The organism is Sphingomonas sp., from assembly GCF_035490575.1.
Lineage (GTDB): Bacteria > Pseudomonadota > Alphaproteobacteria > Sphingomonadales > Sphingomonadaceae > Sphingomonas.
The window spans coordinates 1-42,565 of the sequence record NZ_DATJLI010000100.1 but is presented as its reverse complement, the minus strand read 5'-3'; the positions used below and the strand labels follow the sequence as shown (position 1 = coordinate 42,565).

Genomic DNA, 42,565 nt, shown 5'->3' with positions numbered 1-42,565 from the left:
TCGGCACAGTGGGCATTGACCATATATTCGACCGCATCGGCGATCAGCTCGCCGCTGGGCGACGCGGAACTGGTGAATGGCGGCGGCTCGGGGCCGCAGGCGCGGTTCGTCGCGCTTCGCAGCCCGCACGCGGCGCGTTGGCAGGCCGCGTTGATGGCGCGCGATGTCGTGACCGATGTGCGCGGCGACGTGCTGCGGATCGGCCTTGGCCTGTATCACGACGCGCGCGACATCGACGCGTTTTGCGCGGTCGCGCAACAGATATAGCGCACTATCCTTTTGCCGTTGAAACATGCATAGCGCGCCGCTCCACAAAAGTTTCAGGAAATTGCGTCATGCCTGCCTATCGTTCCCGCACCACCACTCACGGCCGCAACATGGCGGGCGCGCGCGGCCTGTGGCGCGCGACGGGGATGAAGGACGAGGATTTCGGCAAGCCGATCATCGCGATCGCCAACAGCTTCACGCAATTCGTCCCCGGCCACGTCCATCTGAAGGATTTGGGCCAGCTGGTCGCGCGCGAGATCGAAAGCGCGGGCGGCGTGGCCAAGGAATTCAACACCATCGCCGTCGATGACGGCATTGCGATGGGCCATGACGGTATGCTCTATTCGCTGCCCAGCCGCGAGCTGATCGCCGATGCGGTCGAATATATGGTCAATGCCCACTGTGCCGACGCGCTGGTTTGCATCTCGAACTGCGACAAGATCACGCCGGGCATGTTGATGGCGGCGATGCGGCTGAACGTGCCGGTCGTGTTCGTGTCGGGAGGCCCGATGGAAGCGGGCAAGGTCGTGATGCGCGGGGAGACGCGCGCACTCGATCTGGTCGATGCGATGGTGGTCGCTGCCGATGACAGCTATACCGATGAGGAGGTAAAGGCGATCGAGCGATCGGCCTGCCCCACCTGCGGCTCGTGCTCGGGCATGTTCACCGCTAATTCGATGAATTGCCTGACCGAAGCGCTGGGCCTTGCATTGCCGGGCAACGGCACGGTGCTGGCGACCCATGCCGACCGCGAAAAGCTGTTCCGGGAAGCGGGTCACGTCATCGTTGACCTTGCCAGGCGCTATTATGAGCAGGACGACGAAACCGCCCTGCCGCGCGGCATCGCCACGCGCGCGGCGTTCGAGAATGCGATGAGCCTCGACATCGCAATGGGCGGGTCGACCAACACCGTCCTGCACCTGCTGGCCGCCGCGCAGGAAGGCGGGGTGGATTTCACCATGGCCGATATCGACCGGCTCAGCCGTCGGGTGCCGGTGCTGTGCAAGGTCGCGCCCGCCAATTCGACCGTCCATGTCGAGGATGTGCACCGCGCGGGCGGCATTCTGGCGATCCTGGGCGAGCTTGAGCGCGGCGGGTTGTTCGACCCCTCCCTGCCGACGGTGCATTCGCCGACCTTTGCCGACGCGCTGGCCCGCTGGGACATCAGCCGCACCAATTCGGAAGATGTCCGCACCTTTTTCCGCGCGGCGCCCGGCGGCATCCCGACGCAGGTGGCGTTCAGCCAGTCGGCGCGCTGGGACGAACTGGACACCGACCGCGCGGGCGGCGTCATCCGTTCGATCGAACATGCCTTTTCCAAGGATGGCGGGCTGGCGGTTCTGTTCGGCAATCTGGCGCCGGAGGGGTGCATCGTAAAGACCGCCGGGGTCGACGAATCGATCCTGACGTTCCGCGGCACGGCACGCGTGTTCGAAAGCCAGGACGCGGCGGTCGCCGGTATCCTGGGCAACATGATGAAGCCGGGCGAGGTCGTGCTGATCCGCTATGAAGGGCCAAAGGGCGGGCCGGGGATGCAGGAAATGCTGTATCCGACAAGCTATCTGAAGTCGAAGGGCCTCGGCAAGCAGTGCGCGCTGGTCACGGACGGGCGTTTTTCGGGCGGCAGTTCGGGCCTGTCGATCGGCCATGTCTCGCCCGAAGCGGCAGAAGGCGGGCTGATCGCGCTGGTGGAGACGGGCGATCCGATCGTGATCGACATTCCCAACCGGCTGATCGCGCTCGACCTGGACGATGCGGTGCTCGCCGAACGCCGCGCAGAGATGGAATCGCGCGGGGCAAAGGCGTGGAAGCCGGTGGGCCGCAAGCGCCAAGTCTCGGCGGCGCTGCGCGCCTATGCCGCGATGACGACCAACGCCTCGCGCGGCGCGGTGCGCGATGTGAGCCAGGTCGAGCATTGATCCCCGGCGTCCGCCCCGGTCAGTTGCCGGGGCGGACGCCGATCACGGATCAGGCGGCGATGTCGTAAGGCTTGATCTCGCCCGCCAGATACAGGTTGCGCGCCTTGGCGCGGCTGAGCTTGCCCGAACTGGTGCGCGGCAGCGTGCGCGGCGGCACCAGTTCGATGACGCAGTTCATGCCCGTGACCGAACGCACCCGCTCACGGATTTCGTCGCGCAACCGGCTGCGTTCCTCATCATCCGACGTGCGGCACTGGACCAGCACGGCGGGCGTTTCCTCACCGCCCGGCGTGGTGATGGCGAAGGCGGCGATATCGCCCGCCTTGAAACCCGGCAGTTGCTCGACCGCCCATTCGATATCCTGCGGCCAGTGATTGCGGCCGTTGATGATAATCATGTCCTTGGCCCGGCCGACGATATAGACATAGCCGTCGGACAGATATCCCATGTCCCCGGTGTCGAGCCAGCCATCGGTCATGCACGCGGCGGTCGATGCCTCGTCACGGAAATAACCCTCCATGATCGACGGGCCGCGGCACCACACCTTGCCGATCGCCTTGTCGGGGAGCGGCGTGCCATCCTCCTCGCGGATTTCGACCTCCATGTCGCGCACCGGGCGGCCGCAATTGACGATCGCGCGGTAACGCTGCGGGCGCCCGCCTTCGGCCGAAATGCCTGAAAGCTGCGTTTCCTCGACCAGTTCGACGACGATGCCCTCGCCCGGCGGCATGATCGATACCGCCAGCGTTGCTTCGGCCAGGCCATAGCTGGGCAGGAAGGCCGATGCCTGGAAACCCGCATCGGCAAAGGCATCCACGAACTTCTGCATCACGTCGGGGCGAATCATGTCGGCGCCATTGCCCGCCACGCGCCAGCGCGACAGGTCGAAGCGCTCGCTCGCCTTGGTCTGCGACGACATGCGCCGCGCGCAGATGTCATAGCCGAAGGTCGGCGAATAGCTGAGCGTCGTGCCCGGATTGCGGCTGATGAGGTCGAGCCACGCCAGCGGGCGGCGCGCGAAATCCTCGGTCTTCAAATAATCGACCGACACCTGATTGGCGATCGGCGACAGGAAGCAGCCGACCAGACCCATGTCGTGATACCAGGGCAGCCACGACACGCACCGGTCGCTTTCGATCAGCGCCATGCCATGGCCATGCGCGGCAAGATTATTGAGCAGCGCATGGTGGGTGATGACCACCCCGTGCGGAAAGCGGGTCGAGCCGCTGGAATATTGCAGATAGGCGATATCGTCGCCCCTTGCCGTCGGCAGATCGACGGGGGCGGCATCGCGCGCGGCGAAATCCTCCCATGCGATCCCCTCGGTCGCGATGCGCTCGGCGGCCGCGCCCGCCATTGTCGCCAGTTCGGCGGGATAAAGGAACAGGCGCGGGTCACAGCTGGTCAGTTGCACCGCCAACTGGTCGATATAGCTTTCGCGCCCGCCAAAGCTGGTCGGCAGCGGCAGCGGCACCGGCCAAGCACCGGCATAGACCGCGCCGAAGAACAGGGATGCGAACTCCGGCCCCGTTTCCGCGACCAGCGCCACGCGTTCGCCCGGCTGAACGCCCATGGCGACCAGGCGATAAGCTTGCATCAGCGCGTCACGCCGCAGGTCGGCGAAGGGATAGGCGCGGGTCAGCGTGCCGCGCGCGTCATGGAAATTCAGGCCTCTCGCGCCGCCAGCGGCATAGTCGAGTGCATCACCCAGCGTCTCGAAATCAGAGAAGCGGCGGCCGAGCGCGCAGGCGCTTGGCGTGGCGTTCAGGGTTTCGATGGCGGCACTGGTCACGAATGGCGATCCCGAATTGTTGTCATATCTCGGCGCTATACCCTTTTCCGTCGAGCTTTCGATCACGCGGAAAACGCGCAGTTCGGCACCGATTGCACGACGTCGCGTTCAAAATCGACCGCCAGTGTGGCACAATCATGGCGCATGGCCCGACGCAACCCCCCATCGACCCCTTTGGACGCTGCGACGCTTGAAAGGATGGCGCTCCGCTATGTCGAACGCTTTGCCACCACGCGCGCGAAACTGGCGGCGTATCTGGCGCGAAAGCTGCGCGAACGCGGCTGGGCGGAGGACGGGCCGCCGCCGGTCGAGCCGCTCGTCGAACGCATCGCCGCGCTCGGCTATGTCGATGATCGCGCGTGGGGAGAGGCAAAGGCGGCGGCGATGGCGCGCCGGGGCCTGGGCGCGCGGCGTGTGCGTCAGGCGCTGGGCGCGGCGGGCGTGGCGGGCGATGATGTCGAGGCGATCAACCCGATGCTCGATGCCGGGCGTATCGAAAGCGCGGTGGCCTATGCCCGGCGCCGGCGCATCGGTCCCTATGCCCGCGAGGCGCCAGACCGCGACCAGGTCGAACGCCATGTCGCCCAGATGGTGCGCGCGGGCCATGCCCCCGACCTGTCGCGGCGCATCGCGCGCACCCGTGCCGAGGCGCTGGACGCGATGTCCCAATCCGAACAACTGTCTGGGATTGATGAACAACTCATCCGTTCGCTTTCCTGAAATGCTGTGTTAAGCTGAGTGCCGGGGGTTGGAACAATGATGCGTAACGATCCGCTGCTCAGGACGGAGGCCTTTGGCGCGCCGATCATTGCGGAAGGGGGTGCCATGTCCGGCGAACCGGCCGATGACCGTGTCTATGCCGGCACGGTCAAATGGTTCGATATCACGCGCGGGTTCGGATTCGTGGTCGCCGATGATCCGGCCGCCGGCGACATCCTGGTGCATTTTTCCGTCTTGCAGGAACATGGCCGCCGCAGCCTGCCCGAAGGGGCGCGGGTGGAATGCCGGACCATGGCGCGGCCCCGCGGGTTGCAGGCGCGCGTCATCCTGTCGATCGACCTGTCGACCGCGATCGAGGCGCCCGCACCGCGCAGCACCGGCGAACGGGTGGAGCGGCTGAAACTGGCCGAGGAAGCCGGACCGTTCGAGCCGGTTTCGGTCAAATGGTTCAACCGCCTGAAAGGATACGGCTTTCTGGTGCGTAACAGCATGGAGGGCGACGTGTTCGTCCATATGGAAACGCTGCGCCGCGCCGGGATCGAGGAAGTCGAGCCTGACCAGGTGCTGCGAGCGCGCATTGTGGATGGCGAAAAGGGGCCGCTTGCGGTCGCGGTCGAAAAGCCCGAATAGGCGACGCATGGTTATGCGTCCATTCCGCCTGGCGCTGCTCGCCGGCATGATGATGTTGCCCGCCGCCTGCGCGGTCGCGGGCCAGTCCGGCGACGAGCTGACGGCCGAGGAACAGGCAAGGGGCCTGGTGCCCGTGACGATCCAGACCGCCGATGGCGCGCGCCGGTTCAAGGCCGAACCCGCCAAAACCCCCGAGCAGCAGCAACGCGGCCTGATGTTCCGCACCGACCTGACCGACACGTCGGCGATGCTGTTCTTCCCCTATCCCCCCGAAGGCGGCGCTCCGCGCGAGGCGAGCTTCTGGATGAAGGACACGCCGACCGCGCTCGACATCATCTTCATCCGCTCCGACGGCACGATCGCGCGGATCGAGCGGGGCGAGCCGTTCAACGAAATCCCCGTCAGGTCGATCGAGCCGGTCGGTGCGGTGCTGGAGATAAAGGCGGGCCGCGCGGCGGCACTGGGCATATCCGAAGGTGACAAGGTAAGCTGGCCGGGCGGTCCCGGCGCAGACTGACGGCAGCATTCATGCTGGTCGCACCCCGGCCGCCAAGGGGAGCCAAACGGCCGGGGCGCGTTGGAACCGGCGTCAGCCCGCCGGATATTTGACGCCCAGCTGGTCCAGATAGGTCGGATAGCGCTTGGGGTCATAATAGAACGGCTTCAGTTTCGGCCGCATCCGTTCCATGATCTCGCTGTTCAGGTCGATCGCGGGCTGGTCCTGCGGGGTCAGCACGGGATCATATTTCTGGTCCTTGAACTGCACATTCTGCTGAAATGCCTTTGCCTCGGCCAGCAATTGCGGGTTGGTCATCAGGTCGATGACGGTCGCCGAGACGGCCTTGGCTCCCTGAACCGCGCCCTTGTGCGCGATCGGCGTCGCCATTGCGATTGCGGCCAGCACATTGTGGCCGATCATGCTGGGGATGTTCGACGGAAAGCGCACGGTGATCGTCGGCACCGTCCACATGATGTCGCCGATATCGTCGGACCCGCCACCCAGTGAGCGTTCGCGCGTTTCCGGCGTCGACAGCGGCGCGACTTCGGTTGACAGGGGTTTCAGCGTGCGGCCATTGGTCTGCTGCACCGAACGGGCAAAGGCCTGATCGGCGGCGCTCCATTGCGGCATGCCGACCGCGTTGATGTTCGCCCACGCCGCCTCGGCCAGCGGCTTGTTACCGTAATTGGGCGCGGCATAGCCCAGTGTGCGCTGCGTCACGGTGGTGCCGGTGCCCATCGCCGCGGCCTTGGCGATGGTGTTTCCGGTTTCAAACAGCGTGCGAACCGAATCAAAGGTCTGGTCGCGGAAATAATACCAGACGCTGGCCTTGTCGGGGACGATGTTGGGCTGCCCGCCGCCTTCGGTAATGACATAGTGCGATCGCTGGGTAACGGGCAGGTGTTCACGCCGCATGTTCCAGGCGATGTCCATCAACTCCACCGCATCGAGCGCGCTGCGCCCTTCCCACGGCATCCCAGCCGAGTGCGCCGTCTTGCCGCTGAAGGTATATTCGACCGATACCATGCCGTTATTGCCGGTATCGCCCCAGGCAGTGCTGAAATCGCTGGAGACATGGGTAAAGATGCACGCATCGACATCCTTGAACAGGCCGGCGCGCACATAATAGGCCTTGGTCGCCAGCAATTCCTCGGCAATGCCGGGCCACAGCATCAGGCGTCCGGGTATGTTGTTCTTCTCCATCACCTGCTTGGCCGAAAGGGCGGCGGCGATGACCAGCGGCATGCCGGAATTATGCCCCTCGCCATGTCCCGGCGCGCCTTCAACCTGGGGTTTCAGTTCGGGGGAGCCGGGCACCTGGCTCAGGCCCAGCAGGCCGTCGACATCGCTGCCCAATGCGATCAGCGGCCCGCCCGAACCCCATTCGGCCGTCCATGCCGTGGGGATGCCGGCCACCCCCTTGGTGATCCTGAACCCTTCTTTCTCAAGAATGCCGGTCAGATATTCCATCGTCTGGAATTCCTGAAAGCCCGGTTCGGCGAAGCTGTAGATCGAATCGACCATTTCCTGGACCAGCTTGGCGCGGGCATCGACCCCCTGGATCGCGGCGCTTTTCAGCGGGGCGTTGTCGGCCGCGGCGGCCTGTGCCGCGGGTGCCGGTTCGGACGCGACGGCCAGCACCGGCTGGGTGGCGAGTGCGGTGGCGGTCAGGACGCCGATGGCGCGATGGATACGCATGTCTTTCTCTCCCCCAAAAGATCAGAAGTTGAAGCGCAGGCCGACGCGATAGACGCGACCCAGGAAGTCGTAGAGATTGCGGTTGGTCTGCGGATACGCAGGCGTGTTGTTGCCGGTGGGACCATTGCCGACCAGCACCGGATCGACATCGAACAGGTTGCGGATCGAGATGAAGCCCTGGAAATCGACTTCCTGCACTTCGAACGTGTAATTGGCAGCCAGATCGACATAGAAAGCACCGTCGATCCTGTTGTTGTTGATCGTGCGGTTCTGCACCGTCGATGCCGGACAGTCGGTCTGGCATTCGATGAAGTTGTTGTCATAGACGCCATCGGACAGGCCGCGCCCGGTCAATTGCACGCCCAGTGGTCCCTGGTCGTATTGCGCGGTCAGGCGATAGGTCCAGTCGGGCACGCTGCCGCTATTCTGGCCCGCCGCTTCGCTGGGAAAATCGATGCCGTTGTCGGTGTAAAGGCTCAGATTATGGGTCGCCAGCGCGCGCAGCGTCAGGTCGCCGCCGCCCAGTGGTCGGCGATAGCTGGCCTCGAAATCCAGCCCCTCGCTCTTGATGCCGACAAAGTTGAACGGGATCAGCCGGATGCCGGTGATCGCCGCGCCGCCGCCGGTGACACCGACGCCTGCGGTCGTGGTGATGTTGTCGCACGCCGCCGTGACCGACTGTTCGTAACACAGGTTGACCGTCGTCTGGGCGGTGTAATTGCTGATCGCCCCTTCAAGGTCGATATTGTAGTAATCGACCGACGCGGCAAAGCCAGGCAGGAATGTCGGCGTGAACACGACGCCGACGCCGTAGGTCTTGGCGCGTTCGGGCTGAAGGTCCGGGTTGCCGACCGTTTGCTCAAGGAACTGGTCGGCGCGCTGTCCGCCGGTGTTGAGCGGCACGTTGACCGTGTTGGTGCGCGCGGTGCCCGGTGCGAACAACTCGCCCAGATTGGGCGCGCGAATGTCGCGCGACACCGTGCCGCGCAGCCGCACGTCGGGGATCGGCTGATAGGTCAGGCCGATCTTCCATGTGGAAACGCTGCCGCTGGTCGAATAATTGGTGACGCGATAGGCGCCGTTCAGGTCCGCGCCCTCGAACAGCGGGAACAGCGTTTCGATATAGCCTTCATAAACGGTGTATTTGCCCTCGGTGACCAGATAGTTGCCATAGAGCCAGCCTGAATTGAACAGCGGGTCGACTTCGCCGGTCACCGATTCGGCGCGCGCTTCGGCGCCGAACGCGATCGACACCGGACCCTGCCAGTTTTCAAACAGGTTTTTGGTCGAGAAGTTGAGCGCGGAGACCGTCTGTTCCAGCGTCTGTTCGCGCAGCGGCTGGTATCCGTCGTTGAAGATATAGTCGATCGCCGCCTGGGTCACGCCGCCCACGCCGATGCGGTTGATGGGGACGCAGCCATTGGTCGGATCGCTGAGCGTGGACCGACAGACGATGGTTCCCGCCCCGATCCCCGCTGCATTGCCCGCGGGCGCACGCACCGCGTCGGTTGCCAGCGCCATGCGGCTGGTGTTCCAGGTGTTGACCAGTTGTTCCTGAACATCGGCCCGGCTGTATTGGAGATAGGCGTCCCAGCTCCAGTCGCGGTCGAACAGCTCGAACGCGCCTTCGCCGCCCGCGACGAAGCGATAGACGTCGCGCACATTGTTGCTGCCCTGTGCGGGGATGCCCGCATTGCTGGTGCCGATGGCGATGGTGTTGACGCGCGTGTTGCCGGGTGTCGCGTTATAGGCATCGACGCGGTCGACGAACGCCTGCGGCAGATACGCGTTGATCAGGCCACCATTGGCCGCCGACGGTGCGACCTGGATGGTGACGCCAGTGGATGGCGACTGCTGATAATAGCTCAGCCCCTCGTAATGGGCGTAGCTGCCGGTGACGAACAGCTTGGTCCGGTCCGCCACTTCATATTCGACCCGCCCGAACAGGCTCGAGCGGTCCTCGTCGGGGATCAGCGTGTTGCTGCCCAGATGGCCCGCGCGGGTGATCTCGTAATCGCCGCCGACCATCCACTGGCCGTTTACGGCGCCGTAATTCAACTGGTTGAGCGTTGCCCCGCCCGCGCCGATCGTTCCGAAATAGGTGCCGCGGAACGGCCCGGCGGAAATCAGGCCACCGGGCGTGAATTGCGACGTGCCGATGCCGGAGGAGACGAGGCGCGCGGGCTGGCCATTGCCCGCGACATAGGCCGGGTTATCGATCTGGAAGAAACCCGCCTGGTTCCAGTCGCGGTCGATCGTGTGCTGGCCCGACTGGGTAAACGCCTCTCCGCTGAACACCGCGTGGCCGCGCCCGCCGGCAAAGCTGGTGCCGGCGGTCAGCGAAACCTTGTGGTTCGGCCCGTCGCCATAAGTGGTGACGCCATATTCATAATCGCCCTTGATCCCCTGAAAATCGCGGTCGAGGATGAAGTTGATGACGCCCGACACCGCGTCCGAGCCATAAGCGGAACTGGCGCCACCGGTCACGACCTCGATCCGTTCGATCAGTCCTTGCGGAAAGGTATTCACGTCGACCACGCCGTTGGTGGCGCTGGCGACCGAACGCTGGCCATCGAACAGCACCAGCGTGCGATTTGCGCCCAGCGCGCGCAGATTGACCGAGGCGATGCCCGCCAGACCGTTGGACAGCGAACCCGATGAGTTGGCAGCGGTCGATGAACCCCGCACCGAGGGCAATGTGTTGACGAAATCGGCCACATTGGCAGGCGATTCGGTTTCCAGTTCCTTGGCGGAGATGACGGCGACCGGCGTCGGCGCGCTGAACCCGTCGCGGGCGATGCGCGATCCGGTAACGACGATCTGGTCGTCGCCGTCGGCGGCTTCCTGAAGCTGCGGCTCGGCGGGCGCCGGATCGGCCGGCGCGATGTCCACGGCGGCCAGTTCGACCGGCGCGGTCTGTGCCACAGCCGGTGTGGCCGACAGGCCGATGATGAGCGCAAGCGCGCTGACGCTGATGGTCCCGGAACAGGAACGCGAACGCAGAACGCGCGAAACGGCGCGGATATTTGGCATCGGACGACCCCCCTTTAGGCGTTGACGGCCCTCCAGCGTCCTCTCCGGGCATTTTATGTCGATTGGTGTCCTGCGTCGCCTCCGCGCCCATGCTGCTTGTTGCGCCAGGCTCTGGAAACACCATGGAGCCTAACAGTCCGATCCTGCGGTTTCCCGGCAAATGTCACATCATTTCGTAGCCGATTTGATGTATTTCGATGTCAATCGCTCGAAACGAGCAGGATTACGCAGTATCGATTGTCACAAGCTGGCGCTGCCCACCACCGATGGGGCAACCGGCCGAGTCGCGACCGCGTGCATCAGAAAACTGCTGCGGATGCGCGCTACGTGGGGCAGCGTCGACAGTTCCTTGCGATAGACGCGGTCGTAATCGTCGAACGATCGGACATGCACCATCATCACGAAATCGATGTCGCCCGAGACAAAGCTGCAAAAGGACATCGACGGACAGCGCACCACCGCTTCCTCGAACTCGATCAGCACCTTTTCAGCCTGGCTCCGCAGCTCGATCTGGACCAGCACGCCGATGCTGTAGCCCAGCCGCGTCAGATCGAGGTCGGCGGTATAGCCGCGCAGGATGCCGCGTTCCTCCAGCAGCTTGCGGCGGCGCGCGGCGGCGGTGCTGGACAGGTGCACCCGCTCGCCCAGCGCCACATCGCTGGCGCGACCGTCGCGCACCAGTTCGCGCAGGATTCGCAGATCGACGGAATCGAGTGCTTCGGTTTCCGGTTCGGGCACGAAAAGGCTCCTCAGGTTGGAATTGTGCTGAATCCTCTCCGCTTTTGATCGAAGTTTGCCGGAAAGCGTCAAAAGCGCCATGCTAATTTGCGGCGGTGCAAAATATTCGCGGGGGGCATCATGCGCGTTCTTATTCTGGCAGCGGCGTCGGCACTGGCTTTGACGGGGGGCATGATGCCGCCGGTGGCGGCGGCCCAGTCGCGCGGTGAAGCGCCCTTGTTGCCCGTGCGCGCCGATCCGGGCGATGCGCGCGTGCTGGTCACGCTGCCCGCGCCCGATGCCGATGGGGTGGCGGGGCGGTTCGTCTATGCGACCGCGCTTCGCACGGGGCTGGGTTCGGCGGACCTGCGGCTCGATCGCGGTATGGTGGGGGCGGAGCAGCTGCTGGCGTTCCGTCGCTATGGCAAGAAGGTCGCGGTGACGTTCGAGAACCCCCGCTTCCGGGCGACCGGCGACGATAAGGTGCAGGCCGGCGGGCGGGAGAGCTTTGCGTTCAGCGTCGCCGCGCTGCTCGATGTGGTGGAGACCGGGCCGGGCGGCACGCTGACGGTCGATCTGTCGCCGTTCCTGACGCGCGACGTGCTGGGCATCGCCGATGCGCTGAACGGTGGCGGGGCGGGGAGCGACCTGGCGATGGGCGGCAAATCGGGCAAGGGCTTTCGCCTGGCCGGCGACCTGAGCGTGGTAGACACCCGTTCGGTCAGGGCGTTCCCCGACAATATCGAAATCGACGCGGTGCAGACCTTCACCAGCGACACGCCGGGGCGCGAGGTCGAGATGATCGCGCCGGAGCCGCGACAGGCGAGCTTCGTCGTGCACCACAGCCTGATCCGGCTGCCCGAACCGGGCTTTGTCGGGCGTCGTTTCGACACCCGTTCGGCGGCGGGGGGCAATGTGTTCTACGATTACGGCTCGGCGCTGGGCGATCCGGTGATGCAACAGGTCGCCAACCGCTTTCGCCTCGAAAAGGTCGATCCCGCCGCGCCGCGTTCGCGCGTCAGGAAGCCGATCGTCTTCTATATCGACCGCGCGGCGCCCGAACCGATCCGCACCGCGTTGATGGAGGGCGTGAATTACTGGCAGAAGGCGTTTGACGATGCCGGGCTGATCGACGCGTTCCGCGCCGAATTGCTGCCCGAGGACGCCGACCCGATGGATGTCCGCTATAACATGGTCAACTGGTCGAACCGGCTGACGCGCGGCTGGTCCTATGGCGGGGGCATCGTCGACCCGCGCACGGGGGAGATCATCAAGGGCAATGTCGTGATCGGCGCGCTGCGCGTGCGACAGGACATGATTATTTTTGAAGGGCTGGTGGGCACCGCGGGCAATGGGTCGGGTGGACCGCAGGATCCGGTGCGCGCCTCGCTCGACCGCATTCGGCAATTGGGCGCGCATGAAGTCGGCCACGCCATCGGCATCATGCACAACTTTGCTGCCAGCACGCAGGATCGCGGGTCGGTGATGGATTATCCGGGGCCGCGCATTAAACTGACGAACGGGCAGATCGACTTGTCCGATGCCTATGCGCCCGGTGCGGGTGCCTGGGACAGCTTTACCGTCGACTGGCTGTATAATGACCCGGCGGGTGCCGATCCTGACGCAGCGGCAGCGGCAAAGGCGCTGGCGGCAAAGGATCTGCGGTTCGTCACCGATGTCGATGGCCGGTCCGCCGACGCACCCAATCCATGGGGCAGCATGTGGGATGACGGGCCGGACCCCGTCGCACATCTGGCCCATATGCTGGCCGTCCGCCGCGTAGCGCTCGACCGGTTCGGGCCACAGGTGCTGCGCGCCGGAGAGCCATTGTCCGATTTGCGCCGCAAGTTCGTGCCGGTCTGGCTGTTCCATCGCTATGCCGTCGACGCGGCGGGCAAGATGGTCGGTGGTATCGATTATCGCTACGCCGTGGCGGGGGACGGCGGCGCGCCCGCAACGCCCGTCGCTGCCGCGACGCAGCTGGCGGCAATCGACGCGCTGATCGGCACGCTGTCCGCCACGACGCTGACCGTGCCCGCGCGGCTGGTGATGCCATTGTCGTCGGCGACCAATGGTCGTTTCGATCCGCAATATATGCAGGAAGTGTTCCGCAATTCGGCCAGCGCCGCGTTCGACCCGCTGGTCGCCGCCGACGTCGCGGCACAGGTGACGCTCGATTCGCTGCTGGCGCCCAACCGGCTGGCGCGGATGGTCGAGCAGCATCGTCGCGATCCCGCGCTGCCGGGGCTGGAGGTGCTGCTCGACCGGTTGCAGACCCGCGTGATCGCCGCGCGCAGCGATGCCGTGGGGCGGCGCGTGGCATGGCGCGCGGTGATGACGATGGCCGCCGGCGCGCGCGCGGGGGCCACCGCGCCCGAAGTGGCCGCCGCGTTGGGCGACCGGCTCCAGCGGCTGGGGGAAGGCTTTCGCACCGCCACCGGCACGAGCGAGGACGCGGCATGGCAGCGGCATCTGGGCACGATCCTGGGCGATGAGGAACGGCTGAAGGCCGAACTCGACAAGCGCCAGGCCAAGCCGCCGATCCCGCCGGGGATGCCGATCGAAAGCGAATGGTTCGGGGATATCGCGCTTTAGTGCGGAACCGGGCATATCCTCGAAGGCTTCCCGTTTGCGCGACCCCCGCTTATGAGGGGCCGTAACAACCGGAACTAGCCGGAGAGGACATGACCCCCGATTTCGACTTCGCGCTCGGCGAAACCGCTGACATGATCCGCGAGACGACGCAGCGTTTCGCCGCCGACCGGATCGCCCCGCTGGCCGCCCGCATCGACGCCGAGGACTGGTTTCCGCGCGACGAATTATGGTCCGCGATGGGCGAGTTGGGCCTGCACGGCATCACCGTTGCCGAGGCCGATGGCGGGCTGGGCCTGGGCTATCTCGACCATGTCATCGCGTGCGAGGAAGTGGCGCGGGCATCGGCCTCGATCGGGCTGTCTTATGGCGCGCATTCCAACCTGTGCGTCAATCAGATCGCCCGCTGGGCATCGCCGGAGCAGAAGGCGAAATACCTCCCCAGGCTGATCTCCGGCGAACATGTCGGCAGTCTGGCCATGTCGGAGGCATCGGCGGGGTCCGACGTGGTATCGATGAAGCTGCGCGCCGAACGGACGGGCGGCGGCTGGCGACTGAACGGCACCAAGTTCTGGATCACCAACGCCGCCTATGCCGATGTGCTGGTCGTCTATGCCCGGACCGGCGAGGGGTCGCGCGGAATCACCACCTTCCTGATCGAAAGGGGCATGGCGGGTTTTTCGATCGGGCAGAAGATCGACAAGATGGGGATGCGCGGATCGCCGACCGCCGAACTGGTGTTCGACGACTGCGTTGTGCCCGACGAAAACGTGATGGGGCCGGAAAATGGCGGCGTCGCGGTGTTGATGAGCGGGCTGGATTACGAACGCACGGTGCTGGCGGGCATTCAGCTCGGCATCATGCAGGCGTGCCTTGACGTCGTGATCCCCTATGTTCGCGAACGCCAGCAGTTCGGCAAGCCGATCGGCGCGTTCCAGCTGATCCAGGCCAAGGTGGCGGACATGTATGTCGCGCTCAATTCGGCGCGCGCCTATGTCTATGCCGTCGCCAGAAGCTGTGACGCGGGGCGCACCACGCGCTTCGACGCGGCAGGCGCGATCCTGCTGGCCAGCGAAAACGCGTTCCGCGTGGCGGGCGAAGCGGTGCAGGCGCTGGGCGGGGCTGGCTATACTAGGGACTGGCCGGTCGAACGCTTCCTGCGCGACGCCAAGCTGCTCGACATCGGCGCGGGCACGAACGAGATTCGCCGGATGCTGATCGGCCGCGAACTGATCGGCGCGGCCGAGCGCGTGGTTCAATGAGCGCGCCCGTCCTGCCAACCCAGGTCCAACCCGACAGCGACGCCTTCCGCGCCAACGCCGCGCACAACCGCGCGCTGGTCGACAAGCTGCGCGCCGATGTCGCGGCAGCGGCGCTGGGCGGCAGCGAGAAGGCGCGGGAGCGTCACGTCGCGCGCGGCAAGCTGTTGCCGCGCGACCGGGTGGAGCAGTTGCTCGACCCCGGCAGCCCGTTTCTGGAAATCGGTCAGCTTGCCGCCTTTGACCTGTATGACGGCGAGGTGCCGGGTGCGGGTGTGATCGCCGGTATCGGGCGGGTATCGGGCCGCACCTGCATGATCGTCGCCAATGACGCGACGGTGAAGGGCGGCACCTATTTCCCGATGACGGTGAAGAAGCATTTGCGGGCGCAGGAGATTGCGGAGGCCAATCACCTGCCGTGCATCTATCTGGTCGATTCCGGCGGTGCCAACCTGCCGCATCAGGCCGAGGTGTTTCCCGACCGCGACCATTTCGGCCGCATTTTCTTCAATCAGGCGAACATGTCGGCCAAAGCCATTCCCCAGATCGCGTGCGTGATGGGCAGTTGCACGGCGGGCGGCGCCTATGTCCCCGCAATGAGTGACGAAAGCGTCATCGTGCGCGAACAGGGCACGATCTTCCTCGCCGGACCGCCGCTTGTGAAAGCGGCGACGGGGGAGGAGATCAGCGCCGAGGATCTGGGCGGCGGCGACCTGCATGGGCGCAAGTCCGGTGTGGTCGATCATGTCGCCGAAAATGACGAACACGCGCTTCAGATCGTGCGCGATATCGTCAGCCACCTGCCCGCCGACCGCAACCACGGCGTGACACTGGCCGAACCGCGCGCGCCGAAATATCCGGCGGCGGACCTATACGGTATCGTGCCGCAGGATGTGCGCGCACCCTATGACGTGCATGAAGTCATCGCGCGGCTGGTCGACGCCTCTGAGTTTCACGAATTCAAGGCGCTGTATGGCGCGTCCCTGGTCTGCGGCTTTGCCCATATCCACGGAATGCCGGTCGCGATTTTGGCCAATAACGGCGTGCTGTTCAGCGAGAGCGCGGTCAAGGGCGCGCATTTCATCGAACTGGCGCAGCAGCGCCGCGTGCCCTTGCTGTTCCTGCAAAACATCTCCGGCTTCATGGTCGGTGGCAAATACGAGGCGGAGGGGATCGCCAAGCACGGCGCCAAGCTGGTGACGGCGGTGGCGACCGCGACGGTGCCCAAGCTGACGGTATTGATCGGCGGCAGTTTCGGCGCGGGCAATTACGGCATGTGCGGTCGCGCCTATTCCCCGCGCTTCCTGTTCACCTGGCCCAATGCGCGGATCAGCGTGATGGGCGGCGAACAGGCGGCCAGCGTGCTGGCAACCGTCCATCGCGACGCCGACAACTGGACGCCGGAACAGACGGAAGCGTTCAAGGCGCCGGTCCGCGAGCGATATGAGGATGAGGGCGATCCCTGGCACGCCACCGCGCGGTTGTGGGACGACGGCATCATCGACCCCGCGCAGACACGCGACGTGCTGGGCCTGGCGCTGGCCGCCAGCCTGAACGCCCCCATTCCCGAAGCCGCGCGCTTCGGCGTGTTCCGGATGTGATGGCCATGATCGAGTCGCTCCTTATCGCCAATCGCGGCGAAATCGCGTGCCGCATCATCCGCACGGCGCGCGCCATGGGTATCCGCACCGTCGCCGTCTATTCCGATGCCGATGCGGATGCGCTGCACGTCCGGCAGGCGGATCAGGCGGTGCATATCGGCCCCGCCCCCGCGCGCGACAGCTACCTGCGCGGCGACGCGATCATCGCGGCGGCACTGGAGACGGGCGCGCAGGCAATCCATCCCGGTTACGGCTTCCTGTCGGAAAATGCCGGATTTGCGGAGGCGGTCGCCGCCGCCGGGCTGGTCTGGGTCGGTGCCACGCCGCATTCGATCCGCGCCATGGGGCTGAAGGACGCGGCGAAGTCGCTGATGATGGCGGCGGGCGTGCCGGTGACGCCGGGCTATCTGGGTGCGGACCAGTCGCCCGACCGCCTGCAGGCGGAGGCCGATGCCATCGGCTATCCCGTGCTCATCAAGGCCGTCGCGGGTGGCGGGGGCAAGGGGATGCGCCGCGTCGACGCCGCCGCCGATTTCTGCGACGCGCTTGCCGGTTGCCAGCGGGAGGCTGCTGCCAGTTTCGGCAACGATCAGGTGTTGATCGAGAAATATATCCTGTCGCCTCGTCATATCGAGGTGCAGGTGTTCGGCGACCGTCACGGCAACGTCGTCCACCTGTTCGAACGCGATTGTTCGCTACAACGCCGCCATCAAAAGGTGATCGAGGAAGCGCCCGCCCCCGGCATGGATGATGCCACGCGAGAGGCGATCTGCGCCGCCGCCGTCCGCGCCGCTCGTGCGGTCGATTATGTCGGCGCGGGCACAATCGAGTTCATTGCCGATGCCAGCAACGGCCTGAGCGCCGAGCGCACATGGTTCATGGAAATGAACACCCGGCTTCAGGTCGAACATCCCGTGACCGAGGCGATTACCGGCGTCGATCTGGTCGAATGGCAGCTTCGCATCGCATCGGGTGAGCCGTTGCCGATGCGACAGGACGAATTGTCGATCGACGGCCACGCGGTCGAGGCGCGGCTATATGCCGAAGACCCCGCCACCGGATTCCTGCCGTCGACCGGGCGGCTGGCGATGCTCGACCTGCCGCACGGCGCACTCCGCGTCGATACCGGGGTTGAGGAGGGCGATTCGGTGACGCCTTATTACGACCCGATGATCGCCAAGCTGATCGCCCACGGCGCCGACCGGGCGGAAGCGATCGAACTGCTGGCGGATGAGGTGGAGCAGACCGGCGTCTGGCCGGTCGCGACCAATGCGGGCTTCATCGCGCACGCGTTGCGCCATCCGGCATTTGCGGCAGGCGACGTGGATACCGGCTTCATCGCCGCCAATCTCGACGCGCTGTTGCCGGATGCCGCGCCGGACGCGGCTGCATGGGTTGCGGCAGCACACACGCTGGCGTGGGTCGAAAGCGACCGGCTGGCCACGGGCGGTGTGTGGGGCGAACTGTCTGGCCTTCGCCTGAACGCGGCCCCGCGCGCGTGCATCACTGTCGAATGCGGGAGCGAGCACCGCAGCGTCGACCTGCTCGCGACGCGACCCGAAACGGCGGGGCGGCTGGTCGATGATCGGCTGGTGATCGTCGAGGGCGGCGCGGCCTTTGCCTTTTCGCGCTGGCGTCCGGGCGGCCCGGGCGGAGCGGCGGCGTCTCAAGGCGCAATCCTCGCCCCAATGCCGGGCCGGGTGTTGTCGGTCGATGTCGCGGCGGGCGAGCGGGTGACGAGAGGGCAGAAGCTCATGACGCTTGAGGCGATGAAGATGGAACATGCGCTGACCGCCCCGTTCGATGGCATTGTCGCGGAGCTGACGGTGGAGGCTGGCGCACAGGTTCAGGTCGAGGCGCTACTCGTCCGGATCGAGGCGGAGGCGGCATAGCATGGCAGGGCGTTTCTTCGACGAATGGCAGGTCGGCGACCGGATCGAACATGAGATTCGCCGCACCGTCACCGAAACCGACAATCTGTTGTTCTCGACCATGACGCACAATCCGCAGCCGCTTCATCTGGATGCCGAGGCCGCCAGAGCGTCGGAGTTCGGGCGTATCGTGGTCAACGGCACTTTCACCTTCGCGCTGATGGTCGGGCTGTCGGTGGGTGACACGACCATGGGCACGCTGGTGGCCAATCTGGGCTATGACGAACTGGTCATGCCCGCGCCGGTGTTCATCGGCGACACGCTGCGCGCGACCAGCGAAGTTACTGCGCTGCGCCCGTCGAAATCGCGACCCGGGCAGGGGATCGCCACCTGGCGGCACGAGATGCTGAACCAGCGGGATGAAGTCGTCTGCCGCTGCCTGCGCTCGGCCATGCTCAAGGCGCGCGGCGCATGAGGCTGCGTTCGCTGTTGTTCGTGCCCGGCGACCGGCCCGACCGCTTTGAAAAGGCGCTGGCATCGGGCGCCGATGCGCTGATCCTCGATCTTGAGGATTCGGTGACGGCGGAGCGCAAGGGCGTCGCGCGCGAGGCGGTCGCGGCGTTTCTGAAAGGATCGCATGACGCCAACATCCTCGTCCGTGTGAACCCGCTGGACAGCCAATGGGTCGCCGATGACGCACGAGTGGCGCGGGCGGCGGACGGCGTGGTGCTGCCCAAGGCGGAGAGCGCGGCAAGCGTCGCAGCCCTGGCCGATTTGACGGGACCGGATACGCCGTCCGTTCTACCCATCGCGACCGAAACCCCGCGCGCGGTGTTCACGCTGGGCGATTATGGCGCGGTGGCGGATCGGCTGTGCGGCCTGACCTGGGGCGCGGAGGATTTGCCCGCCGCGATCGGCGCGGCGACCTCGCGGCACGACGATGGCAGCTATACCGACCCCTATCGCATGGTCCGCGCGCTGACCTTGTTCGGCGCGCACGCAGCGGGCGTGGCGGCGATTGAGACGGTCTATCCGGCGATCAAGGACCCGGACGGGCTGGGGCGTTATGCCGCGGCGGGCGCGCGCGATGGGTTCACCGGCATGATGGCGATCCACCCGGCACAGGTCGAAGCGATCAACCGGGCCTTTACCCCCGCACCCGAAGCGGTCGTGGCGGCGCGGGCAATTGTCGCTGCCTTTGCGGCATCGCCGGGCGCGGGCGCGCTGCAACTGGACGGACGCATGGTCGATGCGCCGCATCTGAAACAGGCAAAGGCCCTGATCGCGCGCGCGGACGGGTGAAGCGAGGCAGCGGAAAGACGAGCTGAATCCATTCGTTATCCGCATGTTCAGCGCCAGCGCCTAAAGATGGCCGCCATGCGTAACGGTCGGATCGGGTTGGTGGCGGCGGCACCGCTTTTGTTGAGCGCGTGCCTGTTCGGGGGTGGCGACCGGCCCGAACCCCGCCGCACCGCCACCAAATCGGCAACCGCCCGCGCGCCCGCGCGGCCAAGCGCGGAAACGCGGCAATGCCTGGCCGAACTCGATCGCTATTCGGTCGAATATCGCGCTCTGCCGCGACAGGATTTCGGCGGCGGATGCGTCGTCGTCGGTGCGGTGCAATTGCTCGACATCGGCGTGCCGGTCAGCGGGCTGACGTCGATGCGGTGTCCGCTAGCACGTAATTTCTCGAACTGGGTGCGCTTCGCCGTCGCCCCCGCCGCGCGACAGGTGATGGGCAGCGATCTGGTCCGCATCGAAAGCTATGGGACGTTCAATTGCCGCCCGATCGCAGGCAGCGGGCGATTGTCCGAACATGGCCGCGCCAATGCGGTCGATGTGGCGACGTTCGTGCTGGCCGATGGCCGCCGGGTCAGCGTGCTGGGCGGGTGGCGCGGCGACAGCGACGAGCGCCGCTTCCTGCGCGTCATCTTTCAATCAGCGTGCAAGCGGTTCACCACCGCGCTCGGCCCCGAATATAATCGCGCGCACGCCAATCATTTCCATCTGGACATGGGTGGTCGGCCGCTGTGCCGGTGACGCCGCTTTTCACCCACGCGCCGCTCGGCTAAGCGCCGCTCCATGAACGATACCCGAGTGCCTTCGCGCATGTTCCGCCGTGCCGATGAGGATGCCGAGACCGCGCGTCACGGCACCACGACACCGCAGACCGAACATCCCGCCTACAAGCTGGCGTTCCAGGATCTCGACTTCCTGCTGCGCGAGGATCTGCGGCCGGTGCGGTTTCAGCTGGAATTGCTGAAACCCCAGTTGCTGCTGGACGAGGCGCAGATCGCCTCGACCTTCGTCATGTATGGCTCGGCGCGCATCCCCGAGCCGGACAAGGTGCCCGAACTACTCGAACTAGCGAAGGGGACCGATCGGGAAGCGATTGCCGCCCGCTTGGCCGCCAAGGCAAGATATTATGATGTTGCGCGTGAACTGGCTCGGCTGGCGAGCGGCTTTCCGCGCGATACCGATGGCAACCGCCATTTCGTCGTGTGTTCGGGCGGCGGCCCGTCGATCATGGAAGCCGCCAATCGCGGCGCGGGCGATGTCGGCGCGGAATCGGTCGGACTGAACATCGTCCTGCCGCACGAACAGGCGCCAAACCCCTATGTCACGCCGTCGCTGTCGATGCAGTTCCACTATTTCGCGCTGCGAAAGATGCACTTCCTGCTGCGCGCGCGCGCCGTGGCGGTGTTTCCCGGCGGGTTCGGCACGTTCGACGAATCGTTCGAGCTGCTGACGCTGATCCAGACCGGCAAGATCGAGCGGATGCCCGTGCTGTTTTATGGCCGCGAGTTCTGGGAGCGCGTTGTCAGTTTCGAGGCGCTGTGCGAGGAAGGGGTCATCAACCCCGCCGATCTCGACCTCATCACCTGGTGCGAAACCGCCGAGCAGGGCTGGCGGATCGTTCAGGATTTCTGGAAAGCGAAAGAAGCCGCCGAGGGCGACGCGTCGTAAGCACGCGCTTGCCGAATGTTCCGGCGCGCGGCAGGCTGTGCGGGCGCCGATCGTGCGCCGGTTTGCTGGATGCCGTGGACCTCGACCGCAACGGGTGCGGGCTTGCGGAACCGGCGAACGGATTATGCCGCCTTGATGGCTCGGCAGGCTTCCGTCACTTCACGCGATATCGTCGCCCGATGGGTCGCAGCTTCGGGCGGCGCGGCAATCGCATCTGCGCGCGTTAGCCGGGCAGGCGACCGGACAGGCAGCGCGCAGCGCCCCGTCGCGTCACATCCCGCCAACCGCCATTCCCCCGGTTCGCCGCCCAACTGGCGCACCAGCGTCACATGCCAGCGCGCGCGACCCGATGCCGTTGTCGCCGGCGCGCATCTGATCCGCCAGCGTGTCACCGCCGCCGATGGCGCGCCCAGCGGATCGGTGCCCGAGCGCCCATGCCGCTTGAGCAACAGCGCAATCGTCCGGCCACCTTCCGCCGCCTGTTGCAGGCGGCGCGTGGCGGGCAGGCCCACGCGCCTGACCTCACCCACCACCGCGCCCAGCCCGCGGTGGCGCAGCCCTTCCTCCATCCATGCCAGCGCTTCGGCATCGTCGGCGGCTTCGGCATAAAGGACACGTTCGGCGGCAAGACCCACTTGCACCAGTCCCGGCGCGAACAGGTCGCGGCGGCTTGCGACCCAAAGCACCGTGCCCCATGCCCGCGCGGCGATGCCGCCCAGGAACAGCGTGGCGGCGGCATCGTCGGCCAGGCCGGTGCTTTCCCCCGCTACTTCATGCAGCGCGTCGAGCCGCAGCCCTTCCCCCGCCAACCGCGCATCGACCGCGCCGATGCCGAAGGGCAAGGCAGGCCGACGACGAAAGCCGTTGCCTTCAATCGCATTCAGCGTCGCGCGGAGTTCGGCCAGGGTAGCGGGCATGACAACTCGATTGAACCGAGTTGTTCATACTCTGTTCTGGAAAGCGGTCAAGTCAACCGTCTTTTGCCACAGGTGGTTTCAGAAGCGACTTTGCCCCTCGCCAAGCGCGTTGTAATTTTATAATAACGCGTCAATGATGATCTGTTCGCGTGCCCGAACGGCACCGGAATCCTTGGAGAGCATGGTTTGACAGGCGCCCCCCCCGCCAATCGCCCGCCCTTGTCGCTGCATGTGCCCGAACCGCGATTCCGGCCCGGCGACAAGGTGGATTACAGCCATATCGACGTGCCGCCCGCCGGCGCCGCGCGCCGCCCCGAACCGGGCGATGCCGCCGACAGCTTTCACGAACTGGCCTATGGACTGGTGCGCGTGCTGGACGATCAGGGGCAGGCCGTGGGGCCTTGGGCGCCGCGTCTGTCGTCCGATATGCTGCGGCTGATGTTGCGTAACATGGTGCTGGTGCGCGCGTTCGACGAACGCATGTTCCGCGCCCAGCGACAGGGCAAGACCAGCTTCTACATGAAGTGCACCGGCGAGGAAGCGGTGTCGGTCGCCGCCGCCATGGCGATGCAGCGCGACGACATGTGTTTCCCCAGCTATCGCCAGCAGGGCATCCTCATCACGCGCGGCTACAGCCTGGTCGAGATGATGAACCAGATTTATTCTAACCGGGGCGACAAGCTGCAGGGTAAGCAGCTGCCGATCATGTATTCGGCGAAGGATCACGGGTTCTTCTCGATCTCCGGCAATCTGACCACGCAATATCCGCAGGCCGTGGGCTGGGCGATGGCGAGCGCGGCCAAGGGCGACAGTCGCATCGCCGCGACATGGTGCGGCGAGGGGTCGACCGCGGAGGGCGATTTCCATTCGGCGCTGACCTTTGCCACCGTCTATCGCGCGCCGGTCATCCTGAACGTCGTCAACAACCAGTGGGCGATTTCCAGCTTTTCGGGCTTTGCTGGCGCCGAGGCGACCACGTTCGCCGCGCGGGCGCTGGGCTATGGAATTGCCGGGCTGCGCGTCGACGGCAATGATCCGCTGGCGGTCTATGCCGCGACCGAATGGGCGGCGGAGCGGGCGCGCACCAATGCCGGCCCGACGCTGATCGAGCATTTCACCTATCGGGCGGAGGGCCACTCGACCAGCGACGATCCTACTGCCTATCGCTCGGCCGAAGAAGCGAGCGAATGGCCGCTGGGCGACCCGATCCGCCGACTGCGCGACCATCTGATCGCGATCGGCGAATGGGACGAGGATGCCCATGCCGCACAGGATCTGGAACTCGCCGAAACGGTGAAGAAGGCGCAGAAGGAAGCCGAGGCGAACGGCATCCTTGGCCACGGGCTGCTCCAGCCGCTCGACACGCTGTTCGACGGCGTGTTCGAGGAAATGCCCTGGCACCTCAAGGAACAACAGGCCCAGATGCTGGCCGAGGAAGAAGCGAGCGGACGGCCATGGGCGCGCAAGTGAACGAAATGCACGGCGAAGCCGATGCGGCGGGCGACACCGGCCGCATGAACATGATCCAGGCGATCAATTCGGCCATGGACGTGATGATGGCGCGCGACCCCAATGTCGTGGTGATGGGGGAGGATGTCGGCTATTTCGGCGGTGTTTTCCGCGCGACCGCCGGATTGCAGGCAAAATACGGCAAGACGCGCGTGTTCGACACGCCGATCACCGAATGCGGCATCATCGGCGTGGCGATCGGCATGGGCGCCTATGGCCTGCGCCCTGTCCCCGAAATCCAGTTCGCCGATTACATCTATCCCGCGCTGGATCAGCTCGTGTCGGAAGCGGCGCGGCTGCGCTATCGCTCCGGCGGGGAGTTTACCGCGCCCCTGACCGTTCGCTCCCCCTTTGGCGGCGGCATTTTCGGCGGACAGACGCACAGCCAGTCGCCGGAGGGCATCTTCACCCATGTATCGGGGATGAAGACCGTCATTCCGGCCACACCCTATGACGCCAAGGGGCTGTTGATCGCCGCGATCGAGGACAACGACCCCGTTCTCTTCTTCGAACCCAAGCGCATCTATAATGGCCCGTTCGACGGCAATTGGGATCGCCCGGCGCGCAACTGGTCGGCGCATCCCGGCGGCGCGGTGCCGACCGGCTATTATCGCATCCCGCTGGGCAAGGCGGCGTGCGTGCGCGAAGGCGGCGACCTGACCATCCTGGCCTATGGCACGATGGTGCATGTGGCGCAGGCGGTGGTGGAGGAAGCGGGCATCGATGCCGAAATCCTCGACCTTCGCACGCTGGTCCCGCTGGATATCGAGGCGATCGAGGCGTCGGTCAAAAAGACCGGCCGCTGCATGATTATCCATGAGGCCACGCGCACCGCCGGTTTCGGCGCGGAATTGTCGGCGCTCGTCACCGAACGCTGTTTTCACCATCTGGAGGCCCCGGTCGAGCGTGTGACCGGGTTCGACACGCCTTATCCGCACAGCCTTGAATGGGCGTATTTCCCCGGCCCGGTGCGGATCGGACAGGCGCTGAAAAAGATCATGAAGGACTGACCCCATGGCGCTGTTCAAGTTCCGCCTGCCCGATATCGGCGAGGGCATTTCCGAGGCCGAGATCGTCGCGTGGCACATCAAGGTCGGTGACCGGGTCGAGGAAGACCAGAGCCTGGCCGACATGATGACCGACAAGGCGACGGTCGAAATGGAATCGCCGGTCGCGGGCACCGTCGTCGAACTGGCGGGTGAGGTCGGCGATCAGGTGCCGATCGGATCGACGCTGGTGGTGATCGAAACCGAAGGCGCGGAGAGCGATGACGCACCCGCGCAAGGCGACGCGCCCACCGCGCCGGTGGGCGAGGAGCAGGTCGAGGCCGAGAATCCCGGCGTCGAGGAAGTGGCGTCCATCGAAGCGCCCGCACCTGTCGAAACGCCGACCCCGACCCCCGCCGCCCCGGCACCTGCGCCGGTTGCGGACAAGGCAAAGGTGCTCGCGTCGCCGGCCGTTCGCGCGCGGGCCAAGGATCTGGGTATCGACCTGTCGCAGGTGCGGCATGAAGGGGCGCATGTCCGCCATGCCGATCTGGACGCCTTCCTGCGTTACGGCGCGGCGCAGGGATATCACGCGCCGCACGCCAGCCGCGCGCGCGATGACGAGCAGGTCAAGGTCATCGGGATGCGTCGCCGCATTGCCGAAAACATGGCCGCGTCGAAGCGGGCGATCCCGCACTTTACCTATGTCGACGAAATTGACGTAACCGCGCTGGAGGCGATGCGCGGCGACCTGAACGTCAATCGCGGCGACCGGCCCAAGCTGACGCTGCTGCCGTTCCTGATCGTGGCGATCTGTCGCACGCTGCTCGACTTTCCGATGCTGAACGCGCGCTATGATGATGAAGCGGGCGTGGTGACGCGTTCGGGTCGGGTGCACATGGGCATGGCGACGCAGACCGATGCCGGGCTGATGGTGCCGGTTATCCGTGACGCGCAGGACAGGAATGTCTGGCAACTGGCGGCGGAGATCACGCGACTGGCCGATGCCGCGCGCACCGGCAAGGCCAAGTCGGACGAACTGTCCGGCTCGACCATCACCGTCACCTCGCTGGGGCCACTGGGCGGGATCGCCACCACGCCGGTCATCAACCGCCCCGAAGTGGCGATCATCGGCCCGAACAAGATCGTCGAGCGCCCCGTCTTCGACGGCGATGACATCCGCCGTGCCAAGCTGATGAACCTGTCGATCAGCTGCGACCACCGCGTCGTCGATGGCTGGGACGCCGCCAACTATGTTCAGGCGGTTCGCAAGCTGCTCGAAACGCCGGTCCTGCTGTTCGCCGACTGAACGGTTCCCGTGGGGCATCGCATGGGGTAGCGTCGCGGCCGTGACCGACGCGCCGCTTCCCATCGCCTTTGCCCGGCATCTGGCCCGCGACCGTCGGCGCTCGGCGCATACGGTCCGCGCCTATCAGGCGACGGCGGAGCGGTTGCTGGCGTTTCTGCGGCTGCACTGGGGCGGCCCGGTTGCCGCCGCTGACCTGTCGCGGGTCAGCCAGGCCGATCTGCGCGCGTTTCTGGCGGCGCGGCGCGAAGCGGGGCTGGGCAATGCATCGACCGCGCGCGAATTGTCGGCGGTGCGCGCGCTGATGGCCTTTGCCGGGGCGCCGCCGCCGCGCGTTTCCGGCCCGCGCGTAAAAAAGGGCGTGCCGCGCCCCATTGCCCCCGCCGAAGCAGTCGCGCTGGCCGAGGAAGTGGCGGAGGATGCGCGCGAACCCTGGATCGCGGCGCGCGACTGGGCGGTGCTGCTGCTCCTTTACGGCGCGGGGCTTCGCATCGGGGAAGCGATGGCGCTGACCGGCGGGGTGATGCCGCTGGGCGATACGCTGCGCGTCATGGGCAAGCGCGCGAAGGTGCGGGTCGTGCCGCTGCTGCCGGCCGTGCGCGACGCGATACAGGCTTATGCTGCTGCCTGTCCTTACCCGCTGTCGGGGGAAGCGCCGCTGTTTCGCGGGGCGAGGGGCGGGCCGTTGTCGCCCGCGATCATCCGACGGTCGGTGCGCGCCGCGCGGGTGCGCCTTGGCCTGTCCGAGCGCACCACGCCCCATGCACTGCGCCACAGCTTTGCCACGCATCTGCTGGGCCGGGGCGCCGATCTGCGCGCGTTGCAGGAACTGCTGGGCCATGCCAGCCTGGCGTCGACGCAGATCTATACCGCCGTCGATGCCGCGCATCTGCTCGATGTTTATCGGAACGCGCATCCGCGTGCCTGATCCGGCGAAGCTGATGCGCTTTGACGCCATCGCCCGCGACGGCGCGACGCGGGCGATCGAGCGCGCGGTCGCGGTCGAGCGGCCGATCGCGGTCGAGTTCAACAGCATCGGCTATGCCGTGCTGATGGCAACGCCCGCCGATCTGGACGATCTGATAACGGGCTTTGCGCTGGCCGAACGGTTGATCGAGCGGGCGGAGGAATTGGTGGAGCTGGACCTGCACCCGACCGACCGCGGCATCATTGCGCGCGCCATGCTGACCCCCGAACGCGCCGCGCGCGTGGCGGCCCGGGTGCGGCACCGCGTTTCTGAAAGCGGGTGCGGGCTGTGCGGGATCGAGAATCTGGAACAGGCGCTGCGTCCGCTGCCGCGCGTCACCGCGACCAGCGACGCGGGCGATACGGCCTGTTTCGCCGCGCTGGCGGGCTTACGCGATCATCAGCCGCTGAATCGCGCGACGGGGGGCGTCCATGCCGCTGCGCTGGCCACCGCTGACGGCACGATCCGGCTGGTGCGCGAGGATGTCGGCCGCCACAATGCGTTCGACAAGCTGATCGGCGCGATGGCGAGCGGCGGGCTGGGCTGGGATGGCGGGTTCGCGCTGCTCAGCTCGCGCTGTTCGTTCGAACTGGTTGAGAAGGCGGCGTTGGCGAATTGTCCGCTGCTGGTGACGATCTCCGCGCCGACGACGCTGGCGGTCGAGCGGGCGCGCGAAGCGGGACTGCGGCTGGTCGTGCTGGCGCGACCCGACATGATGCTGGCGGTGCCATGATCCTGGGCGCGGTTCTGGCCGGGGGCGAATCGCGCCGGTTCGGCAGCGACAAGGCGGCGGCGCTGCTGGATGGCCGCGCGCTGATCGATCATGCGCTGGCGGCGCTGGGGCCGCATTGCGACGCGCTGGTCGTGGTCGGGCGTGACTGGCCGGGCGTCCGTGGCGTGCCCGATCGCCCCGCGCCGGGACTGGGGCCGCTGGGCGGGTTGAACGCGGCGCTGCATCACGGGGCGGACATCGGCGCCGAGGCGGTGCTGACGCTGGGATGCGACACGCCCGCCGTGCCGCACGCGCTGCTGGCGATGCTGGCGATGCTGGCGGCGCGAGGCGACGCGGCCTTTGTCGACGGCCTGCCGATCATCGGTATCTGGCCGGTGCGCCATGCCGCGCTGCTCGACCATTTCGTCGCGACCGACCCGCGCCGGTCGATGCGTGGTTGGGCCACAGCGTGCGATGCGGTGGCGCTCGACGCCCCGTCGCTTGCCAACATCAACACGCCCGGCGACCTCGACTCGGTGTTGCGGGACCGCCCGCCACCCTGCTAGTTGCGAATGAAACCAGATACGGGCCGATAGCCTGACAGGAGATTGAGGATGCGGACGATCGACCATTTCATTGCGGGTCATGCCGGCATCGGCTCTGCGCGGACCAGCGACGTGTTCGATCCCAACAGCGGTCAGGTGCAGGCGACGGTGCCGCTGGGCGACCGCGCGCTGCTGGACGCCGCCGTTGCCGCGGCACAGGCCGCGCAGCCCGCATGGGCCGCGACCAACCCGCAACGCCGCGCGCGCGTGATGTTCCGGTTCAAGGAACTGGTGGAAGCGAACATGGACGCGCTGGCGCAGATGCTGTCGTCCGAACATGGCAAGGTGATTGCCGACTCCAGGGGCGACATTCAGCGCGGGCTGGAGGTGGTCGAGTTCGCCTGCGGCATCCCGCACGCGCTGAAGGGTGAATATACCAACGGCGCCGGACCCGGCATCGACGTGTATTCGATGCGGACCCCGATCGGCATCGGCGCGGGCATCACGCCGTTCAATTTCCCCGCGATGATCCCGATGTGGATGTTCGGCGTGGCGATCGCGTGCGGCAACGCCTTCATCCTGAAACCGTCGGAGCGCGACCCTTCCGTCCCCGTCCGCCTTGCCGAACTGATGCGCGAAGCGGGTGCGCCGGAGGGTATTTTGCAGGTTGTTCACGGCGACAAGGAAATGGTCGACGCGATTCTCGACCACCCGGCGATCGGAGCGATCAGCTTTGTCGGTTCGTCCGACATTGCCCATTATGTCTATCGCCGCGGGGTCGAGGCGGGCAAGCGCGTGCAGGCGATGGGCGGGGCCAAGAACCACGGCATCGTCATGCCCGACGCCGATCTGGATCAGGTCGTCAACGACCTGTCGGGCGCGGCGTTCGGTTCGGCGGGAGAGCGGTGCATGGCGCTGCCCGTCGTGGTGCCGGTGGGCGACAAGACCGCCGATGCGCTTCGTGAAAAGCTGATTCCTGCCATCGCCGGCCTGCGCGTGGGCGTGTCCACTGATGCGGAGGCGCATTATGGCCCCGTCGTGAATGCCGCGCACAGGCAGCGCGTCGAAAACTGGATCCAGACCGGTGTGGACGAGGGCGCGGAGCTGGTCGTCGACGGGCGCGGGTTCAGCCTTCAGGGGCATGAACAGGGCTTTTTCATCGGTCCCAGCCTGTTCGACCGGGTGACGCCCGACATGCAGTCCTATAAGGAGGAGATCTTCGGCCCCGTCCTCCAGATCGTGCGCGCGCCCGATTTCGAAACGGCGGTGCGGCTGCCCAGCCAGCATCAATATGGCAATGGCGTCGCGATCTTTACCCGCAACGGCCATGCCGCGCGCGAATTCGCCGCGCGGGTGGAGGTCGGCATGGTCGGCATCAACGTGCCGATCCCGGTGCCCGTCGCCTATCACAGCTTTGGCGGGTGGAAGCGTTCGGCATTCGGCGACGTGAACCAGCATGGGATGGAGGGCGTGCGCTTCTGGACCAGGGTCAAGACCGTGACGCAACGCTGGCCCGATGGTTCGCCGGACGGAAGCAATGCCTTTGTCATTCCGACGATGGGGTAACATGCGTGCGCTGCTGATCCTGATCGCGTTGCTGACGGCGATACCGGCGCAGGCGCAACGGCTGATCGCGCTGACCTTCGACGACGTGCCGCGGTCGCCGGGGGCTTGGTATTCACCCGACGAGCGCACGCGGCGCATCGTCGCGGCGCTGGACGAGGGCGGGGTGCGCGGCGCGGCGTTCTTCGTCAATCCCGGCTCGCTGGCCAGGCCCGAGGGCGCTGGCGGGGAGGCGCGGATCGCCGCCTATGTCCGCGCCGGCCACGTCATTGCCAATCACGGCTTCTCGCACCTGGCTGCCAGCAAGACGCCGGCGGCAGCCTATATCGCCGATATCGACCGTGCCGACGCGTGGCTGCGCGGGCGGCCGGGTTTCCGCCCCTGGTATCGCTTCCCCTATCTGGACGAGGGGCAGGGCGACAAGGTGAAGCGCGACGCGATCCGCGCGGCGCTTGCCGCCCGCCGGCTGGCCAATGGCTATGTCACCGCCGATGGCGTCGACTGGCACATCGAGCAACGGACGATCGACGCGGTCACGGCGGGCAAGGTGCTGGATATTGAGGGGCTGCGTGCGCTCTATGTCGAGACGCAGGCGGACGCCGCCGACGTTTACGACGCGCTGGCGGTCAGGGCCACGGGACGCTCGCCGGTCCAGGTCATGCTGATGCACGAAACCGACCTGGCGGCACGCTTCCTTCCCGACCTGATCGCAGAGATGAAGCGGCGCGGCTGGCGCTTCGTGTCGGCCGATGCCGCCTTTGCCGATCCGATCGCGGCGCAGGCGGCAACGGTCGACGTGCCGAGCGCGCAGGGAACCCTTGTCGAGGCCGTGGCTTGGGCAAGGGGATTGCCCGCGCCGCGCTGGTATCGGGGCAATGACACCGCATTGCTCGACACCTGGTACGACGCTCGGGTGCTGAAGGAGGGGCCTGTGCCATGAAGCAGTTGACGATCGCCGCGGCGCTGTTGCTCGCCGCCTGTGGCAGTGCGGACGACGACAGCGAAAGCAACGTGTCCGTCGCGGTGCCCACGGCCGCGCCAAGCCCCGCGGCGCCCACGCCCGAGCCGACCGAAACGCCCGCGCCCGAACCTGGCCCGAGCGAAACCGAGGCCGTGACGGGCGCGATCGACGCCATTCCCGCCGAATGGCGCGGCACCTGGGCCGGGCGCGACGGATGCGGGCAGGCGGCAACGATGCGCGTCGATGTCGAGGCCGACCGGCTGATGTTCTATGAAAGCGAGGGCCGCGCCAGCGAGATCGAACGCCGTGCCCCGCGTGAAATCGCGCTGCGCCTGGACATGTCGGGCGAGGGCGAGAGCTGGACGCGGCGCGCCACGCTGGCGCTGTCGGCCGATGGCGAGCGGCTGACCCGAACCGAAGCGGGACTGGACCCCGTCACCTATACCCGATGTGGAAGCTGACCGAATGACCGATCAATTCGACCTGACCCCCCAGTTTGATCTTACAGACGAGCAGCGCGAAATTCAGGAACTGGCGCGCCGCTTCACCGCCGACCGCATCACTCCCTTTGCCGCCGAATGGGACGAAAAGCACATCTTCCCGCGTGACACGGTGAAGGCCGCCGCCGAGTTGGGGTTCGGCGCGATCTATGTCCGCGAGGAATCGGGCGGCATCGGGCTGGGCCGCGTGGAAGCGGCGCTTATCATGGAGGCAATGGCCCATGGCTGTCCGTCGACCAGCGCGTTCATCTCGATCCACAACATGGCCGCATGGATGCTCGACCGCTTTGCCTCGGCCGAGCTGAAGGACCGTTACCTGCCCCGGCTGGTGGGGGCCGAATGGCTGGCCAGCTATTGCCTGACCGAACCGTCATCGGGTTCGGACGCCGCCGCGCTCAAGACGCGGGCGGTGCGCGACGGCGATCATTTCGTCGTCAGCGGCACCAAGCAGTTCATCTCCGGCGCGGGTGAGAACGAGTTGTATCTGGTGATGGTCCGCACCGGGGGTGAGGGGCCAAAGGGCATTTCGTGCCTGGCGATCGAACGCGACATGCCCGGCGTCAGCTTTGGCGCGAACGAACGCAAGCTCGGCTGGCATTCGCAACCCACCCGCGCCGTCACGTTCGAGGATGTGCGCGTTCCCGTCGCCAATCTGGTGGGCGAAGAGGGTGAGGGGTTCCGCATTGCGATGACGGGGCTGGACGGCGGGCGGCTGAACATCGGCGCGTGCTCGCTGGGCGGCGCGCAGCGGTGTCTGGACGAAGCGGTGCGCTATACCAAGGAGCGCCAGCAATTCGGGCGGCCCGTCGCCGACTTCCAGAACACGCAGTTCATGCTGGCCGACATGGCGACCGAGCTGGAGGCGGCGCGCGCGCTGCTCTACATGGCGGCGGGCAAGGTGACGGCGGGCGCGCCCGATCGCACGCGGTTCGCCGCCATGGCCAAGCGGCTGGCGACCGACACCGGATCGGCGGTGGCCGACCGCGCGCTGCAACTGCATGGCGGCTATGGTTATCTGATGGATTACCCGGTCGAGCGTTTCTGGCGCGATCTGCGCGTGCATTCGATCCTTGAGGGAACCAATCAGGTGATGCGGATGATCGTCGGGCGCGATCTGTTGCGCGGCGACTGACAAAACCCCTCCCCGGCACGGGGAGGGGGACCATGCGGAGCATGGTGGAGGGGTTTGCGGGAGAGTGGTTTGACCGACGACATCATCATCGAACGCGACGGCGCACTGGGCCGCATCCGGCTGAACCGGCCAAAGGCGATCCATGCGCTGACCGCCGATATGTGCCGAGTGATGCTGGATGCGCTGGGCGAGTGGGCGAACGATCCCGCGCTACAGGCCGTGACGATCGACCATGCCGAGGGCCGGGGCTTTTGCGCGGGCGGCGACATCCGCCTGATCGCCGAGAGCAGCGCGGGCGACGGACAGGCGGCGCGCGATTTCTTCCGCGTCGAATATGCCATGAACCACCGGCTGTTCACCTTTGCCAAGCCGGTGGTGGCGTTCATGGACGGCATCACCATGGGCGGCGGCGTCGGCATTTCGCAGCCCGCGCGCTATCGTGTCGCCACCGAGAACACGCGCTTCGCCATGCCCGAAACCGCGATCGGCCTGTTCCCCGATGTCGGCGGCGGCTGGTATCTGTCGCGGCTGGACGGGCGGATGGGGCAGTTTCTGGCGCTGAGCGGCCATCGGCTGGACGGGGCGGAATGTCTCGCGCTGGGGCTGGCGTCGCATTACCTGCCCGCCGATGCGCTGGTAGAGGCCAAGCGCCGCATCGCCGCCGACCCGGCGGGGATCGAGGACGTGCTGGACGCCCTGTCCACCCCTGCGCCCGATGCGCGCATCCTCGCCCACCGCGACGCCATCGACCGGCTGTTCGCCAGCGACCGGCTGGAGGACGTGCTGACCGCGCTGGACGAAGACGGCGGCGAATGGGCGCGCCGGCAGCGCGACACGCTGGCTACCAAGTCGCCGCAGGCAATGAAGGTCAGCCTGAAGCTGTTGCTCGACGGGCGCGCCATGCCCAGTTTCGAGGATGAGATGCGCCAGGAATTCGCCGTCGCCTCCCACGTCGTCCAGCGCCCCGACATTGTCGAGGGCGTGCGCGCGGTGATCGTCGACAAGGACAATGCCCCGCGCTGGAACCCCGACACCCCCCGCGGCGTCAGCGATCACCTGATCGACCGCATCTTTGCGCCGCTGCCCGCCGATGAGGAATGGAACCCCGCATGACCGATTATGAAACGATCCTTGTCGAACGGCGAGAGCGCGTGACGCTCATCACGCTGAACCGGCCCAAGGCGCTGAACGCGCTGAACGCACAGGTGCTGGCCGACCTGCTCGCCGCGCTGGCGGCGTTCGATGCCGATGGCGGGCAGGGTTGCGCCGTCATCACCGGCAGCGAAAAGGCGTTCGCGGCCGGTGCCGACATCAAGGAGATGTCGGACATGGGCTTTGCCGACATGTATGGCGGCAATCACTTTTCCGGCTGGGAGGCGTTCGGGCGGACGCGCAAGCCGGTGATCGCGGCGGTCGCGGGCTATGCACTGGGCGGCGGGTGCGAGCTGGCGATGATGTGCGACTTCATTCTGGCGGCGGACACGGCAAAGTTCGGCCAGCCCGAGGTCAAGCTGGGCGTGACGCCAGGCATGGGCGGGTCGCAGCGGCTGGCCCATGCGGTGGGCAAGGCCAAGGCAATGGAAATGGTGCTGACCGGCCGGATGATGGATGCCGAAGAGGCCGAGCGGGCAGGGCTTGTCGCGCGCATCGTCCCTGCCGCCGATCTGGTCGAGGATGCGATGAAAACCGCCGCCGCCATCGCGGGCATGGCCCCGCTGGCGGTGCTGGCGAACAAGGAAATGGTGAACGCCGCGTTCGAAATGCCGCTGGCGCAGGGCGTCCAGTTCGAACGCCGCCTGTTCAACGGACTGTTCGGCACCGAGGACCAGAAGGAGGGCATGACCGCCTTTGTCGAAAAGCGTCCCGGCAACTGGAAGGGGCGCTGACATGGCCCGCATCGCATTTATCGGGCTGGGCAATATGGGCGGCGGCATGGCCGCCAATCTGGCCAAGGCAGGGCATGACGTGCGCGCCTTCGACCTGTCCGAAGAAGCGCTGGCGCGCGCGAAGAAGGCCGGGTGCCTGCCCGCCGAAAGCGCCGCCGCCGCATGTGAGGATGCCGAGGCGGTGGTGACGATGCTGCCCGCGGGGACGCATGTCGAAAGCGTCTATGACGACAGCGTGCTCACAACCGCGCCGCGTGCCGCGATCCTGATCGACTGTTCGACCATTCCCGTCGCCACGGCCCGCGCGGTAACCGAACGGGCCGTGGAAAAGGGCTTTGCCATGGTCGACGCGCCGGTGTCGGGTGGCATCGCTGCGGCCAATGCAGGCACCCTGACTTTCATGGTCGGTGGCAGCGCCGAGGCGTTCGAGCGCGCGCAGGGCTATCTGGACGAGATGGGCAAGGCGGTGATCCATGCCGGGGGCGCGGGCGCGGGACAGGCGGCCAAGATCTGCAACAACATGCTGCTGGGCGCGACGATGATCGCGACGTGCGAGAGCTTTGCGCTGGCCGAAAAGCTGGGGCTGGACCTCCAGACCTTTTACGACATCGCGTCGCAGGCATCGGGGCAGAGCTGGTCGATGACGAGCTATTGCCCCGTGCCCGGCGTCGGACCGGAAACGCCCGCCGACCGCGAGTATCAGGGCGGGTTCGCCGCCGCGCTGATGCTGAAGGACCTGCGGCTCGCCATGGATGCGGCGGCGGGCGCGTCGGCCGACACGCCGATGGGCGCGCGCGCGGCCGAGCTTTACCAGCGGTTCGTCGATGGCGGGGATGCCGCCACCGACTTTTCGGGCATCATCCGCATGTTGAAGGGGTAAGCCGTTTGGCACCCCGGCCAGCGAGCCGGGGTGCCGCGCGAATCAGTTCCCGGCGGTCGCCGCGGCCGCGCTGCCGCGATATTTGTCGAACCACGCCAGGATCGCCGACGCTTTGGCTGCGGACTGGCTGGGCCGTGCCGTGAAGCCGCCATGGCTGGCGCCCGTCACCTTGACCAAAGCTGTCGGAACGCCGCGAATTTGCAGCGCGGCGTAATATTGCTCGCTCTCGCTGACGGGGGTGCGATAATCTTCGCTGCCGACCACCACCAGCGTCGGCGTCTTGACGTTGCCGACCAGACTGAGCGGCGAGCGCGCCCAATAACTCATCGGGTCTTCCCATGGCTGTTTGGCGAACCAGTAACGCGAGGTAAAGCCGGTGCCGTCCATGGTCAGCGCCTCGCTGATCCAGTTGATGACGGGCTTTTGCGTCGCCGCCGCCTTGAATCGGTCGGTCTTGCCGACGATCCAGCTGGTCAGCACGCCGCCGCCCGAGCCGCCGGTGACGAACAGGTTGTTCGGATCGGCCACGCCCGCGCCGATCGCGGCGTCGACGGCGGCCATCAGGTCGTCATAGTCCTCCGCCGGGTAATTCTTGTCGATCAGATTGGCGAATTCGGCACCGTAGGAGGTCGACCCGCGCGGGTTGGTGTAGAGCACGGCGTAACCGGCGGCGGCGTAAAGCTGATAATCGCTGGAGAACACCGGCGCATAGGCAGTGTGCGGCCCGCCATGGATCTCGAGGATCAGCGGCACGCGCGCGCCCGGCTGATAGCCCGGCGGCAGCACCAGCCACGAATCGATCTTGCGGCCGTCCTTTGAGGTCACGTCCAGCGGTCGAAGCTGGCCCATCGCCTTGCCCGCCAGCCAGGTCTCGTTGAGCTGTGTCACGGGCCTGCCGTTCAGCCACACATCGGCAGGCTTGCGCCAGTCGCCGCCGGTATAGGCGACGCGCCCGTCGTTCGAGACCGAAAAGGTGCCGCCGGTATAGGGCCGGTCCAGCCCGCCGCCCGCCAGCCCGTCGACCACCGGCGTCACGCGACCGTTCAGGTCGATGCGCGCGACCTTCTTCACCGCGTGGTCGTCATAGGACACGAAGATGCTGCGTCCGTCCTTCGCCCAGACGGCGGTGTCGATTTCGCGGTCGAGACTGGCGGTCAGCGAGCGCGGGTTCGATCCGTCGCGGTCCATGACATACAGTTGCGCCGGTTCATGGCTGCGGCGTTTGTCGTCATAGCCGAGATAGGCGATGCGCGCGCCGTCGGGCGACACCGCAGGGGCCGCGTCGGGACCATAGCGGCGCGTCAGTTGGGTCAGCGCACCGCTGGCCACATCGACCGAATGGATGTCGCTGTCGTTCGGCTCCCGTTCCCAGTCCGCACGGCGGTTGGTGGCGAACACGATCGCGCGGCCATCGCGTGACCAGCTCAACGGGCCGCCATCGTTGAAATCGCCGAAGGTCAGCTGGCGCGGCGCGCCGCCGTCGGCGGAAACCACGAACAGATGGTCGTAACCCGGCTTCAGATAGCCCGCGCCGTCCGCGCGATAGGTCACGCGGTCGATCACCTCCAGCGGTTCGGCCCATTTGGCCCCTTCGGGCTTGGGCGGCGCCTTGCCCAGCTTCATGCCTTCACCCGGAACGCGCATGACATAGGCGATCTGGCGACCGTCGGGCGACCAGCTGAGCGCGTCGGGGCTGTCCGCCATGCCGGTGATGCGTGCCGTCTCTCCGCTTGCCATCCAGCGGACGTGGAGTTGCGGTGACTGCCCCTCGCCAGCGGAGACATAGGCAAGGCGCGTGCCGTCGGGCGACCAGCGCGGGCTGCTGTGCGAACCCGGCCCGGCGGCCAGCGGGGTCTGGACGCCGGTTTTCGTGTCGATCAGCCAGATGGCCGAGCGCATCTGGTCGGACATGATGTCGCCCGACCGGCGGACATAGGCGATGCGCGAACCATCGGGGCTGATCTGCGGGTCGCTGGCCTGTTCCAGGCTGAACAGGTCGCTGCCGGTGAACAGCCGGCTGGGCGCCTGCGCGGTGGCGGCGGGCGACGTGGCTTCCTGTGCGAATGCGGGGGCGGCGGTGCCGGCGAGCAGCAGCACGGCGAAGTGGCGAAACATCCGGTGTTTTCTCCCTGTTACGGGCGGAGGTTCGCGCGCCGCCCGCCGACAGGCAAGCGGTTTCGGACATTACCGTCAGTTGCGGAAGACGACGGTCCGGTTGCCGTTCAGCAGCACCCGGTCCTCCAGGTGGTGGGCCACTGCCGTCGCCAGCACGCGGCGTTCGATGTCGCGGCCCTTGCGGACCAGATCTTCGGGCGTATCGGCATGACTGATCGGCTCGACATCCTGCGCGATGATCGGCCCTTCATCCAGGTCGGCGGTAACGTAATGCGCGGTCGCGCCGATCATCTTCACTCCGCGCGCATGAGCCTGGTGATAAGGTTTGGCGCCCTTGAATCCGGGCAGGAAACTGTGATGGATGTTGATGCACCGGCCCGACAGCCAGCCCGCCAGATCGTCCGACAATATCTGCATGTAACGCGCCAGCACGACCAGATCGGCGGCGGTCTCCTCGACGATCCCTTTCACCCGCGCTTCCTGTTCAGGCTTGGTGTCGGGCGTGACGGGCAAATGGTGGAAGGGGATGTCACCGATCCCGCCGACGTTCAGCACGCTTTGCGGATGGTTCGACACGATGGCGGCGACATCCATGTCCAGCTCGCCGACGCGCCGGCGATACAGCAGGTCGCCCAGGCAATGGTCGAATTTCGATACCATCAGCACCACGCGCTGCCGCTCGCCCGCGCCGCGCAGCTTCCACGCCATGCCATGTTCGACGGCGAGGGGTGTGAATGCCGCGCGGATGGTGGCGGCGTCGCCCGACGCCAGTTCGAACACCACCCGCATGAAAAAGCGGCGGTTCATCCGGTCGTCGAATTGCTGGGCATCGACGATATTGCCGCCATGCCCCGCCAGAAACCCCGCCACCGCCGCGACCAGCCCCGGCCGGTCGTCGCACGACAGCGTCAGCGTGCAGAGTTCGCCCATCACATCTCCCCCGACCGGTCGCGTGGCCGCGCCAGCGCCGTCAACATGCCGCGCACCGTCCGCACTTCCTGCGCGGTCCAGGCGGGCTTGGTCAGAAGCGTCCGCATCGTCCGCCGGATCGTGGGAATGCGGTCGACCGGAAAGAAATAACCGGCGCCTGCCAGCATCGTGTCCCATTGCGCGATCATGCCATCCAGATCGGCCTGGCTGGCGGGCGGATCGAGTTCGGTATCGGTCGGCTGCACCAGCGCGACATGCCTCGACCATTCATAGGCGACCAGGATCACCGCCTGGGCCAGATTGAGCGAGCCGAAATCGGGATTGATCGGCACGGTCAGGATTTCGCGGGCGATGGCCACATCGTCGGTTTCCAGCCCCGATCGCTCCGGCCCGAACAGGATGGCGGAGCGGCCGGTGCGGCCATGAATGCCGGCCGCGGCCTGCTCCGGCGTCACCACCGGCTTGGTCACGCCGCGCTTGCGGACGGTGGTGGCATAGACATGCGCGCAATCGGCCACTGCATCGTGCACGCTGTCGAACACGCGCGCTTGTCGCAGCACGATGTCGGCGCCGCTGGCGGCGGGACCGGCGGCGGGATTGGGCCAGCCGTCACGCGGGGCGACGAGGCGCATCTCGGTCAGGCCGAAGTTCAGCATCGCGCGCGCCGCCTTGCCGATATTCTCGCCCAGTTGCGGGCGGACCAGCACGATCACCGGCGGGGGTGCGCGATCCGCCGCCGCTGCCGCCGCTTCGGCCGTGTCGAACGCCTGTGACCAGATCAGGGTCGCGCCGGGCATCGCCGACAAGGTGGTGTTCGGATCGTCGCCATGGCCGCGGTGAAGCGCGCCATCGGCATCGCGGATGAGATAGGCCCAGAACTGCATCGCCCGCGCTTATCCCCCGTCACGGCCCTTCGACAAGCGCGAAGGCGGACTTACCCCTGCGGTCCGGGCAGGTTCATTCGCACCGGCGCGTCCAGCGCGTCGTGCAGGCGAAGGAACAGCGCGCCGCCCGCCGGGCGCGGCACGGTGATGGTGGCGCCGACGAAACCGATCGGAACCTTGGTGGACGAAGTCAACTCGGCGTTGTCCCCGATGGCGGCGATCAGGAACAGTTCGCGCCCCGCAAGCGAACATTCGCCTGTGTCGCCGGGACAGGACAGGCCGGTCAGTTCGGGCAGGCGGACGACCTGCGCCAGCGGTTGCCAGTCGCCGGGGGCGCCGTCGTTGAGCAGGCGGAAGCGCAAGGGGCCGGCGACGCTGCGCCCGAACAGCGCGTGCGGCGCGACGCTGGCGACCACCACATCCTCGCCGATGCGTTGCAGCGCACCCGTCTTGAAATCGAGCCGGGCGGTCGTGCCGTCGCGCGTCGCGATCTCGATCCCGTCGCGAAGCGGACCGTTCTCGACGCGGAAGGAGAAGTCCAGTCGCCCGCCCTCGGGCAACAACGCGTCGGGCAGGATGATGGGCAGCACGCCGTCGGGCGCCTGATACGCGGCCTTGCGGCTGATAAGGCGCGCGAGGGGCCGGGGCGGGGCGATGGCGGCGCGCACGCGCGTGGTGCGCCCGTCCTTCAGCGTGACAGCGGCGTCCATCGCGCCGGGAACCTGTTCGACAGGCGCCTCGGCCAGCATGGTCAGCCGGTCGCCATCGCCGTCGCGCGTGATCGCGCCGGGCGTGAAGCGCAGCGATCCGACCGACAATTGCGCGACCTGATCCAGTCGCGCGCCGCGCAGCACGCCTTGCCGGTCGCCCGCATGAACGGTGAAGCCGTCGATGCGGCTCGCCTCCACCCGACCGGTCAGCGCGATCGTCTGCGGCGGGTCGGCGCCATATCGCGCGACCGCCAGCGACAGCGGCCCCGCGCGCACGGCCTTTAGCGGCAACAGGGTCTCGATCTGGTCGGGGGCGGTCATTTTCCATGCCACGCTGCGATTGGCGCCTTCGGGTGCCCCCAGCGCGACTTGCGACACACAGGCAGCGGCCCCGCCATGCAGCGTCAGCTTGTGTTCGCGCCCGACGATCACCGTTGCATCGGGCCGCGCCTGCCACGCGCCGGGAGCGTCGAGCACGCCGGGCAGGCGAGGACCCGAAAAGTCGTCGAACCCCCATTTGCCGCGCAGCACCGCCCCCGTTACGCTGCCCAGATCGGGCAGGCCGTCGCGCGCGTTGATGCGGACGCCGCCCGCTTCGGCATCGGCGGTTACGGGCAGCCTGCGGGTCGCGCCGTCGCTGCCGGTGACGGCCAGCGACAGGTCGCGGGCATAGCCGGTGGCGTAAAGCAGCGACGCGTCCTCAAGCGGCAGCGTCGCTTCCGGTCGTGCGAGGCATACCGAATCCTGACCGCCCGCCTGCCAGCGAGGGGGCGCAGCGACGCCGATCGGCGGCAGCGGCGCGACGAGGACCGATCGCGGATTCTGAAATGACGGCGCGGCATTGAGCTTGAGGTGGATCTGCTGCCCCTGACTGACCGACAGCGCGGGCAGATATTGATATTGCGCGGTTCGAAATGCGCCGAACAGCCGCGCCACATCGCGCGCCAGCCCGATATAGGGGCTGTAATAACCAGCACCCGCCTCCGGCGTGGCGGCGATGCGATAGGCCAGGTCGACGGGGGTGCCGGTCAGTGTCTCGGCCAATGTCGTGCCGCGCTGCGCCTGCAGCACCAATGTCTCGCGGTTCTGCGTCAGGCATGTCGCCTGCAATGCGCGCGGGCGCGACAGGCATTCGGCGTTCAGCTTGATCCCCAGCGACTTGGCCAGCACCGGCGCGACCGAACCCAGCCGCGCGGGATCGGCGTCGCCGATCCGCCCCACCGCCCCGACAAACGCGTCCAGCCGCGCATGGTCGAGCGATGCCTGATACAGATCCTGTGCCGCGCGGACGAACACGCCGGGCCGCCCGCGGACCGCGTCGCGCACCGCATCGAACCCGCCGCCGGTTTCGGGGGCAAGGAACAACAGCGCCTGTTCCGCCCCCTCCGGCACGATGATTTCCAGCGTGTTGTCCTTTTCCCGCCAGGTTTCGGCGCGCGAAAACCATTTTTTGAGCGGCGGATTGGTGGCGCCGCGCAGGAACGCGGCGATCAGCATGTAGCGTGCCGCCTGATCGTCGGGGAAAGCGGCCTTCGCGATCAGCCGGTCGCCCGCCTGCAACGCGGGCACTGCCGTGATCGGCAATACGACGCCGCCGCGCTCGACCGTGACGCTCAGCGCCGGGCCTGCCAGGTCGAAGCCGCCTTGCTGCTGCGCCGGGGCGGGGACCGCGATAAGCAGCGAGAACATCGCCAACAGAGCCGGGATTACGCGAACCATCGCGCTCCTATAGCGGTGGCGGCGGCACCGCGTCACGCGCCAACCGCCCCGCACGCTATTCGCGTTCGGCAATCCGCGTCAGGCGGGTTCGCGCGCGATCGGATAGGTCATGTGAAACCGGCTGCGGTCGGGCAGGTGCCGCGTCACCCATTCCAGCCGCGCATCGGGATCGGCGGCAAAGCCGGGATCGTCGCGCAGCTTGCGCTGGAAGGCCGCGTTCAGCACCGGGTGCTGCGCCAGCCATGCCGCCGCCAGCGGTGCCGCAACGAAATCCTCGGCACCGGGCGGCGACGAAAGCATTTCGGGAAAGAATCCCCAGGCCAGGAACGAATCGGGTGCCTCCGGCTCGAGCAGGGCCGCCGCGAGCAGGCCGAGCGGCTGGTCGACGGGCACGCGGATCGTCCCGGCGGGTAGCGTTTCGCGTGTCGTCCGGTGCTCGAAACGGGCATCCAGTGGCAGGCGTCCATCCTGTGCGGGGCGGACCTTTGCGTCGGTCAGGTGCACGCGGTCCAGCGTCAGCGTGCGCGGCGCATCGATCAGTTCGAACGCGATGCCGTGCAGGCGCAGCCGGTCGATCACCTCGACCTGTTCGGCGGGCACCCACCACGCCCTGGGCAGCGTCACCGTTTCGACCGGTTCCTGCCCGATGATCGGCATACGGAATGTGACCGGCCGCCCGGTCCAGCGTTGCTCCATCCGCCCGGTGACGGGCGAGCGATAGGTATCGAACGCCACGCCCTTGAAGTCCTCGACCCACCCGACCGGCTGCTTGGCGGGG

General features: G+C 66.9%; 35 protein-coding genes and 1 pseudogene. 26 read left to right on the top strand and 10 right to left on the bottom strand.

The features are described from left to right. The coding region (locus VL973_RS07625) for a kynureninase/PvdN C-terminal domain-containing protein (protein WP_475526612.1) at nucleotides 1-267 on the top strand (267 nt) is incomplete at its 5' end. Nucleotides 268-335: 68 nt separating this feature from the next. Then, on the top strand, nucleotides 336-2,186 hold the full coding sequence (gene ilvD / locus VL973_RS07620; protein ID WP_325283428.1) for a dihydroxy-acid dehydratase: 1,851 nt from the start codon (nucleotides 336-338) through the stop codon (nucleotides 2,184-2,186). A gap of 49 nt (nucleotides 2,187-2,235) precedes the next feature. On the opposite strand, the gene VL973_RS07615 is transcribed toward ilvD, so the two are convergent. Next, complete coding sequence (locus VL973_RS07615) at nucleotides 2,236-3,978, bottom strand: fatty acyl-AMP ligase (RefSeq protein ID WP_325283427.1); 1,743 nt, start codon at nucleotides 3,976-3,978, stop codon at nucleotides 2,236-2,238. Between the two features lie 198 nt (nucleotides 3,979-4,176). Here VL973_RS07615 and VL973_RS07610 point away from each other — a divergent pair, with 198 nt between their 5' ends. The 3 genes from VL973_RS07610 (at nucleotide 4,177) to VL973_RS07600 (ending at nucleotide 5,845) form a co-directional block, all read left to right on the top strand. Next, nucleotides 4,177-4,698 (top strand): regulatory protein RecX, encoded by a 522-nt coding sequence (locus VL973_RS07610; RefSeq protein WP_325283426.1) that lies wholly within the window; start codon nucleotides 4,177-4,179, stop codon nucleotides 4,696-4,698. 105 nt (nucleotides 4,699-4,803) lie between these two features. Continuing rightward, nucleotides 4,804-5,328: a cold shock domain-containing protein gene (locus VL973_RS07605; RefSeq protein ID WP_414712210.1), complete on the top strand. Its 525-nt coding sequence runs from the start codon at nucleotides 4,804-4,806 to the stop codon at nucleotides 5,326-5,328. Between the two features lie 7 nt (nucleotides 5,329-5,335). Then, nucleotides 5,336-5,845 carry a DUF192 domain-containing protein gene (locus VL973_RS07600; protein ID WP_325283424.1) on the top strand — a complete coding sequence of 170 codons (510 nt, stop codon included), beginning with the start codon at nucleotides 5,336-5,338 and terminating at the stop codon, nucleotides 5,843-5,845. Nucleotides 5,846-5,917: 72 nt separating this feature from the next. Here the strand turns inward: VL973_RS07600 and VL973_RS07595 are convergent, their stop codons facing one another. From VL973_RS07595 to VL973_RS07585, 3 genes are all read right to left on the bottom strand, one after another. Further along, a complete protein-coding gene (locus tag VL973_RS07595) occupies nucleotides 5,918-7,525 on the bottom strand; it encodes an amidohydrolase (protein WP_325283423.1) in 1,608 nt (535 codons plus the stop codon). Between the two features lie 21 nt (nucleotides 7,526-7,546). Next, nucleotides 7,547-10,558, bottom strand: a complete 3,012-nt coding sequence (locus VL973_RS07590) for a TonB-dependent receptor domain-containing protein (RefSeq protein ID WP_325283422.1) — start codon at nucleotides 10,556-10,558, stop codon at nucleotides 7,547-7,549. A gap of 240 nt (nucleotides 10,559-10,798) precedes the next feature. Continuing rightward, complete coding sequence (locus VL973_RS07585) at nucleotides 10,799-11,296, bottom strand: Lrp/AsnC family transcriptional regulator (RefSeq protein ID WP_325283421.1); 498 nt, start codon at nucleotides 11,294-11,296, stop codon at nucleotides 10,799-10,801. A gap of 120 nt (nucleotides 11,297-11,416) precedes the next feature. Between VL973_RS07585 and VL973_RS07580 the strand changes: the two genes are divergently transcribed. The 8 genes from VL973_RS07580 to VL973_RS07545 all read left to right on the top strand — a co-directional run bounded on the left by VL973_RS07580 (nucleotide 11,417) and on the right by VL973_RS07545 (nucleotide 21,565). Next, on the top strand, nucleotides 11,417-13,870 hold the full coding sequence (locus VL973_RS07580) for a zinc-dependent metalloprotease (RefSeq protein ID WP_325283420.1): 2,454 nt from the start codon (nucleotides 11,417-11,419) through the stop codon (nucleotides 13,868-13,870). Nucleotides 13,871-13,959: 89 nt separating this feature from the next. Beyond that, nucleotides 13,960-15,129, top strand: a complete 1,170-nt coding sequence (locus VL973_RS07575) for an acyl-CoA dehydrogenase family protein (RefSeq protein ID WP_325283419.1) — start codon at nucleotides 13,960-13,962, stop codon at nucleotides 15,127-15,129. Next, on the top strand, nucleotides 15,126-16,727 hold the full coding sequence (locus VL973_RS07570; RefSeq protein ID WP_325283418.1) for a carboxyl transferase domain-containing protein: 1,602 nt from the start codon (nucleotides 15,126-15,128) through the stop codon (nucleotides 16,725-16,727). Before VL973_RS07575 ends, VL973_RS07570 begins: the two co-directional genes overlap by 4 nt. A 5-nt stretch (nucleotides 16,728-16,732) precedes the next feature. Beyond that, nucleotides 16,733-18,619 carry an acetyl/propionyl/methylcrotonyl-CoA carboxylase subunit alpha gene (locus tag VL973_RS07565; RefSeq protein WP_325283417.1) on the top strand — a complete coding sequence of 629 codons (1,887 nt, stop codon included), beginning with the start codon at nucleotides 16,733-16,735 and terminating at the stop codon, nucleotides 18,617-18,619. 1 nt (nucleotide 18,620) lies between these two features. Beyond that, a complete protein-coding gene (locus VL973_RS07560; RefSeq protein WP_325283416.1) occupies nucleotides 18,621-19,073 on the top strand; it encodes a MaoC family dehydratase in 453 nt (150 codons plus the stop codon). Next, on the top strand, nucleotides 19,070-19,900 hold the full coding sequence (locus VL973_RS07555; protein WP_325283415.1) for an HpcH/HpaI aldolase/citrate lyase family protein: 831 nt from the start codon (nucleotides 19,070-19,072) through the stop codon (nucleotides 19,898-19,900). Before VL973_RS07560 ends, VL973_RS07555 begins: the two co-directional genes overlap by 4 nt. Nucleotides 19,901-19,975: 75 nt before the next feature. Continuing rightward, nucleotides 19,976-20,638, top strand: a complete 663-nt coding sequence (locus VL973_RS07550) for an extensin family protein (RefSeq protein WP_325283414.1) — start codon at nucleotides 19,976-19,978, stop codon at nucleotides 20,636-20,638. 42 nt (nucleotides 20,639-20,680) lie between these two features. Further along, nucleotides 20,681-21,565 carry an LOG family protein gene (locus VL973_RS07545; protein ID WP_325283413.1) on the top strand — a complete coding sequence of 295 codons (885 nt, stop codon included), beginning with the start codon at nucleotides 20,681-20,683 and terminating at the stop codon, nucleotides 21,563-21,565. Nucleotides 21,566-21,687: 122 nt separating this feature from the next. Here the strand turns inward: VL973_RS07545 and VL973_RS07540 are convergent, their stop codons facing one another. Further along, the gene (locus VL973_RS07540; RefSeq protein WP_325283412.1) at nucleotides 21,688-22,482 is read right to left on the bottom strand and encodes an ImuA family protein; all 795 of its coding nucleotides are present in this window, start codon (nucleotides 22,480-22,482) and stop codon (nucleotides 21,688-21,690) included. A gap of 186 nt (nucleotides 22,483-22,668) precedes the next feature. On the opposite strand from VL973_RS07540, the gene VL973_RS07535 reads away from it, so the two are divergent. From VL973_RS07535 to mmsB, 13 genes are all read left to right on the top strand, one after another. After that, nucleotides 22,669-23,952 carry a 3-methyl-2-oxobutanoate dehydrogenase (2-methylpropanoyl-transferring) subunit alpha gene (locus tag VL973_RS07535; RefSeq protein ID WP_325283411.1) on the top strand — a complete coding sequence of 428 codons (1,284 nt, stop codon included), beginning with the start codon at nucleotides 22,669-22,671 and terminating at the stop codon, nucleotides 23,950-23,952. A 44-nt stretch (nucleotides 23,953-23,996) separates the two neighbouring features. Beyond that, nucleotides 23,997-25,001 (top strand): alpha-ketoacid dehydrogenase subunit beta, encoded by a 1,005-nt coding sequence (locus tag VL973_RS07530; protein ID WP_325283430.1) that lies wholly within the window; start codon nucleotides 23,997-23,999, stop codon nucleotides 24,999-25,001. A gap of 4 nt (nucleotides 25,002-25,005) precedes the next feature. Beyond that, nucleotides 25,006-26,286, top strand: a complete 1,281-nt coding sequence (locus VL973_RS07525; protein ID WP_325283410.1) for a dihydrolipoamide acetyltransferase family protein — start codon at nucleotides 25,006-25,008, stop codon at nucleotides 26,284-26,286. Between the two features lie 40 nt (nucleotides 26,287-26,326). Next, nucleotides 26,327-27,211, top strand: coding sequence for a tyrosine recombinase XerC (locus VL973_RS07520; RefSeq protein WP_325283409.1), 885 nt, complete (start codon nucleotides 26,327-26,329; stop codon nucleotides 27,209-27,211). 13 nt (nucleotides 27,212-27,224) lie between these two features. Further along, nucleotides 27,225-27,983 (top strand): formate dehydrogenase accessory sulfurtransferase FdhD, encoded by a 759-nt coding sequence (fdhD, locus tag VL973_RS07515; RefSeq protein WP_325283429.1) that lies wholly within the window; start codon nucleotides 27,225-27,227, stop codon nucleotides 27,981-27,983. After that, the gene (gene mobA, locus VL973_RS07510; protein ID WP_325283408.1) at nucleotides 27,980-28,528 is read left to right on the top strand and encodes a molybdenum cofactor guanylyltransferase; all 549 of its coding nucleotides are present in this window, start codon (nucleotides 27,980-27,982) and stop codon (nucleotides 28,526-28,528) included. The genes fdhD and mobA overlap by 4 nt, the downstream gene beginning before the upstream one ends. A gap of 48 nt (nucleotides 28,529-28,576) precedes the next feature. Then, nucleotides 28,577-30,073 (top strand): CoA-acylating methylmalonate-semialdehyde dehydrogenase, encoded by a 1,497-nt coding sequence (locus tag VL973_RS07505; protein WP_325283407.1) that lies wholly within the window; start codon nucleotides 28,577-28,579, stop codon nucleotides 30,071-30,073. Nucleotide 30,074: 1 nt separating this feature from the next. Continuing rightward, on the top strand, nucleotides 30,075-31,010 hold the full coding sequence (locus tag VL973_RS07500; RefSeq protein WP_325283406.1) for a polysaccharide deacetylase family protein: 936 nt from the start codon (nucleotides 30,075-30,077) through the stop codon (nucleotides 31,008-31,010). Next, nucleotides 31,007-31,492: a hypothetical protein gene (locus VL973_RS07495; protein WP_325283405.1), complete on the top strand. Its 486-nt coding sequence runs from the start codon at nucleotides 31,007-31,009 to the stop codon at nucleotides 31,490-31,492. The genes VL973_RS07500 and VL973_RS07495 overlap by 4 nt, the downstream gene beginning before the upstream one ends. A gap of 4 nt (nucleotides 31,493-31,496) precedes the next feature. Beyond that, entirely contained in the window at nucleotides 31,497-32,663 is a 1,167-nt protein-coding gene (locus tag VL973_RS07490) for an acyl-CoA dehydrogenase family protein (protein WP_325283404.1), read from the top strand. Nucleotides 32,664-32,732: 69 nt separating this feature from the next. Continuing rightward, nucleotides 32,733-33,776 (top strand): enoyl-CoA hydratase/isomerase family protein, encoded by a 1,044-nt coding sequence (locus VL973_RS07485; RefSeq protein ID WP_325283403.1) that lies wholly within the window; start codon nucleotides 32,733-32,735, stop codon nucleotides 33,774-33,776. Continuing rightward, nucleotides 33,773-34,549 carry an enoyl-CoA hydratase gene (locus VL973_RS07480; RefSeq protein WP_325283402.1) on the top strand — a complete coding sequence of 259 codons (777 nt, stop codon included), beginning with the start codon at nucleotides 33,773-33,775 and terminating at the stop codon, nucleotides 34,547-34,549. Before VL973_RS07485 ends, VL973_RS07480 begins: the two co-directional genes overlap by 4 nt. Nucleotide 34,550: 1 nt before the next feature. Then, the gene (mmsB, locus tag VL973_RS07475; protein ID WP_325283401.1) at nucleotides 34,551-35,429 is read left to right on the top strand and encodes a 3-hydroxyisobutyrate dehydrogenase; all 879 of its coding nucleotides are present in this window, start codon (nucleotides 34,551-34,553) and stop codon (nucleotides 35,427-35,429) included. Between the two features lie 42 nt (nucleotides 35,430-35,471). On the opposite strand, the gene VL973_RS07470 is transcribed toward mmsB, so the two are convergent. The 5 genes and pseudogenes from VL973_RS07470 to VL973_RS07450 form a co-directional block, all read right to left on the bottom strand. Further along, complete coding sequence (locus VL973_RS07470; protein ID WP_325283400.1) at nucleotides 35,472-37,544, bottom strand: S9 family peptidase; 2,073 nt, start codon at nucleotides 37,542-37,544, stop codon at nucleotides 35,472-35,474. 75 nt (nucleotides 37,545-37,619) lie between these two features. Beyond that, nucleotides 37,620-38,474, bottom strand: a complete 855-nt coding sequence (purU, locus tag VL973_RS07465) for a formyltetrahydrofolate deformylase (RefSeq protein ID WP_325283399.1) — start codon at nucleotides 38,472-38,474, stop codon at nucleotides 37,620-37,622. Continuing rightward, the gene (locus VL973_RS07460) at nucleotides 38,474-39,358 is read right to left on the bottom strand and encodes an RNA methyltransferase (protein ID WP_325283398.1); all 885 of its coding nucleotides are present in this window, start codon (nucleotides 39,356-39,358) and stop codon (nucleotides 38,474-38,476) included. Before VL973_RS07460 ends, purU begins: the two co-directional genes overlap by 1 nt. Nucleotides 39,359-39,408: 50 nt before the next feature. After that, the gene (locus VL973_RS07455; RefSeq protein ID WP_325283397.1) at nucleotides 39,409-41,787 is read right to left on the bottom strand and encodes a hypothetical protein; all 2,379 of its coding nucleotides are present in this window, start codon (nucleotides 41,785-41,787) and stop codon (nucleotides 39,409-39,411) included. A 78-nt stretch (nucleotides 41,788-41,865) separates the two neighbouring features. Then, nucleotides 41,866-42,565 (bottom strand): annotated as a pseudogene (locus VL973_RS07450) (carboxypeptidase); the annotation flags it as partial.

Excerpts from the sequence above, each read along its gene's own strand:
- VL973_RS07610 (WP_325283426.1), top strand. The coding sequence starts at position 4,177 with ATGGCGCTCCGCTATGTCGAACGCTTTGCCACCACGCGCGCGAAACTG.
- VL973_RS07600 (WP_325283424.1), top strand. The coding sequence starts at position 5,336 with ATGGTTATGCGTCCATTCCGCCTGGCGCTGCTCGCCGGCATGATGATG.
- VL973_RS07540 (WP_325283412.1), bottom strand. The coding sequence starts at position 22,482 with ATGCCCGCTACCCTGGCCGAACTCCGCGCGACGCTGAATGCGATTGAA.
- VL973_RS07565 (WP_325283417.1), top strand. The coding sequence starts at position 16,733 with ATGATCGAGTCGCTCCTTATCGCCAATCGCGGCGAAATCGCGTGCCGC.
- VL973_RS07500 (WP_325283406.1), top strand. The coding sequence starts at position 30,075 with ATGCGTGCGCTGCTGATCCTGATCGCGTTGCTGACGGCGATACCGGCG.
- ilvD (WP_325283428.1), top strand. The coding sequence starts at position 336 with ATGCCTGCCTATCGTTCCCGCACCACCACTCACGGCCGCAACATGGCG.
- mmsB (WP_325283401.1), top strand. The coding sequence starts at position 34,551 with ATGGCCCGCATCGCATTTATCGGGCTGGGCAATATGGGCGGCGGCATG.
- VL973_RS07545 (WP_325283413.1), top strand. The coding sequence starts at position 20,681 with ATGAACGATACCCGAGTGCCTTCGCGCATGTTCCGCCGTGCCGATGAG.
- VL973_RS07590 (WP_325283422.1), bottom strand. The coding sequence starts at position 10,558 with ATGCCAAATATCCGCGCCGTTTCGCGCGTTCTGCGTTCGCGTTCCTGT.
- purU (WP_325283399.1), bottom strand. The coding sequence starts at position 38,474 with ATGGGCGAACTCTGCACGCTGACGCTGTCGTGCGACGACCGGCCGGGG.
- VL973_RS07490 (WP_325283404.1), top strand. The coding sequence starts at position 31,497 with ATGACCGATCAATTCGACCTGACCCCCCAGTTTGATCTTACAGACGAG.
- VL973_RS07525 (WP_325283410.1), top strand. The coding sequence starts at position 25,006 with ATGGCGCTGTTCAAGTTCCGCCTGCCCGATATCGGCGAGGGCATTTCC.
- VL973_RS07595 (WP_325283423.1), bottom strand. The coding sequence starts at position 7,525 with ATGCGTATCCATCGCGCCATCGGCGTCCTGACCGCCACCGCACTCGCC.
- VL973_RS07480 (WP_325283402.1), top strand. The coding sequence starts at position 33,773 with ATGACCGATTATGAAACGATCCTTGTCGAACGGCGAGAGCGCGTGACG.
- VL973_RS07470 (WP_325283400.1), bottom strand. The coding sequence starts at position 37,544 with ATGTTTCGCCACTTCGCCGTGCTGCTGCTCGCCGGCACCGCCGCCCCC.
- VL973_RS07460 (WP_325283398.1), bottom strand. The coding sequence starts at position 39,358 with ATGCAGTTCTGGGCCTATCTCATCCGCGATGCCGATGGCGCGCTTCAC.
- VL973_RS07455 (WP_325283397.1), bottom strand. The coding sequence starts at position 41,787 with ATGGTTCGCGTAATCCCGGCTCTGTTGGCGATGTTCTCGCTGCTTATC.
- VL973_RS07550 (WP_325283414.1), top strand. The coding sequence starts at position 19,976 with ATGCGTAACGGTCGGATCGGGTTGGTGGCGGCGGCACCGCTTTTGTTG.
- VL973_RS07560 (WP_325283416.1), top strand. The coding sequence starts at position 18,621 with ATGGCAGGGCGTTTCTTCGACGAATGGCAGGTCGGCGACCGGATCGAA.
- fdhD (WP_325283429.1), top strand. The coding sequence starts at position 27,225 with ATGCGCTTTGACGCCATCGCCCGCGACGGCGCGACGCGGGCGATCGAG.
- VL973_RS07580 (WP_325283420.1), top strand. The coding sequence starts at position 11,417 with ATGCGCGTTCTTATTCTGGCAGCGGCGTCGGCACTGGCTTTGACGGGG.
- VL973_RS07575 (WP_325283419.1), top strand. The coding sequence starts at position 13,960 with ATGACCCCCGATTTCGACTTCGCGCTCGGCGAAACCGCTGACATGATC.
- VL973_RS07530 (WP_325283430.1), top strand. The coding sequence starts at position 23,997 with ATGAACATGATCCAGGCGATCAATTCGGCCATGGACGTGATGATGGCG.
- VL973_RS07555 (WP_325283415.1), top strand. The coding sequence starts at position 19,070 with ATGAGGCTGCGTTCGCTGTTGTTCGTGCCCGGCGACCGGCCCGACCGC.
- mobA (WP_325283408.1), top strand. The coding sequence starts at position 27,980 with ATGATCCTGGGCGCGGTTCTGGCCGGGGGCGAATCGCGCCGGTTCGGC.
- VL973_RS07505 (WP_325283407.1), top strand. The coding sequence starts at position 28,577 with ATGCGGACGATCGACCATTTCATTGCGGGTCATGCCGGCATCGGCTCT.
- VL973_RS07605 (WP_414712210.1), top strand. The coding sequence starts at position 4,804 with ATGTCCGGCGAACCGGCCGATGACCGTGTCTATGCCGGCACGGTCAAA.
- VL973_RS07570 (WP_325283418.1), top strand. The coding sequence starts at position 15,126 with ATGAGCGCGCCCGTCCTGCCAACCCAGGTCCAACCCGACAGCGACGCC.
- VL973_RS07495 (WP_325283405.1), top strand. The coding sequence starts at position 31,007 with ATGAAGCAGTTGACGATCGCCGCGGCGCTGTTGCTCGCCGCCTGTGGC.